Raw genomic sequence first — 57,671 nt, 5'->3', positions numbered from 1 at the left:
ATGTAAATCAAGCAATCATTTAAATAAACCTATTATCTAGATTAAACCTATTATCTAGATTAAACCTATTATCTAGATTAAACGTTTACGCAAATACTATGATGCTCACTTACTTACTTGGATAACTACGTTGTCATTATCGTTGCTGTTATTAAGTAGAATCTTGTCTTGCAGCACTTTTAGTAACACACCATAAGCGGGCAAAAACAAACCTAGGCTCACTATCAGCTTAAAGGCGTAATCCACCGTGGCTATTTCTGGCCAGTGTGTTGCCATAAACGCATCGTTTGAGGCATAAAACGCTACACTGAAAAACACTAAGGTATCAACTAAGTTACCAATTAATGTTGATGCAGCAGGTGCGACCCACCAAGCTTTGGCCTGACGTAATTTTGCAAATACAGTGATATCCATGAGCTGACCAATTAAGTAAGCCACAAAGCTGGCAAAAGCGATACGAAATACAAAACTATTCCACTCAGCTAAAGCGCTAAACGCTTGCAATTGACCTTGATGAAACAATACGCCGACTAAATACGACACGACAAGTGCCGGTATCATGGCTTTGAGGATAATGCCTCTAGCGGCTTGCTGACCAAAAACTCTCACGGTTAAATCAGTCGCTAGATATACAAATGGAAAGCTAAAAGCACCCCAAGTGGTGTGGTAGCTAAATAGCTGAAATGGCAGTTGGACAAGGTAGTTGCTTGCGCAAATAATTAAGATATGAAAACTGACTAATAGCATCAGTGCTCGGCGATATTTCGCCTGGGTTAACGTCAACATATTGTGGCCTTTTTAATTGGGTTAGCGCGGGGTGAGGGAACCCGCTATGAATTTAGTTAGCAGTAAGTACTTATGCTAACGTGGCTATTTAGCCGCCGTTAAACAGATAAGCTTACGTCTGTTATAGAGATTATTATTATTGTAGTTTATTGGCCGAGTTTACGTTACACACATCCATTAGTTAGGCCATATTGAAGGCAATACCAAGGTGTTGGCAAACGCGGGGGCGGGATAATAGCATGTGCTTTGCACAAGCGAAAGATTTCGTCGAGGATAACGCTATTGGTTTTAGTTCGCTGAGGAAGATTAAAAGTCGATTAAAATAGACAAAACTGTGGCTAACTTATTTTCCAGTTCTTGCCATTCAGCCTCAGGATCTGAGCCTGCAACAATGCCTGCGCCAGCAAATAAATTGATTCTTCTCGGCTCTATCAGTGCACTTCTAATTGCGACTGAAAACTCTGATTCATGATGATTTAAATAACCACAAGCTCCAGCATACCAACCTCTTGCATAACCTTCACGCTGGCGAATAAAGTTCAGTGCAGCCTCGCGTGGCAATCCACCTACGGCGGGAGTTGGGTGCAGTGCGCGTAGTAATTCAAAATCATTAACACCTGGCTTTAACTGCGCTCGAATAGCACGGTGCAAATGTTGAATATGATTAAGCTTGAAAATTTTAGGTTGCTCATCAGCACCTACATATTGGCTTAACGGTGTGAGCACATCGACAATATGTTTTCTGACCAACTGATTTTCATGGCTATTTTTAATGTCATCTAATAATGCCTGTGCCAGTACATTATCTTCTTCTGGATTGAGCCCTCGGACAGTTGTTCCTGCTAATGCTTCGGTAAATAGTTCTTGTTGGCGACGTAAATATAATCGTTCTGGTGAGCAAGAAATAAATGCGCGTTCAGGGCTAAATTGGAATCCAAATTGAAAACTATTCGGATTACGGCCTTGCCAACATGCTAGTACTGTCCACGGGTCAATATTGTCATCTACATCTATTTGGCTGTGGCGTGATAATACGACTTTAGGTGTTGAGTTGATAAAATTTGCTTGAGTGACTTGTTCAACTAACTCTTTCCAACGTGAAAAATTAGGTAAATCACTCCGACCCATTAATGTGAGTTTATTTGGCGGCGACAAAGGACGTGGCTTTTGCACCATTGCGATAGCATTAAGGGCAGATTGTATTTCGTCTTCAGGCTCACCATTTTCAAAATTAAGATTCACTAATACTCTAACGTGATTACCGCTACGGCGTAATTCAATTCTGGGTAATATAAAGTGCGCACGGCCAAATTCAGGCCAACACTCTACGGTGCGATCAAACGCTAAACCGCCATAATAACGGATATCTTGATGATTGGTTTTATTGCGTTGTTGTTGATAAATTTGCGCTAGGGCATTGTCGTCAACTTGGTCGGCAAAATAAAACGTCTTGCACGAGCCGATGGCGGCGACATCTTCGTTTCTATCGCGGCCGTGCCAATAGATTTTTGGGTATAAGGTTTGAGCGCTTAACCAGGATATTAATGGCAGCGCAGCAGTCTCTACAGATAACTGCACGATAGGGTCACAGATCGGCACGTTGCGAAGTTGTTCGAGCTTAGTAATTAACTCGCTAAATTGTGATGAAAAAAAGTGACCAGCCAATCTATACCTCTCGTATAACAACATAAGAGTTAACGTTAATAAACCTATTAAATTGTGTCAATTGGCAAGATGAAAGCGTGTGATCTGAATTGCTAATATAGCGTACTCTTTACCAGCATCTTTGTACTGTAAATGATGCGGCAGCAAGTTGCTCAATATCATCAACAACAGCTTGATTGTTTCTCGTTGAGGCTTTTTACAAAGATCGTGAACCGGAATGTGACCATGCGGTAATATTTCCCTAAAAAAAGTAGGCGAACGAGCTAAAGTAGTTCAAAATATAGCTAGTATTATGTGAGCTAGATCCCGTTATTAAAGTTCTCTTTCGGAGTAATTGTTACAATGAATGATTCTGTGGAATCAAGCAATGTCATTAAAATCCCCATCGATAAACTTGCTTTAGGCATGTTTGTGACGGCAATAGATCATCAGCAAAGTAAGGTGGCTATTCGTAATCCCGGACAAATCAAACATCGTGATGCAATTTTAAAGCTGAAAAAAAATAACATTCTGCTTGTGTGGGTTGATGTTGATCGATCTTCAGATACTTGCGGGCTAAAAACAGCAGGTAAATCGAGCTCTGCTAGCAGTTTATTGGTACGTAAAGCGACTGTCACTCGAGATGGTCAACAAGTGCAGGCAAAAAAGCTACTTGCTGAAGCAAAAGGCTTAATTCAAAAAGTGATGTCGGAAACCTTCAGCGGTAAAGCCATTGAAGTCAGTCAATTTGAAGATGTCGCCGACAAAATGATTGAGTCTGTTATGGACGATGCGGATGCATTTAAGTGTATTTCTGCACTGCGTACCAAAGATGCTTATTTGCTTGAACATTCTATTAATGTTGCCTTTTTATTGGTGACTTTTGGTAAACATCTTAAGCTTGATCGTGAACTGCTAAAGCAGATGGCTGTGGGGGGGATTTTGCATGATATTGGCAAAATCCAGGTCGATAACGAAATTTTGCACAAACCAGGTAAGCTAACTCCAGAAGAATTTGAGCACATGAAATTGCATCAGTTTTATGCAATTGAAATCATGAATGAAACAAAAGGCTTATCGCAAGTGAGTAAAGATGTGTGTTTAATGCATCATGAAAAACTCGATGGCCGTGGTTACCCTAATGGTTTAAAAGATGAACAAATTCCTCAACATGGGCGTATGAGCTGTATTGTTGATATTTTTGATGCATTAACTGCTTCGCGTTGCTACAAAGAAGCCATGAGCCCAGCGGCAGCGTTTAAAATTTTGATAAGCTTGACCCCATTTCATCTTGATCAAAAGCTTGTTTATGAGTTCATTCGCTGTGTGGGAATATATCCTGTCGGTTCATTGGTGCAGCTATCGGATGAACGAGTCGGAATAGTATGGGACTCTAAAGGGCGTGATGCGTTGCATCCTATTGTTAAGTGTTTTTATTCGATTAAACATAAGCGCTACACTGAAGTGACTATGGTTGATTTGCTTAAATCGGAATTGCATATTGAACGTGGCGTATCACCAAGTATGCTTGATGTCGATCCCAGCCAGTTTTACTAATCGGTTATCATCATAAACGGTTGCTCAGCTAATGTTCGATAATATCTTGATACAGTGGTGCTAATTTAGCCAGTAACGCATTGCGGGTTGCTAGTGGGATATGCTGTTGTTTAAGTGCTTCGATTAAATGACCCACAACGGCATCAAAGTCAGCTTGGCTAATGTGTAATCCAATATGTGCATCAAACATGGATGCACCTTGGTACACGCATTCACCGCCACTGATTACACATAAATGCTCAATAAGCCGTTGGCGGAAAATCTGAATATCAGTTTGTTCAAAATGATGCAGAATGCGTTTGTCTTGGGATAAATGGGCTAGAAAGTCATCGGTAATCATACTGACGCCTTTATCTCCTCCCAGTTGCTGATATAGAGTTGTGGGTTGGCTTGCACAGGCAACAGACAGGAATAACAATGCACCAAAAACGACTATATGATGTTTAATAATATTAACCATTACAGCGTTCCCTCTACAGATAAATACCACCCTGGCTGTTGCTCAAATCCGGCAATGCTGCCTAAATCAACATAAGCGCCTACAACAGAAAGGTGTTTATTAACAAACCAAGCCATAAAAATATCCTGCCAATCATTTTCTTCTGCAAAACCAAGTTGATCAGGCTTTTGTTTGTATTCATAACCCAGTGCAATATTATCGGTTAATAACACCGCAATAGAGGCTTCAGCTTGCAGTTGGTAATCGTTGTTTGTCGCAGTACCAAAACCAAGCAAACCAGTTTGGTTAGCTTTGGTTGCTCTGAGGGTTAAGTTAGTCACCAGATTACGGCCAGCAATGGCATCAAAATAGACTTTACTGGCAGCTAAATAGATATCAACTCCCCAGTCATCCCTTGCCCCAACAGCTTGCGGTAATGCAAAGTCGTCTACACGTTTATATTGTAGCCCTAAGCTAATTTGTGGCATGGCGGTGTATAGCACTTCACCGGCTAGTTTGTATTTTACGCCAACAATATCTTGGACCAGTTTGCCGCCTAGGGTGTCTAGATCAAAAGTTTGCTTAGCCATACTGAGTTCAAAGCGGTTATCAATGCTTAAGGATGCGCCAATAGAATGTAATGTAAAATCGTCAACATAGACGGCAGTATTCATTGCTGTGAAAGACCATTGGTCTGAGCTTGCATAACCATTAATGACTGCCCAAGGTACTATTCCTCCCCCAGCACTACCCTCAATAGTTGTGGCGCCACCAGTAGCGATTACTTTACTTGTCTCAGCGTGAGCAGAAGCACTGATGAGGCTTAATAGCACCGATAATAGAATGCACATTAGTTGATACATTAACGTAGCGTATCCTTAACTGGGGGCTGATTATTAGATTGATTAAATTGCTGGAACCACACAATAAAATCATCTGCGTTAAGCGGTTTTGAATACACATAACCTTGAATTATATCGCAATTTAGCCCGCGCAGAATATTGATGCCTTCTACAGATTCAACGCCTTCTGCCACGACGGATAAATTAAGTCCTTTAATCAGTCTAATGCTGCTATCGACAATCATTAAATCAGTTGCATCAGTATGAATATCTTTAATAAAACTGCGATCAATCTTCACTTCATTAACGGGCAGTAACTTTAAGTAAGCTAATGAAGAGTGCCCGGTACCAAAGTCGTCGATGGCAATGGCTAAGCCGATATTTCTAAACTGCTGTAAAACAGCAATCACCGTTTGTGCATCTTTCATCACAGCACCTTCGGTCACCTCTATCGACAGAGCGTTAATCGGTAAATTATTGCTAATCAGTAACTGTTCAATGTCTAACGGCAGCTGAGGATTAGTGAGATCATGGGCAGATAAATTAATCGCCACCGTCAGCGAAATACCTTGTTGCTGCCATTTGGCTAGCTGCTTAATGGTAGTATTTAATACCCAGTCGCTGATCATCGAGATATTACCTGAGTTTTCCGCTAAACGAATGAACTCATCCGGCGGGATAAACCCCAGTTCAGGATGCTGCCAGCGGATCAGGGTTTCTGCGCCATGGCAATGATTGCTCTGAATATTCACTTTAGGTTGAAACACCAAATGCAACTGCCCTTGTGCTAAGGCAATCGGTAAATCACGGATAATCATTAATTCACGTAAATAGCGTTCATCTTCACCTTGTTGATAAGTGGCTATGCCTAGGGATTCCACTCGGGCTTGATTTAATGCAATTTCAGCATGGCGAATTAAAGTATCAATATCATTACAGTCATAGTCACTGGATAAATCAACAATCCCTACCCGCACATTGACACTTATTTTTGAGCCCTGAATAGAAAATGGATGGGTTAATTGTCGTAGATAGTTATCAAGCTTTTCAAGCGGAATACTCGGTTGGAATAGCAACAAAAACGAGTCGCCATCCAAGCGCGATATTAGTTGGGCCGTTGGGGATAAGCTTTCTAAACGGCTGGCAAACAACACCAATAAATCGTCGGCATTGGCAAATCCAATGATGTTATTTAAATGGCGAAAGTTTTTAATGTCTATCATCACTAAGCTGCCATGCATTTTACTGAGCAGCAGGCTGAGTTGTTGTTTAGCGGCCAAGCGATTATATAAACCAGTGAGGTTATCGTGTTGTGATTGATAAACTAAATCGTTTTCGCGCGATTCAATATTTTCACGCATTATCGATAAGGTGTTGGCTAATACTTGTAACTCAGCAGGTGCACCTTTAATTGGCGGAGGGTTTTCACCTTGGCCGACTTTGCGGGCAAAATTAACTAACGCATAAATGGGTTTCGTTAAGCCGCCAGAAAACCAAGCGGCAATCATAAACGCCAGTAAACACGTTATCGCGAATATAATTAACATGTTATTGCGCAGGGCATCGAAATTTTGCTGCCACTTAACATTTGACTGATGTAATACAGCCCACTGATGACCGCTATTTTTATCTAACGCAATGGTGGTAGATAAATAATCTGATGGTATGTCATCGCTGACCTTATCCACTGTTTTTGCTAATAGGTTAATACGCGCTAAAACATCTTGTTGTTGAGCTTGGGCTAGGGTCGAGACAATTTCTATTCTGCCAGCGGACTGGTTGATAAAACTGATATCAATTCCGGTAATGGTTTTGGCTTGGTCTGCGACATTCTTGTCCATGGTGAAGCCCATGCCGACCCAAGCTATTAATGTTGGCGCTTTGACGGGTTGCAACACAAATTGGTAACTACTGTGGTCATAATTGAAAATTTCGAACGTGGTTGAGCGATTCTTGGTTAATGCAAATAACTCATCTACATTAGCTGCAGTGAGCCCTTGCAAGCTTGATGACAGTAGTTTTCCCTGTGGAGATAATAAAATAGCAGCGTCAGCATTAATGCGCCTGCCATGGTTGGCTAACACTGACGATATTGTATCTTGCTCGCCAGTGGCAACGGCGCGTTTAAAACCAAAGTCCGCACTGAGTAACGACAAACTTTGATTTAGCTGATCGCTTCGGTTCGATAACATTTCGACAAAAATATTGGAACCAATATTAAGGTTTTGAGTTTGCTGTTGGCGAAAATCTCGCTGAGTTGCGCTTAATACAAACAAGGCAGTGGTTAACTGCATTAAGGTCAGTATTAATAGAAAAGCTATTATCAGCCGGTTGCGAAAACTAGTAGGCATGCTATCCCGTGACATCGCTTGCTTGAGGGTAACTACCAAAGCCGCTAGGTGGCGACGATGGTTTATCTTGGTGTTCAACATCAATGCTAAACGTTAACTGATTATCGTCATTGCTTACAATGACCAAAGATGAAGGTGTTGCCGTTATTTGCCAAGGATGCCAAATGTTGACCTGGTATTCGCCTGCAGGTAAATCTGTTAATTGGAGTTTACCTTGTGTATCACTCACCGAAAAATAAGGACTGCTGGCCACATAAATAAAGGCCTGCATGTAATCATGAATATTGCAGCCTATGGCAACTAAACCAGGTTTATCAAATGTAATCGGGTCTTCAGTTGTGCCTACATACAATTTTAACTCAAATTGTTTGGCTTCAGAAAAAGAATAAACATGGTGCCGAGTGCGATCTAAATTAGGAAAATCAACCTTGGCACCTTGCGGCACTGCCAATACAAAAGGTGAGAACACTCGATTTTGTTGGCGCATTTGGTAAGGAGCTAAGGTCGATGGCGTTGTATTAGATGGTGACATAGAAATTAACTCTACCACGCTATCGCTTAGCATCACGCCTTGCGCATCGGTAACATTAATCGTCAAAGTAGCCGCAGTCACTGCCGCTGAAAAAAAATACGTTAAACACAACAAACATGTCGTAAATGGATTTATTGGCATGTATTGGCCTCATTATTAAGAGTGTAGCAAGAGTGCCGCGTAGTGGTTAATGGTCTACGTAATATGGCATCATAACCTACAAGAATCAAAATACAGCATCATCACAGCTTAATGCGACTATTTGTTTCGGTATACATCAGCAAACGAGGTGTTCATGAAAATGTATGTATCCATCAGTTTAGTACTGATATCGTTAATCCTGCTTATTCCCGGCGTGACAGAACCGATGTTAACGATAACAGGCACCATTGAAAAGTCGCAGTTAGTGGATACGGGTAAGGATATGTTAATCCAAGATTTAACGGAAGACTCTCGTGCTAATACCCGTGGAATATTGGATATTGCCGCCAGTATGTTAGGGCTAGATACGCTAGAAGGCGAAGTGGAGGTTTTTCGTAATAGCCGCAGTATCATTGATACCATTTCAGCACTATACCAATCACATCATTTCGTCGTTGCCATGTTGGTCGGGTTATTCAGTATTGTGATCCCTGCCGTTAAGTTAATCACCATGCTCATATTACTACTGCCAGTGCCACCCTTAATTAAGCAAAGATTGAGCAAAATGATCAGTGGTATCGGCAAATGGTCTATGGCCGATGTTTTTGTGGTCGCAATTATTGTGACTTACATGGCAGGTAATGCGTCAGCTGGAATGGGCGACATGCTTAAGACTCAATCTCAGTTTGAAATCGGTTTCTATTATTTTTTAGGCTACTGTATTTTTTCAATCGCCAGCCAGATGATGATCGATATGACACAAACGCAAAAGTCGCAGAATGCCTCTCGCTAATATAGACAGCCGAGGCCGCTAGACTTGTGAGCTGGCGACATTGAAATTCGACGTTAACGTAAAAAAGGCTTAAATCAGCTTATTATTTTGATGATTCATGGGAATCACGATAACAAGATATTATGGTTATGGGTAATCGAAGTCGCGATATTTCGCGACTTATGTTTTACAATGGTTATAATGAGTCTATGTACTAGTAACCTTAAGATTGGCTATGACTGACTCTACAATCCCTGAATATATTGGCTCCGATCATTTTTTGCCTAAAAATACTCTGTTGCTTAATGCCATGACAGAGGGCGTGTATGGTTTTGATTTAGCTGGTAATGCGGTGTTCATTAACCCCGCAGCAGAGCAAATGACAGGCTGGAAAAGTGCTGAATTAATTGGCCGAAATATTCACGACTGCCATCATCATAGTCATGCAGATGGTAGTCATTATCCTCAACATGACTGCCCCATTTATCGCACCTTACAAGATGCTATTCCTCGGCAAGTGAACGAAGATGTATTTTGGCGCAAAGATGGCAGCAGCTTTCCGGTGTATTACAGCTCAACCCCAGTATATGATCAGCAACAACTCGTCGGTGTTATCGCGATATTTCGTGATGTAAGCATGCAAAAACATACCGAGCAATCATTGAGACAAGCATTAGCGCAAGTGCAGGCTTTGTCAGAACGGTTAGCATCAGAAAATCAATACTTACTCACTGAGCTACAAGGTCAGCAAGGCGCGTCAGGAATATCGGGTAACAGCCAACCTATCAATCAACTCATGCAACAGATTCACTTGGTCGCTAATACCGACAGTACCGTACTCATTTGCGGTGAAAACGGCACCGGCAAAGAGTTAGTTGCGCGTAACTTACACAGGCTAAGTCATCGTAAAGACCAGCCGATGGTGAGTGTTAACTGCGCCGCATTTTCGACCGCATTGCTGGAAAGTGAGCTGTTTGGTCATGAAAAAGGCGCATTTACTGGTGCTACAGCGCGTCGCAAAGGCAGATTTGAATTGGCCAATAATGGCACCTTATTTTTAGATGAAATTGCCGAGTTGAGCTTATCGGCACAATCTAAATTGTTACGGGTGATTCAAGAGCAAAGCTTCGAGCGCGTTGGCAGTAGTGAAACCATTAAGGTCAATATTCGCTTAGTGGCTGCCACCCATCACGATTTAACCGCGCGAGTAGAGCAAGGCTTGTTTCGCATGGACTTATATTACCGCTTGAACGTATTTCCAATTACCGTGCCGCCGTTACGAGAGCGCCGCGAAGATATTCCGCAATTAGTCAGTGATTTAGTCGCATCACTGAGCAAAAAACTCGGTAAAAAAATCACTAAGGTGAGTGCTAAAGGACTGAAGAACTTACAGCAATATGCTTGGCCTGGTAACGTGCGTGAGTTGCAAAACCTAATCGAGCGAGAAATGATTTTATCGCAAAGTGGCCATTTACTGTTTAATACTTTACCTGTAGCGGTTGCCACACCGTTAGCTACCAGCACGCTAACCATGGCACAAGCCGAAGCCGCACATATTATTGCGGTATTAAATGCTAGCCACTGGCGTATTTCTGGCCCGTTTGGTGCTGCTGCAATGCTAGATATGCCGGCGAGTACCTTACGATCTCGAATGAAAAAGTTAGCCATTACACGTTAATTTTGATGATTGGTTTTATTAGGTCGCGATATATCGTGTAAAAAGTGATATATCGTGACATTATTCTATAAGTATTTTATTTTAATCTTTTTAAATCAAATAATTACAATTATATCTAAGTTGGCTTAGTCTTTGCTATAACAGGGCAATATTGTGTTATAGGAATACATTTATGCCCAAATCATCATCTCAAACTCCGGCAGCGACTGTGCCAGTTGATAAAGTTGCTGTTTCACAACGGATTCCAGTGGTGCAAATTGCTACGCCGTCGACAAAAATTCAGGTTCGAGAACAGAAGGGTGTATTTCAACGGCTGCGTCAGCACAGTAATACGTTACTGATTGCGATTTTTTTCATGATCCCATTTATCAATTATCAAGGCCGACAAGCCATTCTGTTTGATGTCACCGAACAGCAATTCTTTTTCTTCAATATCACCCTTTGGCCACAAGATTTTACCGTATTAGCGTGGTTTTTTATGGCTGCTGCTTTTGCATTATTTTTTGTCACCGTTTATTGGGGCCGAGTTTGGTGTGGCTTTTTGTGTCCGCAAACCGCATGGACCTTTATATATATGTGGGTAGAAGCCAAGGTAGAGGGCAATCATCATCATCGAGCGGCATTAGACAAAGCGCCATGGTCACTGAGTAAAGTGCGTAAACGAGTGACTAAGCATGCGGTGTGGATGGTGTTTGCCTTGCTAACTGGCTGCGGGTTTATTGGTTATTTTATGCCTGCACGCGAGTTGTATGTTGATATTTTTAGCATGAGTAGTGGTTTTTGGACTGGCACCTGGGTGTGGTTTTTTGCCATATGCACTTATTTAAATGCCGGCTGGATGCGTGAAATGATGTGTTTGCATTGCTGTCCTTACTCGCGTTTTCAAGCGGTGATGTTTGACGCCAACACTAAAACAGTGAGCTATGATGCTGATCGAGGGGAATCCCGCGGGCCACGTAAGCGCTCACAAAAAACGGAACTAGGTGACTGTGTAGACTGTAATTTATGTGTTGATGTTTGCCCTACTGGGATTGATATTCGTAATGGCTTGCAATACGAATGTATTAACTGCGGTGCCTGTGTTGATGCATGTAATCAAACCATGGAAAAGTTTGGCTATGCACCCAATTTAATCAGCTTTACCAGCGAAAATGCCTTAAAAGGACAACCAAAAGCCAGCCTGTTGTCGCTAAAATCGCTTGGTTACGCCAGTGCATTACTGATCATGATTGTGTTGATTATTAGCGATTTAAGTCACTTAAGTCATATACAGCTCAATGTGATCCGCGACCGCCAAACCTTGTATCGTCAAGTGGGTATCGATAAAGTTGAAAACAGTTATCAACTTAAAATTCGCAATAAAACTCAACAAATGGCTTTTTATCAAATCAGTATCAGCAATGACGATCCCCAAAAGCAAACATTGCAAATAGTCACCGACAGCTTGATTGCGATAAAACCTGCAGAACAACTGGATTATCCGTTGACCCTCAGTGGCCGCCTGAGTAACCGCACGAGTGATAGCACCCAACAAACAGTGCAATTTAAGGTGACCCAAATTCAAAGTTTGGAAAATCCAACGCCAACGGAACCTGCTAATGAGATCTCGCAAACATCACGCTTCTTTTGGCCGTAATCTCAGTATCTCAGTATCTGAGTATCTCAGTATCTGAGTATCTCAGTATGACGGCATAAACGCGTGTCGACATTATTGGATACTACGCAGCAAAATGGTTAAGTAACAAAAAGGCTTGTCGCATTATTAATGGGACAAGCCTTTTTTGCTAAACGTTCGCAGTGTAATCGCGATAAGCCATTAACGCTGATGTAACGCGTAGTCGCTACCATCTTTAGCGGTAAACACTTTACAGTTGCCTTCAGTTGGCTGACAGCCTGTGTGGATTAAGCTAATCCACTGCTTGTATGGCGTCGGCAAATTCTTAATTGGAATCGCAACCTGAATGTCTTCAATATTAGCCTGGTCTGTGGTGCCCATTTGTCCTTGGCGGTCGAAACAAATCTCAACATGGGTATCATTATTCTTTAATACAACAGATGTTGGTTCACTTTTGTGACCAGTCAGTGCCACAAATTGACATGGATTTTGTAAACCACACTGAGAGCCGTCTTTTAAAAATGCCAATAAGTGCGTGTAGTAAACTACATAGCTGCTGACATCTTGGTGCGAGCCTTCAGTTAATGGAAATTGTGCATCCAAAAAGTCTTTGGCGTTTGTGGTGCGATCCTGTTGATTCGTCGTTGCCACAAATTGCTCACCAATGAAGCGGTTAAGGTTTTGGGTGGCTGTTGCGCTTGCTTGAGTAGACATATTCATCGCCTTATTCCTCTTCGTATTGTTGTAGGTCACAAAACCTTTTTCAGTATTGTTTATCATTAAGCCTTGTTCGCAGCTTGATTTTTAGTCTATGCTATTTTTACAAACAATTTCACAATAAAAATTTTACAGTGTGAATTATACAAAATGAGAAATGATAAAAGCTTAATGCGAAAGACCCATTTTTTGGGCACAAAGATAAGAAACTTGCGTAAACGCAATAACTTAACCATGGAAGACTTGTCTGCTCGTTGTATGCGTGTTGACTCAGGTAACTCGCCGTCAGTGTCATACTTGTCAATGATCGAGCGCGGAAAACGTGTTCCAAGCGCTGATATGTTGGCGGTAATTGCAGTGGTTTTTCAAAAAGAAGTGGAATGGTTTCTTGATGATGTGCCAGAAGATGAAGCGATTACGCCTGAAAAAGGCAATAAAGGCGGCATTAGTGGTATGCCGCTTGAGCCGAGTTTTTTGTTCTCCAATGACATTTTGCAAATTGCCATTCCTGAAATGTTGTCGCAAACTGGCACCAGTGGTCGCCAATTTGCTCATTTACTGATCCGCGCGCACCAAGAGCATCATCAAAACCATTTTCCTGATTTAGAGCGTGCCGCCGAAGAAGTCGGCTTAAAACGTATGCCGCTTGCCACCGAAGATATTATCGATATTGCCAAAGGCATGGGCTTAAAAATTAAATGGATCGACCGTGCGCCTAAAGAAGTTATCAACGAAATGGGCTTGAGTTCTAAGCAGTTGGTTACCTCATTTTTTGAGCCACCGGGAACCATTTATATCAGTAATATTCTGAAAAATAGACCCAGCAGATTGAGATATGACTTGGCCGTGCACATAGGTCATTGTGTGTTGCACAATAAAGACGGCTTAAAAAGTGTGATGATGTCTGGTCGCCGTGATGACTTTGATGATGCGCTGGTCCCTCAGTCAAACACCTTGAATGCACAAGATATTTTGCATGCGTGGCGTGATTTTGAATCAAGCTTTTTTGCGGGTGCTTTGCTGTGTCCTAAAGTGCCGTATCGGCAGTTACTTGACCGACATGGCTATGAGATTAGCGTGCATAAACAACTGCAAGTGTCAGCGTCTGTTGCTATGCGCCGCATGACGGTAGTGTCGCCTTATCCGCACTGGCATTACTTTGATGCCTACGCACCGGGTAAGCTAAAAGCGGTTTATCGTGGTAATGGCATTCCTTTGCCTTGGGGTAACATGCGCCTGGTAGAGGATCCTTGTCAGCACTGGGCTGTGTTTAGAATGATTAACGAGCCAGTCGCAGGCACGTCTGCGCAAATATCAATTTTAAATGTCGGTAATGAACCGCGTATTTATTGCTGTGAATCGATTAAGGTTGATGACTCGGCAGGTAATCCGCATGTGTTATGTGCGGGTATTGATTTAAATCCGGCGATTGAAGCGCAAGGCAAAGATGCGCAGTCGATTGCACATGAATTAAAACAAGCTTGCTCAACGGGCGGCGGCTCAATCATTATCCCCAAACATATCCAAAAGGATCTTATCAGTGTGGCGAAAATCCTTAATATTAACTGGATTGAGCGCGGGATTAAAAAAGATGCACAGCTAATTTGCTCGCGTGGAGCAGTGTGCCCACGTCAGCCAAGCTGTTATGCCGCAGGGCGTAATTTATGCGAGGGAGATCAAGGCTAAGTTGACCTTTGTTTATGCCGCATCTGCATAAGTTGATGCGGTATAACAGGCGTGATTAAACGGCACCTCAATCCTGTTAAAGAGCAAACTGCACTGTAATGCAAAGCCCGCAGTTATTGACGGCATCGGTTGGCGCTAAGCTAATTTTTGCATCCATTTGCTGCACAATACTCGCCACAATCGCTAATCCCAACCCTGAGCCATATTCGTTACTGCCCAAGACTCGATAAAAGGGTTCAAACACTTTTAGAGCTTCATCTGTGGCGATACCAGGACCAGTGTCTTTGATGGTCATCTCAATGTATTGATCTGTTTTAGTAATGCTTAAATCAATTTTACCGCCATTTGGGGTGTAACGAATCGCATTGTCGATAAGGTTGTGAATTAAGGTTTTTAAACGAACGGGATTGGCATTGAGTTCGGCGTCGTTATCTTGGCTAAAGCCCAAATCAATCTCTTTCGCTTCTGCCAGTGGGTATAGATCTTCAATCACCTCAACGAACATCATTTTTAACGATATTGTTTGAGGTTGTTGGACGCTGTTATCTTGTTGACGCGCCATCGACAATAGTTGTTCTAGCAGATGAATACTGCGACCTATTCCGGCTTGTAGTGCATTAAGCTTCTGGCGCGCATCGTCCGTTAACTCTGTTTGCTGAAGACGTTGTGCCTGTAACGACAGTGCAGTTATGGGCGATCTTAATTCATGGGCGGCATCGGTAATAAAACGCTTTTGGCTAGCAATAACCTGGCTATTTTTGCTGAGTAAACGATTAATTGCCTCAACAAAGGGCACAATTTCACTCGGCAATTGAGTGGTGGGAATTAGCTGTAGGTCATGCTCAGTTTGACGGTCAACTTCGTGGGCTAAAATACTAATCGGGCCAAGAATTTTACCTAGAATATACCCCAGTAATAACAGTAAAAGCGGAATTAATACTAACAATGGCATCAGAGTATGCAGCGCGGTTTCAAACGCAATATCGTCACGAATAGCAGTATCTTGGGCGATGGCGATACGTTGAGTGGATGACAAGGTGCGAACAAACACTCGCCAAGATTGGGTGGCTAAATTAACCGTATGAAATCCATCGGTTAAATTGCTCGGCAAGGCTAGGGTATTTTGGGCTAAGGCATTACTTGCTGAGTTGCTACCCAATAACTGCACTGAAACCTGAAACTCCAACTGATCTTGGCTTAACGGGGTGAGTGTTCCGTTGTTTAGCGTAAGCGAGTAATGGTCAAACAGCACGGCCATTTGTTGCAATACATCATCTTGGAGCTCATAGGCTTCTTCAAAGGCACTGCTAAAGGTAAAGCTGGCGGCTATGATCGCAACAGACAAAATGGCTGCTGAAATCCAATAAGATAAGCGTGTTTTTAACGAGTTACTGGGGCGTTTTTCGACACCATCCATCCTACACCTCTGACATTTTTTATGGTTTCTGTACCTAATTTTTTACGTAAACAATGAATTAAAAACTCTACCGCATTACTTTCTACCTCTTCACCCCAGCCATAAATTCGTTCTTCTAAATCACTTTTTGAATGAATCGAGCCGGGTCGAATAAGCAATGTTTGCAGTAAGGCGAACTCGCGGTTAGACAGTAAAATATTATCTTGAGTGAGGGTTTTGGCTTCATGTGTGGCTGGATTTAGCCAAACAATATTATTGGTTAATTCTGATGTATGTTGGTTGGCATTGCGCCTTGTCACTGCACGAATGCGTGCCAGTAGTTCGGTTATATCGAAGGGCTTAACGACATAATCATCGGCACCTAAATCGAGCCCTTTGACTCGGTCTTCTAGGCTGTCTCTGGCGGTAATAATGATCACCGCCAGTGCGGGATGCTGAGCTCGAATATATTGCATTACTTGTAAACCATCCAGTTTAGGTAAGCCAAGGTCGAGCAACACCACATCGTATTGCTGGCAACGTAAACTGTGTAAGGCTGCTTCGCCATCGCATATCCAATCGACCGCGTAGGCGACATCTTTTAAGGCGCTTTGCATGGCATCGCCAATCATTTTATCGTCTTCTACTAATAAAATACGCATAGCACCTCAATCGGACAAAATGACACAAAATGAAAAGTCTTGATTAATGATGTGTTGTCGCGGCTTGCTGTTTAAATAGCATTAAACACAACACCATACCAAAGAGTAATGCGGCCGACGCACTAAAGCGACTAAATTCTAATCCACCATGACTAATGGGTTTATCTAAAAAGTCACCCACTACGGCACCTAAAGGTCTGGTTAAAATAAAGCTTAGCCAAAATAACAGAGTGCGAGATATAGAGCTCCAAAAATAGGCAGCTAATAACACTAATAACAGGCTACCAAAGATTAACGCACTGACATCATAACCAAGGCCTGCACTGTCTACTGTCCAGTCGCCTAGCGCTGTACCTAAGGTTTGTGACAGTAAAATCGTCACCCAATAAAAGCATTCGGTTTTGGTATTGTTTATCGACTGATTAGACAGGCTACCTGCACTGACGTACCAAATTGAAAATGACATACACAACAAGCTCACCAGTAACAATGTGCCGCCGGTATAACCTATGCCTAATGAGCGGTCGGCAAAATCAGCCATCGTTGTGCCAGCCGTTGTTGTAGCGATAATGGTGGCCCAATAAATACTCGAAGAATACTGTTTACTGCGAATTTGTATTGCTACCGCTATCGCGAATAAACCGATAAAAATAACTGAGCTAACTAAGTAGCCGAGGTTAAGCGACATCGATAAAGCATCTCCTGCCGTTTCGCCTAAGGTGGTGGCCAGTATTTTTACCAACCAAAATATTAAGGTGACTTGTGGCACTTTAGTCAGCGCCTGCTTTTGTAGTGTGTCCATATCGATGCTCACTTATGTTGATAGATTATTGGCTTTTTTGCTGTTTGGCGCGAACGGATAGGTATGCCACAAGTGCAATAATAATCACTAAAAACACAATGCTGGTGCTGGTGGTGCCAAACCCTAGGCCGCCTTTACGAATGGGTTGTGACAGTAAGTCGCCGATAGATGCACCGAGTGGACGAGTTAATATATAAGCCAGCCAAAAGCACAATACGGCATTCGCCTTGAAGCGATAAAAGGCTAGGCTTATCAGCGTAATTAACCCACCAAATACGATTGCCGACATGCCATAACCTACATTCATATCTTCCGACACCCAATCGCCCACCGCAGTACCAAGTGCGAAGGTAAATAGAATGGCCAACCAATAAAATAGCTCACGTTTAAGCGTGACAATGGAGTGGATGGATAAGGTGCGTTCTTTACTGAACCAGTATGCAAATGTTGCCGCTAATAATGCGCTAAACACCGCTGTCGATACCGGTAGAGGCACATCGAGTTTGTCTGTGAGAATGTCGGTGACTAAGGTGCCAAAAATACTGATAAGCACCACAACACTCCAATATGCACCTGGGCGATATTGGCTTTGTTTAAGTTGCACCCATAAGGCGAAAAGTAAAAATACTCCCATGATGATGCTGGTATTAATCATGCCTACGTGAAGATGGAAGCTAAGATAATCTGCAGCGGTTTCACCAACGGTGGTCGACATCATTTTTATGACCCAAAAAATCAACGTGATTTCGGGCACTTTGTTGAGCCAACCATGTTGCGGTGTATTGCTGCTACTTGGGGCATGACGGGTTACTGGTGTGATGACTAATGGTTTCATGTGGACTCCTGATCCAATAGTGAAACTTGCTGTAGTCATATAGTGCCGAGCAATACTTAGCCCAAACATAGGGCTAAGTATAGAGCGACTTTTTTCGGTTATTTTTTAGCGATAGCGTTTGGCTAAGTTATTAGACTAAGACATATAGGTAAACCATTTCGTTAAGCACTTACGGAGGTACTTTCATCAAATACTTTTGTGAACCATTACGGCGCATTGATAATTTTTATGCAGTTCTGGGCGCCATATATTGCGCTATAGATTACACCTAATTTTCAACAAAAGTGCTCAGTAAGTAGCTTAAAAAAGAACGGTTCGAGAGTATCTTGCATAGCGTGAGTGTGCGGTGTGTTAGTTACAGGGCACTCATCACCAAAATGACTGACGAGTTGCCCTATTTGCGCGGAATTCCATTCAGGATGAAACTGCAAACCAATAGCCTGTTGGTGATGATACATTTGCACATTACACTGTGCTGAACGAGCCAGCGACACAATACTGTCAGGTAAGTTAATGGCTTGATAATGCCACTGCGGCACAGCCATTATCGTACCATCAGCAAAGGTTACCTCATGCCAACCCAGTTCAGGATTAGGCATATCAATGACTTGGCCACCAAGTTCAATTGCCAATAACTGCGCGCCCAAACAAATGGCCAATAAAGGGACTTGTTGAGTTAATGCCTGTTTAATTAATCTTGACTCGGTTTGCATCCAAACAGGGTTATCCACCACATTCATCGGCCCACCTAAAATAATTAATCCTCGGTAAGCATCGAGATTTTCGGGCAAAGATTCTGGTGCATAAAAACACTCAAGTTCGATACTGTGTTGTTTAGCCCACAGTGCCATTCTACCGACGCCTTCGGCAGGGTGATGCTGAAATACTGCAATAGTTTTGTGGATCATTTCAGTTCATCCAACTCTATATACACTCTTGAAACCGTAGTCATTGGACTAGTGGTTTTTAGCTTTGTGCTTGCGGCTGATAAAGTCGTGTTTTTAGGTGCAGTATCAGGCAAAGCTGCATGCAGTTGGGCTTCATCATTAAATAAGTTTGCCGCATCAATAGGAATTACAATTTCTGCGGGTAAGCTATTGCCGACATTATCGAGGCGTACAATGTGATCGGCATCAGGTCGAGTCGTCAGGCGTTTAACAAGAAACTGCACCTTATCGTCAGGGGTATTATTAACCTTAAGGTAAGTATTGTTGCTGGTTTTTTGTAGCTCAAACTGGGTATCTAATTCATTGAATACTAACACCCTCGCCACGGTTAGCCCTTGGTTTTTCCATTGTGTTTCACCGCCGCGTTCAAAATGGCCTTTAACAATATCAACGCTTAAATGATTGATATGGTTTGGGTGAGCGGGAGATAGCATTGATAGGTCAAATTGTTGCGGCACTATGGTCCAAATCGGATATCCGCTAGCTGCTGATAACGTTAAGCCGTTGATTACTGCAGTGTTGATTTGAGGATCATCAAAGGTTAGCTGTAACACGACTTGGGCATTATGTGGAGTGTGAAACATCGGTAAATGCGAGGCAAATAAACCATATTCACTGCCAAACAACAGCATGCCGTGCAGTCCAACCCGAACTTGTGGCGTTACCGGGCTAGGGCTATTCGATGAGGTATCAATTTGTGTCGCATTGGCGGTGAGCGGAAGTAGTATCAAGATGGCCAGTAAACCCCGATACAAATCATGGTAAAAGCGATGCATGAATAATGGCGTAACCAGTGTGGTGTTATAGCTATTTAGTAACATATTTAGCGGCTCTTCTGTGTAGATGGCAGATGGGGCCGTCCCCGATGTGAATACCTGTCGATGAAATGTGGTGCATGTCAGGCTGAGGTCGTCCTCAAAGGATTAATCATATCGATTAAATATATAATTAACCAGTTGTTATGCAGGGTAACTCACAATATGGATTCAGTTCCAAAAGCAAACCTATGCAGTAACTTTATTGAAAGTCCTACCTATAATTGATTAGTCGATATTGGCTGTTATTTTCACCAAACATTAACAATAGTTCCCGTTTTGGAATTGATTCCATCGCTATGATGAAGCGTCAATAATATAAAAAGGGGTGATAACCTATGAGCAATATAGATCTATTAGGGCGCCGTAAGTTTATTGCAGGTCTAGGTATTGCTGCTGGTGCAGCGATGGTAGCACCAGCAATGGCAGTGTCTGAAAAGGCAGATGGTGTTAAATGGGACAAAGAAGTTGAAATCGTCATTATTGGTTCTGGTTTTGCGGGGTTAGCTGCCGCAATCGAAGCCACCAAACATGGTGCAAAAGACGTTCATATATTTGAAAAAATGTCCTATTTTGGTGGTAACTCGGCGATTAACGGTGGGCTTTTTGCCGCACCAGGCACGCCGATGCAAAAGAAAGAAGGTGTTGAAGACTCGGTAGACAGAATGGTTAATGACCAATTATTGTCTGGCCGTGGCATTGCCGATGAAGGGTTATTGCGTCATGTCGCATCTCATGCGGTTGAAGCGTTACAAATGACCTTAGATGCAGGTTCTGAATACCATCCTTACTTACAACAACTAGGTGGTCACTCGGTTGCACGTACTTACCAAACCTCAGTAAGTTGTGGTGCTGGTATCACCCAACCATTGTACAAAGAGTGTAAACGTATTGGTGTAAACACCCACAATCGTTCAAAATTTGAAGGATTCCTCGTTGGTAATAAAGGCGAAGTTGTTGGTGTTAAAATGCGTCAAAATTATCACTTTGGCGAAGACCAGCCTGGTAAAGTCCTCAATATTCGCGCCAAACGTGGTGTGATTATGGCTACCGGTGGCTTTGCGCAAAACGTTGATTTACGTATGGCGCAAGATCCAACCTTAACTGCAGACGTTGGTTGTACCAACGCACCAGGTGCAACAGGCGAGGGTATGTTCGAAATGTTCCGTTTAGGAGCTATTCCTGTGCATTTGGCTCACATTCAATCAGGCCCTTGGGCTTCACCTGATGAAGGTGGCTTTGGTTATGTGTCTAACTATTCAATTTTCAACTTACCTCATTCAATTGCGGTTAGCCGCACAACCGGTAAGCGTTTCATGAATGAAATTGCCGATCGTAAAACACGTGCTGATGCTGAATTAAGTAACCGTGATGAAAAAGGCAATCCTGTACCACCACTGTTGATTTCAAGCTTTAAAGACTCTAAAGCACATCCAAATACCGAAAAAGTGATTAAGTACAATGTCGGTTGGAAGTTTGAAAGTCTTGAGGAGTTGGCAACACACTTTGGTGTCCCTCTAGCTGGGTTAAAAGCACAAATCGCTGAATACAATGGCTATGTAAAATCTGGCGAAGATAAGCAGTTTGGCAAAGATATGACGTTGGCGAAAAACAAAATGATCGAAGCGCCATTTACTGTCGTTCGCTTGTGGCCAAAAGTGCATTACTGCCAAGGTGGTGTAAAAGTTAATACCAAAGCCGAAGTAACAGATAGCTTTACTGGTAAGTCTATTACTGGTCTTTATGCCGCGGGTGAAGTGTGTGGTGGTATTCATGGCGTTAGCCGTTTAGGCAGTTGTTCTATCCCAGAATGTATGGTGATGGGCATGACTGCTGCTAGAAGTCTCATGAACGTTTAACCAGACCAGTGAACAAGAGGAATCATTAATGAAAAACTTTAATATTATACTTGGGCTGGTACTACTTGGATTAACCAGCTTATCAGTACAGTCAGCAGAGATCCGTGACTACCATAAAGAGGTTATCGGTAAAGACTGTAAAACTTGTCATGATAATGGCATCAAGCAGTTTCCATCTGATCAGTCCTGTTTGCAGTGTCATGATGTTGATGACTTAGCAAAGAAAACCGCCAGAAGTGAAGAAGACAAGTGGCAGAACCCACACAATAACCTTCACTATGGTAAAGATGTACCTTGCCAAGAGTGTCACAGCGAACATAAAACCAAACAACCATTATGCAGCAATTGTCATACGTTTAAGTTTGATAAGCATAAAGGGTAAACTATTTTAAATTGATATTAGTTTTAAAAGCCGCATATTAATGTATTAATATGCGGATTTTATATTATATGTTATTCATTATTCATTATTCATTATTCATTATTAATTTAGATTTTAAATTATTAGGTGTTAAGTTATTAGGTTTTTAATTATTAGGTTTTTAATTATTAGAAATATAAGGTTGAACGCCTACAGTTTTTTAATCACTTTTTAGGTATTAATTGTATTTTTGTTTTTATATTTGTTGTAAGTATGTTGAATGTAATTTTTTGGAATTAATTCCAAGGGTAATATCCATCCGTCTTAAATAATAAAGAAAGATGGATGATATGAAATATAATGCCTTGTTAGTTATGATGTTGTTATCTAGTTCTGCTATGGCGAGTGAAATACCTAGTTTTTTAGATAAGAACGATGTCGATAATGCTGAGTTCACTTGTTTAGGAGCTGAATCTCAGTACGATAAAAATGATCAAAAATATGTCGATATTTTATGGAATGAAACACTGCAATATTTACAATCTTACGCGGTAGCATTAACCAATAGTGAAAATGGTCCATGTTTAAATTCAGACCAAGCAATGTACGATTCTACCGAAGGTGGTAAGAATATGTGCATCATGGATCGCAGAGACATGAAGCTATTAGTTAAAAACATTTATCAAGTTATTAATAATCCAGATAAAGCGAAAAAGTGTTTTGGTGCACGCCAAGACGTCGATTGGATTTACAGCCCTGGTGGTCAATTAGCTGAAAAATCCCCAGTAGCTAAATGGCTTAAACGTGCAACATTCGATTCCTTTTTTGACACAAAAGTCACTAATAAAGACGTGCGTAAACTCGGCAAAGAGTTTACTAAAAACTTTACTAAAATGGTAACGGGCGATGAAGTGAAAATGCCCTCAGCTTTCCCAACAGATATTAGTGCCAACGCATTACCTAACTTATGGGCTGCAGCAGGTTGGTACCCAATGTATGCCGAAGAAAGTAAACGCAATGATAAAAACTTCAACAATATTCGTGGTGGTTATGCCTATGCCGAAATTTTTGGTCACTGGGGACTATTACGCATAGACGAAATTAACGGAGAAAAGGTTGGTGCAGAAGTCGGTATGACAGTGCAATCAGTCGATACCTTATATCCCTATCATAACCATGCAATATCTGAAATTTATTACAACATGCGCGTGCCTGCGTGTGCGAATGAGTTTAAGAGCTTTGCCGTGCGTGAAGATTCACCGTTAATTAACACCGTTAAAGACGACGACAACGTTAGACAAGTTCAGTTTGATGCAGGTCAACACAATGGGCAGACTATGTGGCTGTCGAGCAGTGCTGATATCGATCCGCTAATGTATTTTCATCAAAATACTATCCATGCCTTTGAAGTCGATGGCAGCTGCGAAGCTAAGCCAGAAGAGCGCGCTATCGTGTCTGTTTGGGCAAGAAGTAATGCCAACGACAAGCGTAATGACTATGGCACCACATTGCTTTGTGAGTCAGCTAAAAACCCCGGTACACCTGCTCATAAAGATGAAGTTATTCAATGTGACTTAACAAAAATCAAATGGTAACGGCCAAGTTATTAATTATCGAATTGGGAAATACAATAAAATGAAATTATTAAAGTTATCTTTATTATCTACTTTAGTATCGCTATGCATGGTGTCTTTTTACTCTACAGCACAAGATGTTGAAGATGGAATTAACGTATCCGGTACCTTAAGAGCTAATTATTCATATAAGCAATATAGTGATAGTTCTAAAGATAAATCAGGTGATTTAACCTTTGAGATGGCATCCGTTAAATTCAACGGTAAATTAGATAATTGGGGTTTATCTTCTGAATATCGTTTTTATGATGGATGGGAAGCACTACGTTATGGTTATGCCTTTTATGATTACTCAGAACAATTGCAAATTCAATTTGGTATAAATCAAGTACCATTTGGTAACCCGGGTTTTATTTCAAATAGTTTTTGGTTTGGCGTACCGTATTATTTAGGTTTTGAAGATGATTATGATGCAGGTATTAAAACGGTTTATTCAAATAATGGTTGGGGAACTGAGTTTGCGTTTTATAAAGGCGCTGAATATGGTGCCAGTCGTAATGAACGATATTCAACAGACTTATATTCTGGCCAAGTCAACGGCACTGACTATTACAATGAAGAAACTAACCAATTAAATTTACGCCAAACCTATGCGATGGAGTATGAAGGCGGTAAAACCGTGGTGGGTGCTTCGGTCGAGGTAGGGCAGATTTATAATAGTAATACTGGCAATAATGGTGACCGATATGCCGTCGCGTTACATCTCGACAGTAGTTATAAAGGTTGGGCGCTGCAGTTACAGGCAATGCAATATGAGTACAATGCTGCTGATGCGTTAGACGATAACAAGCTTGCGGTATCGGCTTACGATTGGCAGTACGAAATTGCGTCTAAAGCGCAAGCTTATAGCATAAACATTGCTAAAACGATCACTACCAGCTGGGGCAGTGCAAAAATCTATAATGACTTCGGCGTGGTAACCCCCGATGTTGACAATGAAGACTATGACAACAGCTATCAAAATGTTACTGGTGTTGCGTTATCTTCAGGACCAACATACACCATGATTGATTTTATTATGGGTAAAAATATGTATGCCTCTACGCGTGATAATGGTCATGTTGGCTTACCTGAAATGGCTGATAGCTGGGACCACCGCATCAATATCAATTTTGGTTACTATTTCTAATCGCTGGTTTTCATCGATAGTTACGTTTCACTTTTATCTCCCCTTAAATGCCAATCATTGATTGGCATTTTTATATTTCTACCCACATTAGCATCTAAGCGAAATTACATCATTGCAAGTTAACTGGCCAATAAACCTGCAGACAAAACACCTCTTTTGGCTTGCAATGCAGTTAATTGATCCACGTCTACATTCGTAAAATCCCAACAGAGTACTATCACGATCTCTAAAGCAGTAATCCCTGCTATTTCATTCAAGACATTTAGGTTTTAAATAGAGTTAACACTATGATGATATTAGAAATAATTATTGTGCTTGGGGCGATTTACCTCGGCGCAAGAATGGGCAGTATAGGGATAGGTTTTGCTGGAGGTGTAGGGGTATTAATTCTTACCGTTGGATTAGGGTTAACGCCAGGTGCTATCCCCATCGATGTAATGCTGATTATTATGTCGGTTATTACCGCCATAGCTGCGATGCAAGAAGCGGGTGGCATGGACTATTTGGTATCTATTGCTGAAAAATTACTGCGTAAGCACCCGAAACACATTACTTTTTTAGCACCAATAGTGACTTACACTATGACCTTATTTGCCGGAACTGGTCATACAGCATTTTCGACGCTGCCTGTGATTGCCGAAGTGGCTAAAGAGCAAGGCATACGACCATCTCGGCCGTTATCTATTGCCGTAGTGGCATCACAAGTGGCGATTACTGCATCGCCTATTTCTGCTGCCGTGGTATTTTTCTCGGGTATTTTAGAGCCGTTTGGGGTGGATTATTTAGTGTTGTTGGCTGTGTGTATTCCATCGACGTTTATTGCTTGTTTAATGGGTGCAGCAGTTGCGTCGATACTCGGCAAACCGTTAGCACAAGATCCTATCTATCAACAGCGTTTAGCCAGCGGATTGGTGAAAACCCGTGGCGAAACTCAAGTCACGTTATTACCGGGCGCTAAGCGATCGGTAGGCATATTCTTAATTGCGATAGTGGCGGTGATGTCTTACGCCACCGCAATCTCTGACAAGGTCGGCTTAATTACGCACCCAGTACTGTCACGCGATGTAGCGATTATGTTGTTTATGCTCTCTGCCGCAGCAGCAATCACGTGGTTTTGCCGTTTAGATGCCAGTAAAATTTCTAACGCATCAACATTTAAGTCTGGCATGTCGGCGTGTATTTGTGTGCTGGGTGTAGCCTGGTTGGGTGACACTTTTGTGTCTAATCATATTGACGAAATTAAAAACGTTGCAGGAACCTTACTTCAAAGTCAGCCTTGGCTGTTATCGGTAGCGTTATTTTTTGCCTCAATGTTGTTGTATTCACAAGGGGCAACCACTAAAGCGTTAATGCCTGCTGCATTGGCGATTGGAGTGAGTCCATTAACGGCAATAGCCTCATTTGCAGCGGTTAGCGCGTTATTTGTATTACCTACTTACCCAACGCTGTTGGCTGCCGTAGAGATGGATGACACTGGCTCAACGCGGATTGGCAAGGCGGTTTTTAACCACCCATTTTTGATTCCTGGCGTGGTGACAATTACGTCGAGTGTGTTATTGGCCTTTTTGTTTGGCAGCCTAATGCTGTAAGGCATAGTGGAAACGAGAGTAGATATGTAGATATGTAGATATGTAGATAGTAGAGCAGGCAGAGCTGGTTGATGTGAGAACTGGCTAGTCGAGTTGATAGCCCTTGTGCTCGACATTGGCTTTAATCAAATTAATCAGCTGTAACGTAGCGTAGGTTTGCGTATCTGGGTTGAGATAAAGCGATTCATTAAACATGGGCAGTATAGGTAATCCATGTTCAATCGGGTCTAGCACCTGCATTTGGTCGGTGATTCTAAATTCGGCTATTGGCGCAATCACTAAGTCGTTCTCGACAGCCATGCATAAGGCTTGTGGTGATGGGGTCGACAGCAATACATTAATGGGCCGCATCGAGAGTCGATGGTTAGCAAACACTTGCGCTCTAATCGGGCAATTTTCTGGATACAAACCCATCAGGATCGTCTTGCGCTTATGAGCGTTGCCTTCGACCGCCGCAACCCACTTAAAGCGACGAGTAAAGAGTAATTCGCCGTTAGTCGGTAGTTGCCAATGGGTTGCGACAATGACGTCAAATTCCCCTTGGTGTAAGCGTTTGTATAAGTTACCACTTACGTCAGTGTCGATAACAAGCTCTATGTTAGTAAATTCGCGGATAAATTCTAATAAGCAGCTGCTTAAGTAGCACTTTATAAAGTCGGTGGGTACACCAAGGCGGATCACTTCACGGTTTTGGCAATCTTTTAACTCATCAATAGCTTGTGAATTAAGTTGCATCATTTTATAGGCGTAGTTAAGCAGCGTTTCACCAGACTCGGTCAAGGTCACGCCTTTGTTGTCTCTAATCAGCAAGGTTTGGCCGACACTTTCTTCAAGTTTTTTAACTTGTAGGCTAAGTGTTGATTGGGTTCGGCAAATTTTATCGGCTGCTTTAGACAAGTTGCCACATTCAGCAACAGCAATAAAACTTTCTAATAATTCTATTTTTAACATGGGCTATTGAATAAGTTCATAGTGGTATCAGTATTACTCAATAAAGGGTATCCACAAAGCTTGCTATAGTGTAAATGTGAACTGTTAACGCTTTATTAACCCAAATAAGATGAGGCCCGAAATGAGCAGCTGGGAACAACGTGGCAACTATCTGATAGAAGTATCACAACGTTGTTTAAAAGGGCATAAAACCTTTGATTTATGCCGCTCGCATTTAGTTCAAGCTAGCCAGATATCTAAAGGCACCATCTACAATCATTTTACCTCAGAGGCCGACTTAATTATTGCTGTTGCCTGTGCGGACTACCGTAATTGGCTGATGCAAGCTGAACAAGACACGCAGCAGTATAGCGATCCTTATTTACGGTTTATTTTTCATCATTGCCAACGTTTGTATCGTATTTTGTCTGAGCAAGCATTTGTCATTGCCCGAGTGGTTCCTAACGAGGCCGTTTTATCACAAGCGAGTGATTACTATCGTGAGCGCTTTGATCGCGTGCTTGAGCAATATAAACAGTGGAATGCACAAACCTTAACGGAAATTGGTGAGGTCAGTGGTTTTAACCGTAGTGAGTTACTGTGTGACTATTTACGCGGTGCGATGATCAATAGTGATGATGCGCAAAAGCACTATAACGATGCAGAAATGTACTATCAACATAGTTTTGCTATGACGCAACTTATGGGGCATTCACAAAAGCGTCCACCTAATATTAAGGTGTTTGTACAGTGGTTGGCTGACAAAGAGGCATAAAAAAGCCGTGTTTAATAACACGGCTTTTTATTAACTATTAGTAACTTAACGCATAGTAACAAACTCTTCTGCGCCAGTAGGATGTATCGCAACAACTGAGTCAAAGTCTGCTTTGGTTGCGCCCATTTTCATTGCCACGCCAAAACCTTGCAGTATTTCATCCATGCCAAAACCGATACCGTGAATACCGACAACCACTTCATTATCACCCGCACAAACCAGTTTCATTTTGCAGGCTTGGCGATGTGCTGTAACAGCTGAGTACATAGAGGTAAACGTTGAGGCGTAAACCTTAATATTGTCTTGGCCATACTTTTCAGCGGCTTCTGGTTCAGTTAAGCCCATGGTGCCGATGGGTGGATGGCTAAATACCACTGTCGGAATTAAGCTATAATCCATTTTGGCATCAGGTATGTTGCCGAATAAACGTTCTGACAATAAACGACCCGCTTTAATCGCGACGGGAGTTAATTCAACACCGCCCGCCATAATGTCGCCAACACAATAAACACCTTTCGCGGTGGTATTTTGCTGCTCATCAGTAATGACATAGCCTTTAGCATCTAACTGCACATCGGTATTTTCTAAGCCGATATTGCCCGTTGATGGTGAACGACCAATAGCCCAAATTAGGCAGTCAATCGTTAAGCTTTGGTCATTTTCTAATAGTAACGTCAGACTACCATCAGCATTTTTGGTGACCGATTTAGGTACGCTGTGAGTATGAAGCGTTGGGCCATCGGCGGCCATAGCATCAACTAATGCGTCGGTCAAAATTGGGTCAAAGTTACGTAGTGGTGCATGCTTACGTACTAATAAATGCGTTTCGCTGCCTAGTGCATGTAATACACCCGCCACTTCAACAGCTATATAACCGGCACCCACAACGGCTACACGCTTAGGTTGTTCACGTAATGCGAAGAAACCGTCTGAGTCGATACCGTATTGTGCACCAGGAATGTTAGGAATTGTTGGTGCTCCGCCAGTGGCAACCACAATATGGTCGGCAGTGTAGTGCTCGCCATCAACTTCAATGGTGTTGTTATTAATAAAGCGACCATAGCCATTTAATAAAGTGACTTTATTGCTCGCAAATCCACGGCTATAAGCATCATGAATGCGACTAATGTAGGCTTCACGATTGTCGACGAGTGTACTCCAATCGAATTTATTGACGGTAACATCAAAACCATAGTCTTTAGCGTAGAGGTTCAGCGCTTCAGCGACATGAGCGCCATACCACATGACTTTCTTAGGGACACAGCCGACGTTAACGCAAGTGCCGCCAACGTGTTTTGCTTCAATAATTAATACTTTTGCGCCACGCATTGCTGCACGGTTTGCTGAGGCGATGCCGCCACTGCCTGCGCCAAGCGCGATATAGTCAAAATGTTGAGCCATGATGATCTCCACTAGTTTAATGTATCCATTGTAGGGGGGATTGTGTTTGCAATCTAGTCGTTAAACCAATGCATTGTTAACGTTTATGTTGGCATTCACCACGGTCAACGTTATTAGGGCCGCTGGTTGCGCACTTAAGACAGGTCCACTCGCTTTCCCTAATATCAATTTCATCTTGATAATGACTAAATTGACTGTTTTGGGTCTGACGTTGTTTTTTCTGAAGATGTTTTATGCGGTTATTGAGCCAGCGACAACTTGGATCATTGGCGATTGTTTTACTGGCTATAGCCGTGTTGGTTATGGTGGAGTGCTTTGAGATTGATGAGCGCGTGTTGTTTTGTTTGGTTGTTGGTTTTTTGTGGCTTGGTTTAAGGTAAATATCGTCGGCTCGATATTCTAACGCTGAGCGTTGCTCTGTGGGGATAATAATCACATTACCTTGATGATCGGTCGCGTATTGCGACGGGAGTGAGTTGGCATTGTCATTGGTTAATGGGGGGCGTTTATCGGGCTCTTTGATAATCAGTTTGGTGAGCTCGCTGGCAAGTAATGAGGTACTGAATAACATCATCACCGCGGCGAATAATACAAATAGCATATTGATAAGTCGAGTTAACATAAGCTTCCTTGCTTGAGTAAAGGTGGCATCCAGTAGCCCCTTTAGTCTAGTCTTGGATTGCTAAAATGCTAGCAAAGCTTAAAAACTCAGTTTGAAATGCACCCCTGCATAGGTTTGATCTAAGCTGCCTTGAATATCGTCGGCACTGGCTTGTTGCTTAATGTCTCCTTGAGCGATGCTGTGGCTAATGTGCGCAGACAATGCCATTGAATCATTAAGTTTCTGTTCGGCTTCTAGTCCAAATTGGAAATGGTTAGCACCGTTGTGTTCTTCACTGCTGTATTGAAAATCAAACCCCTGAACAATGTAAGGTGTCAAAGTGAAGTGTTGAGTGATTTCCCATGGACTATGTATGCTCAGTTCAATGAAATAGCCGCCAGCTTCGGTTGCATAAGTGTAGTTAACCGCGGGTACAAACCACGTTAATCCATTAACCGTTAACGCGCCGAAAAATTCATTATCAGAACAGCGCTCATCACCATAAAATTCTAAGCGCTGATAGCCTACTGTGGCATCAATATTATTAGTCAGATGTAAGGTATATTCTAACCCTAGGTTCCATTCCACATAGTTCACCTGGTCTGCTCGACCTACAATGGCATAAACCGCTAGGTCGTTTTGTTCAATATTGGCCACTGCCCATGCAATACCGCCATGATCTAAATTGTCACGACCTTGAGTGACGTAATTATTTTCCCAAGCAACATCAAACCCCGCAGTCGGCTGGTATTCTGCCGTGGCGAATGCTGACGAGGTTGTCAGTAAACACATCATAATAGCCATTGTGCGATAAAAGGCGCGGCTACAATGGTTACGGCTTGATAGGCAAAAATCAAAGGTCATGTTTATTGAACTCATAATAGAAAAATGGAACAGTGCTTTTAATAAAGCGAATGGTAGTCCTTTTAACGTGAAAATAAATGATAATCAGTCTCGTTTGGGAGCTGCCTGTCAATATTGATTGTGTAAATGAAGTGTAAAGTTAAATTGGGACCTGAGTCACTCTATTTATTGAATAAACCAGCTAGGTAGTAGAGCTGGTTATACATTAAATCAACAATAATATGGTCAAGTTTGGCGATAAGAAGGTCAGATTGTCGCCTCGAAACCGAGGTTATATTTATTAGGATAAATTGTTTTTACGCTTGAAAACGGTAACATTTAACCCAATATAGGCTAAATACTCACGCGACATATTTCGAGGAATCTTTATGAGCAATCCATTGCTAAGTAGCGCAGAATTACCAGAATTTTCAAAAATTAAACCTGAACACATTCAGCCTGCAGTTGAGCAAGCCATTGCCAAATGTCGTGAGACTATTGAAGTACTATTAGCAAAAAATAGCCAATACACTTGGGACAATCTCATTGAGCCTCTTGAAGATGTTGACGATGAGTTAAGCAAAATGTGGTCGCCTGTGTCGCACATGAACTCGGTGATCAGTAGTGATAAATTACGTGATGCTCACGATGCTTGTTTGCCGTTGTTGTCAGATTACGGCACCTATGTTGGCCAGCATCAAGGTTTGTACGAGGCGTATAAATCGATTCATGAATCGACAGACTTTGCCCTGTTAACTCAAGCGCAAAAAATGGTGATAGAGCAGAGCTTACGTGATTTTGAATTGTCGGGTATCGGTTTGGATGACAGTCAAAAAGCGCGCTATGGCGAAATGGTTAAACGCTTATCTGAACTCACCAGCAACTTTTCTAATCAACTGTTAGATGCCACCGAAGCGTGGACTAAGCTTATTACCGACGAAGCAGATTTAGCGGGTTTACCTGAGTCAGCCATCGCCGCAGCTAAAGCTATGGCCGACGCTAAAGAGCAAAAAGGTTGGTTATTCACCTTAGACTTTCCGTCTTATTTACCCGTAATGACCTATAGCGAAAACCGTGAGTTACGCGAAGAGTGTTACCGTGCATTTGTGACTCGCGCATCTGACCAGGGCCCGAATGCCGGTGAGTTTGATAACACCAATAACATGAATGAAATTGTGGCATTGCGTCATGAGTTAGCCAATTTACTCGGTTTTGCCAGCTACGCAGATAAATCGTTAGCCACCAAAATGGCAGAAAATCCAGCACAAGTATTGGGCTTTTTAAACGAGTTAGGCGAACGGTCTAAAGACCAAGCGTCAACAGAATTAGCCGAACTGCGTGCCTTTGCCAAAGATCATTACAACGTGACCGAAATGGCCTCATGGGATTTGAGTTTTTACGCTGAAAAACTGCAGCAACACAAGTACGAAGTGTCGCAAGAAATATTGCGTCCGTATTTCCCAGAAGACAAAGTCTTGTCAGGCTTGTTCTATACCGTTAATCGCTTATTTGGTTTAACCATTAGCGAACAAAAAGGCGTAGACACTTGGCATAAGGATGTTCGTTTCTTCCATATTCATGACGCCGATAAAGTACACCGTGGCAGCTTCTACCTAGATTTGTATGCTCGTAGCGGTAAACGTGGCGGCGCATGGATGGACGATTGTCGTGGTCGCCGGGTTACCTCTACTGGTTTGCAAAAGCCGGTAGCGTATTTAACCTGTAACTTTAATGGTCCTGTCGATGGCAAACCGGCATTGTTTACCCATGACGAAGTCACCACCATGTTCCATGAGTTTGGCCACGGCATTCACCACATGTTAACCAAAGTGGATGTGGGCGGAGTGTCGGGTATCAATGGTGTACCTTGGGATGCGGTAGAGCTACCAAGTCAGTTTATGGAAAACTGGTGCTGGCAAGAAGAAGCGTTAGCGGAAATATCTGGTCACTATGAAACGGGCGAACCATTACCCAAAGTATTGTTAGATAAAATGCTAGCGGCCAAAAACTTCCAGTCGGGCATGATGATGGTGCGCCAACTTGAGTTTTCACTGTTCGATTTTAGAATGCACCACGAGTTTGACCCCGCTAAAGGCGTCGATATTCAAGGCATTTTAGACCAAGTTCGCAGCCAAATTGCGGTATTAACCCCGCCAAGCTTTAACCGTTTTCAACACGGTTTTGCGCACATTTTTGCGGGTGGTTATGCCGCAGGTTATTACAGCTATAAATGGGCCGAAGTATTATCGGCAGATGCGTTCTCGCGTTTTGAAGCCGAAGGTATTTTTAATGCTGAAACAGGTAAAAGCTTCTTAAATAACATTCTTGAAATGGGGGGAAGTGAAGAGCCAATGGAGCTATTTAAACGCTTCATGGGCCGTGAACCCAATACAGATGCTTTATTGCGTCACTGTGGTATTGCTGTTTAATAGGATTCATTAAAGGAAGAGGAGGCGCTGAATAAGTGTCTCCTCTTTTTATATCAGCTGCATATTATTTAACCATAAACGTTCGATAAACGTACATTAATTAAAGTTGGTGACACTTTTTACTTTTAAAAGATATATATCTATTGCCTTAGTGATATTAACGCCATACATTTATGGTTGAAAACTTATAATTACACTTGAATGGATTCTTAACATTGTCAGCCATCCCAAGCCCTATCTTTTTCGAACTAACACCCGGGAAAATTGTTGATTTACAGATCGACCACCCCGTTAAGCTTCGCATAAAAGCGATGTTAGTTGGGTATGATCTCGGTCAATATATTATCTTAAAGCATCCAGCGCCGCATAATATGAGTAACTATGGCGATGTATTTGTTGATGGTAATGTTGTCGTCGTTCGATACCTATTAGAAGGTCAGCAAGGCGAGTGTTATGCGTTTAAATCGACAATTAGGAATATCACAAAGATCCCTGAAAAATTTATCTTTTTACGCTACCCAGATAAAATTGAAAATCGCCAGCTTAGAACTCATCAACGTTTCATTACTCATTTACCTGCATCAATTGTTGCAAAAGAAAATCAAGATGTTAAAAAAGCCGCTCAATTAAAGGGTATGATTTCGGACATATCAGCCAAAGGCTGTGGGTTTGTATTTAAAACGGATAACCCAAAAATCAAAGTGAATCAAAAAGATATCTTCATTATCATACGTTCTCCTAGTGATAAAGAAATAACCATTCCGGCAAAGGTGTGTAATAGCCGTTTTGAAAGTGGGAAAGTCAATGTGGGTATTCAATTTGAAGAAAATGATTTGCAAATTAAGGATCTATTGAATCAGCTTTTCATTGAGTTATAACGAAAAATACCAAAGAAATAATTCGTTAATAGGTTTTTTGTAAGAGTTGATCATTCCATAACATAGCCCATGCTGTTTAAAAATCGACCTTAAGTGTCTAACTAAAACATCTATAGGTTGTATACCAGTAATTTATTAATTTGAATTTTACATTTATTGATTTAGTTTTGTGTTAATCGATAAATATGAAAAATAATTGTAATAATCATGTTGAAAATCTACACTTATTTAATTCTTACAGTTATTAATTGGCGGTATTAAATACTATCGGTCATTTGTTATGCCTTTCGTTCTTGAAGGACTTCTTTAAACGCGAACATGCCATTTAACGCTGCTGGAAAACCGGCATAAATAGACATTTGTAACAGCACTTCTTTTACTTCTTCTTCGCTGCAACCAACATTCAAAGCGGCATTTAGATGGACTTTGAGCTGAGGCCTACAATTGCCCAAAGCGGTTAGTGCCGCAACAGTGGCTATTTCTCGCGACTTTACATCTAAGGCGGGTCGGGTATAGATATCGCCAAACGGATATTCAATGGTAAATCGGGCTAAGTCAGGGCAGATATCTTGCAGGCTTTCGATAACATTATGACCTGCTTCGCCGTCAATTTTTGACAACTGTTCCAGACCTAAAGTGAATCTTGAGTTTGGCATTGATGTACTCCTATCGATAAGTAGAAGCCATACCTTACAAGTTAGAGTTAACTCTAAGTCAACGGACTTTATTGGCTTCATACAAACTAATTTTGTTTTCTAACGCCAGTAAATGATTTTGCTGAAGTTCAATGTGAGCCTGTAACTGGTCTTTGTGACACTCAAGTAGTTGTTGGCGGTCTAACACAGTACCTGGCCCTAATGATCGCAATTGGGCATATTGCTGAATTTTGGTTAAAGCCATCCCCGTGTCTTTAAGGCGTTTGACAAAATTAATCCATTCTAAGTCTTTGGCTGTGTAGACTCGATGGCCACTGCTATTTCGTTGAATGTTGTTGAGTAAACCGACTTTTTCATAATAACGCAGCGTATATGAAGATAATCCGGCTAACGTCGAAAATGCTTTCATATTCATCACTTTACTCCTGAGTTAATGGGCTTTTTTTCTGTTAAACCTTTATAATACAATCAGTTATTAACAATACCTCATGTGTTATAGATGTAAAACAAAGCTATCAAGTAAAAGTTGTTGAGCATTATCAACAAAATTATGTCATCTATCTCGAGTTAATAGCATAGGCACTTTAATCATTTATTTCGATAGTCATTTATTGTGATTCAAACGGGTGATTTGGCATTCTGGCTAATAGGTACATTAGCTTTAATACATTAAAAGTATCGTTTATCGATAATTTATTGCTGATAAAAGGTTTGTGTGTTAACTTCAGTTTAACATTAACCAGCTTAGAATGATCATGGATAGAATTGTCTCGTTAAGTAAATGGATTAAATTGCTGATTGTATTTTTAGCTTTATTACAAGTCACTAGTTATAGCGGCACTATGGTGTTCGGAGAATTCCAAGCGGGTGAATATGTGTTAACCATTGATTGGTGGGGTTGGTTTAGCAGCTATCTAGCCGTCGACTTTGGTACACCTTGGCAAGCACTCGCTCAAAGCCTTTATGATGCGGGATTTCATCCTGGGATCATTCTGGGCAGTGTTGAAATTCTACCTTACCTGTTTATTTACTCTTTTCTCTACCAACTTTTTGGTCTGTATCAGCAAGGTCATGTGTTTACTCCACGTAACTTCCGCTGCTTGAGCCGTATTGCCTTAGTATTTTTAGTCTGGATTTTACTCAGCCTTTTCTACCCGATGATCATCGCATTTACATTGCACTTTAGTGGTACATCTAGTGCGGTACCTGTTTATTTTAGCCTTGGCAGTCAAGAATTAAAGTATGCACTTTTCGGAATGATTTTTTACTGTGTGGCATGGGTAATGAAGCATGCAACTGAGCTTCAAGAAGAGGCGGAGTTGACAATTTAATGGCCATAATTATTGAGCTGGATGTGATGTTGGCAAGGCGAAAAATGAAGTCCACTGAACTAGCTGAATTGATAGGTATAACCCCTCAAAATTTGTCGGTGCTTAGAAGTGGCCGCGCAAAAGCGATTCGATTTTCGACACTAGACGCTATTTGCCAGCATTTACAATGCTCGCCAGGTGACATTTTAGTCCACAAGGACGATGAATAAATTAAGGACAATAATATGCAAAATTTGCTTAAAAAAATAACCACAGTAGCAATGTTAGGCACCACAATGCTGGTTACTTCAGGGTGTACTATGCGCCTAAGTGAAAGCACCTTTATTGCCAGCGATGAAGTCCCCACAGCCTTTACCGCTGAGTTTACTCAACAATTACAGCAGGCGATGCCTAATCATTTGATTACCCCAGTCAGCTTAGAGTCAATTGATCACGTTAAGTTAAATGGTTTTTATATCGATAACCCCAATAGCCTTACAACCTTGGTCTTTTATCAAGGCAACGGCATGAAAATCGAACCACATGGCCTGTCGGTACTGACCACATTATCAACGCTCAATACCGATATTTTAGTAATGGATCGTCGTGGATTAGGGGCAAGTGAAGGCCAACCAAGCATTAACAATATTATTGCAGATGCACAGCAACAACTGGATTATTTACATCAGCAATATCAGCCTGAAAAAGTGATATTGCACGGTTACTCACTAGGCAGTTTTATTGCCGCTGATTTAGCAAAAAATAATAAAATAGATGCGCTGGTTTTACACGGTTCAGCAACTAATGCCGACGACTGGGTTGATGAAAAAACACCGTGGTATATGGCACCGTTTATGACTTTGGAAATGTCAGAAGATTTTCGTAAAACAGATAATAAGCAAGTGGTCGCGCAATATTATCAAGGGCCATTATTGGTGATTGCGGCAGAAGATGATGAAGAAGTCCCGCCTGAACTGTCTGAAAAACTGTTTGTCGCTAGTCAGTCAGCCAATAAGCAGTTAATTATGGTGCCCAACGTTGGCCATCAAGGCATGTTAGACGATGCCAATACCATGAGTCAGTATCAAACGTTTATTACTGCATTGTGATTTAGTTTGTCTCCAAATTAATTTCACATGGATGTGAACAGATTCATTAAGCCACAATAGTTGCTATTGACCTAAAGGCGGCTGCCATAGCTCGACTTTATTACCTTCAGGATCGATGACCCACGCAAACTTGCCGTATTCAGATTCATCTATTTTATCGAGTACATTACAGCCTTCTGCTTTGAGGGCGGCGACGACAGCGTGAAGGTCTTCAACGCGGTAGTTGATCATAAATGAGGCTTGGCTTGGGGAGAATTGGTCGCTTTTCTCTGAACTCACCGCCCAGATAGTGGTTCCACCTACGGGCTTGTTATTTGAGTCGCTCCAAGAAAAAGCCGCGCCGCCCCATTCTTGAACATCAATGCCGAGATGACGCTTGTACCAAGTCTGCAATGCAGGTGCATCTTTTGCTTTAAAAAATATGCCGCCGATACCCGTGACTCGATTCATGTGAACCTCCATATATCATGTTTAAAGCTGAAAACTAGTGATGGATTTAACATTCTTTAGGTCGTTATACCGGATGATTCAACTAAGGCATCTGTAACTCTTTCTAGCTCGTTGATATATCGTTTTTTACTTTCGCTATAATTACGGCATGCTCTGGCTTAATGGGCATAACTTTTACTGGGCTAACATTGCTACCGCCAGTATTTCCCGTTGGCACGCCTTTTATTGCAGTTAATAAAGCCGCCCCAATGATACGAATAATTTGACCGATGGCTTCGTTAATATCACGCTGTTTTATCGCCCAACGCAGCATTAAATAATGCACTTTTACATGCCAATAGGTTGATTCCTGCCCAAGCACGTGAGCATTCTCAAGGTATACAAATGAATCTGCAACATTACCTAAACGGTCGGATCGATCTGCTTCAGATAACTGCTCTTGCACGTATGGGGTGATGTTTTTGGTAAAATTATTCAATGTTATTTGCCCAATTTATTATCCTCAGTTGAATTTCTGTCGCTATTTTTTTGAACTTCAGGGTACAACCAGTTAAAAAATTGAGCAAAAAAATAATAAAGGGCTGTCATTAAGGCGGCATAAATACCGATATCAACAATACCCGGTAAGTCCGATAAACCAGTGAAGCTATCTTCCAAAGAATATTTCAGCAAACTGGCGACTGCACTGGAGCAAATTAGCGTTAAGTAAAGAGATAGTGTGCTAGTCGTATTCCATTTACTCATAATCGTCCTTTACTTCATGTTGACTAATTCTCAAGGGAATCCGTGAGGCAAATCTATGGAGGTTATTTATCCTGCTTTTTTTAGTCTGTAATGTAAAGTGTTGCATGCCCTAAGCATACTCGTTGAGTTCAAATTAGAGGTGGTGCAGCGATGACTCCTGGAGAGTGACAGGGGCAACAGGGCGGTTATGGATGGCGAATAGCGAGTCAAACAAGTGTTAACTCGCATGGTTTTATTGTCTACAACCAGTATGATTTCAAGCATAAAAAAGAGGTGCTTTGCACCTCTTAATCGTGTTATCTCATATTCATTCACAGCAGATAAGTGGCTGGTTATAAATGACGTATTAGTAACATATTACGCCAGCTTTAAGTCGTACTGGTTACGGTACATCACCATGTCTTCGATGGTGAGTACAGGCATGTTGTGCTTAAGGCCAAAGGCGATAATTTCTGGTGTTTTGGCCATGCTGCCATCTTCGTTGGCCAGTTCGCATAATACGCCAGCGGGCATTAAGCCTGCCATTTGCATTAAGTCGACAGTGCCTTCGGTATGACCGCGACGAGACATCACTCCGCCAGCGCGAGCACGTAATGGGAATACGTGTCCAGGATGAGCCAAGTCAGATGCTTTGGCATCGCGGTTTGCGGCAGTTTTAATGGTGGTCACGCGATCTTGAGCGGAAACGCCAGTGGTAACACCGTGCTTTGCTTCAATGGAGATGGTAAACGCAGTTTGATTGGCGCTGTTGTTATTAATAACCATCGGCGGCAATTGTAATTTGTTGGCGTGTTCGTCGGTTAAGCATAAACACACAATACCGCTGCATTCGCGGATCATTAATGCCATTTGGGCTGTGGTTAAATGCTCGACAGAATAAATAATGTCGCCTTCATTTTCACGATCTTCATCATCGAGTAGTAATACGCCTCGGCCTTCTCTAAGCGCCGCTAATGCGTTTTCTACACGGGTGATTGGATCGCCAAATTCGGCAAGTAGTGATAACTGATTCATGGTTGTACTCCTAAAATGACCAGAATCAGGGCTTGTAAAGAGGGATATAAATCCAAAACAAATTGCATCAACAAGCCGAGGCTAATTGATGTATCTCTATTCTCTCTCATCCGGACTGTAACCGTCGGCTCTGGACTGTTAGACATTACTCATGAGTAAATACCTAAGTCACCAGATCTGCTGACCTCGACGAATCGAGCGCTCGCGGGCTCACTTTTTCAAGTTTACCGCCGGTGGGGAATTGCGCCCCGCCCTGAGAATTATAAACAATGTGTTTGCGCTGATTTGGCTGTAATCGACTCAACGACTACGGCGTTATTGTTAGTAAGTTACGTGAAACTCAGTTAACTCACTGCCAATTTAATCAAAACGCCTCGCTATGTTAATCAGTTAAGCCACAGATGAAAAGGGGGATAAGTCTCAAAAAGAGTAACAAATAAAGTGTAATGCCAATTTTGTGCTACCAAATACAGCTAAAGCCGCTTGCTCGCTGGTATGACCTTTGTTAGCCTGTCGCGCTTACATTAGGAGTAACCGTGCATGAATCTGTATTTTCGTATTATTTTGTTGTTTTTATGGCGAATAGGTCATTGTAAAAGTATTGGTTTTTTAGGCACTAGCCGAATTGATTATCGTGCTTTACCGTTAGATTGCGATATCAATATGCATTTAACTAACTCGCGTTATCCTGCTTTTATGGATTTAGCGCGCACCTATTTGATTGCCGAAATGGGTTTGATGAAACAGTTTCTAAAAAACAAATGGTTACCGATAGTGAATGCGGCAGAGTTTACTTATATCCGCGATATTAAGCCGTTTGAAAAGTTTACCATTGAAACTAAAATCGTTGGTTGGGACGAAAAATACTTTTATATTGAGCATCGTATGGTTACCGCCCGTGGTTTACATTGCATTGCGCATGTTCGTGGTGTGTTTGTATGTCGAGGTAAACAAGTGCCTATTGAAACCTTAATTGCTGCTGCCAGTTACACAGGTGACACACCTGAAATGCCTGCTGAAGTGGTTAAATGGAAACAGTTTTTACAACTTAAAAAAGAACGTAATATATAGCGTTAGTTGTTTTTGGTATCAATGTTAATGTTTAAAGATCAACAAGCCTTTATCTGCCGTATTGGCAGATTATTGCTTGGGTTAAAGGAGCTACGCGGTGGCATTAGAAAAGTTCAGTGATATTTGGGCGCGAGCCTGTGAGCGTAAAGGCGGACCTGCGGCAGTTAAGTCATTGCTGCCTGACACTCTCGATGCCGATGAAATCGGCGAATATACTGATGCGCAGTTATTGTCTGTTATGAGTAAACGCGTGTTTCAAAGTGGCTTTGTGTGGCGAGTGGTTGATAACAAATGGCCAGCTTATGAAAAAGCCTTTTTTGACTTTGAACCAATGAAGGTGCTGATGCTGTCACCCGATCAAATTCAACAGCGGGCAACCGACCCAGTGCTTATTCGGCATCAAAAGAAAACCCAGGCGATTGTTGATAACGCTTATATGATCCAGCAGATTAATGCTGAACACGGCAGTTTTGGGGAATTTATTGCTCATTGGCCAAGCGATGACATTACTGGTTTGTGGCAAGTGCTTAAAAAGCGCGGCACCCGTTTAGGTGGCAATACTGGGCCTTATTTTTTACGTGCAATAGGTAAAGATACCTTTTTATTAAGCCAAGATGTGCAGTCATATTTAACTGCTCATAACGTCGTTGATGCTGGCTTTACATCGCAAACCGCTTTACGCCAAACCCAAGCTGCATTCAATCATTGGCAACAAGAATCTGGCATGAGTTTAGCGCATATCAGCCGTATTATTTCATTCGGTGTGGGTGATAACCGAGTGTAGAGTAGCCAACAATGTGCTTATGCCTGATAACGGCATAAAAACATGGTAACGATGCTTGCGGCAATGTCATCTTTTTGTTGTTCGTTTAATGGCTCTTCGACTTGAAATATTAATGGCCAAAAACATTGGCCTTTAATCAAGCTTTGCACTTCTGTTTGGGCCCGTTCCACATTTTTCACTGCTAAGCGTCCGTCCAGCGTTGCTGCTTTTATCCAGCGCAAAATAGCCGTTTCTTCTTTAATTACCTTTTGTAATTCTTCTTGCATTTCAGTGGTATAAAACAGATGGCCAATCACCATTCGTGATACTTCAACGTGCTCTTCTGATTGAATATAATCCATATCAAAACGCACCAACTGTTGCAGTTGTTCAGCCAAAGGTTGATGTGAGTCATATACCACAGAGGGTTGAGATAATGCTTGTTGCCATAAATCAGTCATCAAGGTCATCACCAAAGCTTCTTTGGTGGCAAAGTGGTTGTACACTGTTCGCTTAGACACTCCAGCTACTTCGGCTAATTTATCCATACTCGTTGCCGCAACCCCTAATTCTTTAAAGGTTGTTCTAGCTGCTTCAATAATCGCGGCGCGTTTAATCTGGCTGCGTGTTTGCTTTTCTGTGTTCATTGGTTTCATCTAATCAATCTTATTATAATATTTTACACTGAGTAGTTTACTTTTCAACAAGGGATTATTAAACTACACCGTGTAGTTTACTTTTGGAAGCGATAGATGAAAATATTAATGAGTCTTTTAGTCGCGCTTGGTGCATTGATTGTGATTATTTTGATCAATAAATATTGGACTGAATCGCGTGGAAATAAGACACAAATCTTCAGCAATACCGATAAAGTCTATCAAGCGGGTATTAGCAGCTTATGGCCAATTGCCAAAGCCTATTGGTCGACAAAGCGTCAAGCGCCCATTCCCCAAGGTGTGATCCCTTTAGAAACATTAACCCCAGAGATATTGGCTCAATCGACACAAGATACCGTTTATCGTTTAGGTCATTCGACGTTATTGATGCGTCTTGATGGCGAATATTTATTGATTGATCCGGTATTTAGCGAGCGAGCATCACCGGTGCAGTGGGCAGGACCGAAACGTTTTCATCAATCGCCAATCAGTATTGCTGATTTACCGGCAATAAAGGCGGTGATTATTAGCCATGATCATTACGATCACCTCGATAGCGCTGCCATTGAGCAATTGGCTACCAAGGTGCAACATTTTGTTACCCCACTTAAAGTGGGTAAGTACTTAACGGCTTGGGGCGTTGATCCTATTCAAGTGACCGAACTGGAATGGTGGCAGTCTGTTGAATTAAATGGCTTGAGTATTACCGCGACACCAGCGCAACATTTTTCAGGCCGTGGCTTGCTTGATCGGAACCAAACCTTATGGGCGAGTTGGGTTATTCAAGGTTTACAACATAAGGTGTTTTTTAGCGGAGACAGCGGCTATTTTAATGGATTTAAAGAAATTGGTGAGCGTTATGGGCCATTTGATCTCAGCATGATTGAAACGGGCGCCTATAATGAATTGTGGAGTGATATTCATATGTTGCCAGAGCAAAGCCTACAGGCGCATATTGATGTTAAAGCAAAGGCAATGATGCCAGTACACAATGGCACTTTTGATTTAGCGTTACATGATTGGTTTGAGCCTTTTGAACGTATCAACCTGTTAGCTAAACAGCAAAATGTCACCTTGTTAACGCCAAAATTTGGTCAAGCGGTGATGTTAGCCAATCCGCAAGCTAGCGAGTTGTGGTGGCGTGCCATTATGCTTGAGCCACAAAAAACAGATGAATTAAATAAGGTTGTCATCAACAATAACTAAGTTAATGTATTAACAGTGTACGTAGGCATGGATAGTTAATCCATAAATTGACTTTACCAGCATGTTACCAGGTAGTGTATTTAATGACTTAATAGGTAATGTTTGTTTGATTACCTGCGTATCGATTACAGTTTGATAACATATTCAATATATTTAACTGAAACTTATTATTTATTTACAATTTATTCGCATTAGCTTAGTTGTTTGAATTTTATACCTATGCGATAAAGTACACAGAAAATTTAACAGTTTAATTTTAGCTATTTTCAAATGAAATTCCTCAAGACTGAGGTGTCATATTGAAAATAAATTGGAGTAGGAGCACTCATGCACAAAGCATTGAAAGTCGCCGCAGTTATTTCTGCTGCATTATGGATTACCGCATGTGGTCAAGGGGATGAAAATGCCCAGTCACAGCAACCGCGACCACCTACACCCGTTGGCGTGATGACAGTTGAAGCAATTTCGCAAGCGATTAAGGTTGAATTACCGGGTCGAAGCCGTGCCTTTTTAGAAGCTGAAGTGCGTCCACAAGTGTCAGGTATTATCACTAAGCGTGCTTTTACCGAAGGCACCGAAGTTAAACAAGGTCAATCTCTGTATCAAATTGATGCAGCCACTTATAAAGCGGCATTAGTGAGTGCAGAAGCCGATCTTGCTAGCGCAAATGCGGGTTTAGCCTCAGCAAAAGCCAAAGCGGCGCGTTATGCCAAATTAGTCAAAACCAATGCAGTCAGTAAGCAAGATTTTGACGAGACGGAAGCGTTATTTAAAGAAGCACAAGCTTCAGTAGCGGTAGCGAAAGCCGCTATTAATACCGCGACCATCAACACCGAATATACTGAAGTTAAAGCACCGATCTCTGGTCGTATTGGTAAGTCATCTGTTACTGCTGGCGCGTTAGTGACCGCTAATCAAAGTAATACCTTAGCGACAATTCAACAGCTTGATCCGATTAACATCGACATCGTTCAGTCAAGTGCACAATTATTGCGTTTAAAAGCCAATTTACGTTCAGGCCAGTTATTGAAAAGTGACAATGCTAAAGTGACCTTAATTCTTGAAGACGGCAGAACATACGATCAACAAGGTATATTACAATTTGCTGAAGTGAATGTAGACGAAACTACCGGTTCAGTGACGTTACGTGCCGAGTTCCCTAACCCTGACGGTACCTTGTTACCCGGTATGTATGTGCGTGCGCTATTAAATGCTGGCCAAGACCCACAAGCTATTTTAGTGCCTCAACGTGCTATTACCCGTAATTCCAAAGGCCAAGCGGTTGCAATGATAGTAAACCAAGACAGTAATGTTGAAATGCGCGTGGTACAAACCGCTGAAGTGATTGGTCATCAATGGCGTATTGTCGATGGTTTGTCTGTTGGCGATAAGTTAATTGTCGAAGGATTACAAAAAATCCGCCCTGGTGCACCGGTTTCTGCACAGGTGTTAACGGCTGACCAACCACAAAAGTAGGGAATCATTATGGCTCGTTTTTTTATTGATCGCCCTATTTTTGCGTGGGTGATTGCACTATTAATTATGCTTGCAGGTGTGTTAGCCATCAGAGGCTTACCCATTGCACAGTATCCAAGTATTGCACCTCCAACCGTAGTGATCAGTGCTTTCTATCCAGGTGCGTCTGCCAAAACCATGGAAGACACAGTCACTCAGGTGATTGAGCAGCGCATGACTGGGCTTGATCACTTACGCTATATTTCTTCAACCAGTGACAGTTTTGGTAATGCGAAGATTACCCTAACGTTTAATGCTGAGGCTGATCCAGATATTGCTCAAGTACAAGTTCAGAATAAGCTGCAAGCGGCTACGCCATTGTTGCCTACTGAAGTTCAACAGCAAGGTGTACAAGTTAACAAGTCCAGTTCTGGATTTTTAATGGTACTTGGTTTTGTGTCTTCTGACGGTTCGATGGGCAAAAGCGATATTTCTGATTATGTTGCTGCCAACGTTCAAGACCCAATGAGCCGTGTACCTGGTGTGGGTGAACTCACGCTTTTTGGTGCGCAGTATGCGATGCGTATTTGGTTAGACCCGTTTAAGTTAACTCAATACAAATTAACCAGTATTGATATTATTGCGGCAATACGTGAGCAAAATGCCCAGATATCAGCAGGACAATTAGGTGGTGCCCCTTCGGTTGCGGGTCAAGAACTTAACGCGACCGTATCAGCACAGAGCCGCTTACAAACCCCAGAGCAATTTAAGCAAATCATTGTTAAATCTGACTCATCAGGTGCCAATGTTTATTTAGGCGATGTCGCCAGAGTTGAGTTAGGTGCAGAAAGCTACGCAGTAGACTCATATTACAATGGTAAACCAGCATCGGGCCTTGCATTCAAGCTGGCTACAGGCGCGAATGCGTTAGACACGGCAGAAGGCATTAAAGCCAAAGTTAATGAGATGAAAGAGTTTTTTCCTCAGGGACTTGAAGTCGTTTATCCCTATGATACAACGCCATTCGTAGAGCAATCGATAGAAGGTGTAGTGCACACATTGATAGAAGCCATTGTGTTGGTATTCTTGATTATGTATCTGTTCTTACAAAATTTTAGAGCAACGCTTATTCCTACCATCGCTGTACCAGTAGTATTGCTAGGTACGTTTGCGGTGCTATCAGCAGCAGGTTTCACCATCAACACCTTAACCATGTTTGCCATGGTGTTGGCCATTGGTTTGCTGGTGGACGATGCTATTGTGGTGGTGGAAAACGTCGAACGCGTGATGTCGGAAGAAGGCTTAAGTCCGCTGGAAGCCACCCGTAAATCGATGGACCAAATTACCAGTGCGTTAGTGGGTATTGGTTTGACCCTGTCAGCTGTATTTGTACCAATGGCATTTATGTCTGGGTCGACAGGGGTTATTTATCGTCAGTTCTCGATCACCATTGTATCGGCTATGGCCTTGTCGGTGTTTGTGGCAATTGTACTAACGCCTGCGTTATGTGCCACCATGCTAAAGCCTGTTAAAAAAGGCCATACTCATGCAGATACCGGTTTCTTCGGTTGGTTTAACCGTAAATTTGATGCCATGACATCACGTTATGAATCAAGTGTTGGCAGTATTTTAAAGCGTTCATTCCGTGTCATGTTGATCTACGTTGGTTTGGTTATCGCAGTGGCCTGGATTTTCTTACGCATGCCAACTGCATTTTTACCCGATGAAGACCAAGGTATCTTGTTTACCCAAGCTATTTTGCCAACCAATTCAACCCAAGAAAGCACGGTTAAGGTCTTAAAAGAGGTATCCGACTATTACCTTACCGAAGAGAAAGAACTCGTAAATTCAGTGTTTACTGTGGCGGGCTTTAGTTTTGCGGGTTCTGGTCAAAACATGGGTATTGCGTTTGTGAGCCTAAAAGATTGGTCCACACGTGAAGCGCCGGGTGAAGATGTTAAGTCGTTAGCGGGTCGAGCTATGGGTCGCTTTATGCAAATTAAAGAAGCCTTAGTGTTTGCCTTTGTGCCGCCATCAGTGATTGAACTTGGTACCGCAAATGGTTTTGACGTTTACTTAAAAGACTTAAACGGTCAAGGACATGCCAAGTTAATTGAGGCGCGTAATCAATTATTGGGCATGGCTGCGCAAAACGCTAATCTTGTAGGGGTTCGTCCAAATGGACAAGAAGATGCGCCTATCTATAAAATTAATGTTAATCACGCCAAATTACGTGCTTTAGACATTGATATTAATAGTGTGAACAGTGTCTTGGGTACCGCGTGGGGTGGGTCGTATGTGAATGACTTTATCGACCGTGGCCGAGTTAAGAAAGTTTATGTTCAGGGTGAGGCTAAATACCGTATGCAACCTGGCGACTTAGACTCTTGGTATGTGCGTAACAATAATGGTGAAATGGTGCCGTTTTCGGCATTCGCATCAGGTTCCTGGGAGTTTGGTTCACCTCAGTTACAACGTTTTAACGGTGTGCCTGCGGTTAACATTCAGGGCGCTACAGTCCCGGGCTACAGTACCGGTGCGGCGATGGATGCACTTGAAAAAATGGCTGAGAAGCTTCCACCTGGCTATGGCTTAGAGTGGAATGGTTTGTCGTACGAAGAGCGTTTATCGGGTAACCAAGCGCCTAGCTTATATGCGTTATCTATTTTAATCGTATTTTTAGTGTTAGCGGCATTGTATGAAAGCTGGTCGGTACCATTATCGGTCATTTTAGTTGTTCCACTCGGAATTATTGGTGCCTTACTGGCAATGAGTGCTCGTGGTCTGCCTAATGACGTATTTTTCCAAGTAGGCTTGCTAACCACGGTGGGCTTAGCGACTAAAAATGCCATTCTAATTGTCGAGTTTGCTAAGGAATACTACGAGAAAGGCTCAGGCTTAATTGAGGCAACCTTGCATGCTGTTAGAGTACGTTTACGCCCAATTCTAATGACCTCTTTAGCATTTGGTCTAGGTGTTGTGCCATTAGCGATTAGCTCAGGAGTAGGCTCTGGTAGCCAAAATGCCATCGGTACTGCGGTCTTGGGCGGTATGATGACCTCCACCTTCTTAGGTATCTTCTTTGTGCCGTTATTCTTTGTGGTGGTTGAACGCATTTTCAGTAAGCGTGAAAAACCCACTGAAGAGGAAAATGAAAAAGTGGATAATGATAGAAAAGATATTTAATTTTTTACATTATTGATTGTTAAAAGCCCAGTTTTGCTGGGCTTTTTTGTGACTATTGTTTCTCTATAGATGCAGCTGCTAATAAATAACCTTAATGGTGTTAAGTCAGCATTATTAAACGATATTTTGATTATTTGTGCAGGGGAAACTGTAAATGTGTTTAAAAAACACTCTTGTGCGAATGCTTTTAGGTAGTTGATAAAACTAAAGATTAAAATTTTAACTGTATAGTATTCAACCGTGCTAGTACTGTTTTTTGTGTTATAGTTAAGATCTGAATCAAAACAGTTTATTAACATCTATTGGTGTTTGGCTTACTCTTTTGTGGTTTATTTTTAGCAAAGGTATCGCCAATAAAGATGAACTTTTGATTAAATAATGATTATGATAGTGAATAACAATAATAAAGGATGTCACCATGCAGGCGCTGTTTATAAGCCTCACTTTAGCCGCTATTCTGGCTTATCTTTGGTATGCCAGTTTACTTAAAAAACGCACTTCAGCCATTGAAGCGCTGAAAGTGATCGACTCAAAAATTGATAAAAGACTGACATTGTTTACCGAGCTATGTCAGGAAAAACCATCTTATCCACGCCCTTTAACAGATGACCAACAAGCCCAGTTGGAGCAACTAAAACTGTTACAGCCCGAACATGATTGGGAACAACCGATTGAAGAGTCAAATATGGCTGGTGGCTCTTTGTCGGTATCGATAGCCGCTTGGCAGCAGATTGATCAAGGTTTAGAAGCGCTATTAGCTACAGTGAATAAAGACAAACTGAGTGCGGATCAGCTCGCTGAATATATACAGCTAGAGCTCGACTTTGTGCACGCAGAAGACTTTTACCGTAAAGCCGTAGATGAGTTAAACAGTGGGGTTAAAATTTTCCCAGGTTCGGCGGTGGCAAAATTCGCCCGTATCGCGCCGATGCCTATATTCGATCAAGTGCAGGAATAGTCACATGACATGGCGTAATCGGCAGACGCTATTGGGTATCGCTACCTTGTTGGCTTGTGTTTGCATACCTGTGCAGGTACAAGCCAAGCAAGTGGTTTTCCCTGCCGTGGAAGACGTTGAAAAGCCGCAAATCAAAGCTAAGTATATTCCTCAGCAAGCCGCAGTAAAAAAACAGTTATCGTTACAACAATCTCAAACTACCACTGCTGAAAACCACTCCGTGCCGACTATAGAAACATATAACGTATTGAGTCGACGCAACGCTAAGTCTGTCGATGAGCAATCAATTAATGATCAGCTGTCGTTGAATGCAGGCTATGTAGGAAACAAACAGAAACCGCGTACCTTAACCAATAATTATGCGTTAACGAAAGCGGGCACAGTATCGAGTAAGCCTCGTGTTAAAGCCAGTTACTCCGAAAATGGTATTGTCAGTGATTTAGGCGTTGAAAAGCGTAAAGTGTTTCAATACAAACAAACCAATGGGGTAATGGTGTTTAGCGACCAACAACCGCTGGATGCAGACTATCAAGTGTTATTGTATGAATGTTTTGCATGCCGGGTCGATTCGGTTATCGATTGGTATAAGATCCCATTATTTACCTCACATTTCGCCGCCGACGTCGCTTTAGCCGCGCGGCAGTATCAGCTTGACCCTGCACTTATTCGAGCAGTGATCCATGCAGAATCAGCGTTTAAAATTGGCGCATTATCCAAAGCAGGTGCCAAAGGATTAATGCAATTAATGCCAGGTACTGCTAGCGATATGGACGTCGATGATCCTTTCAATGCTCAACAGAATATTCGTGGTGGCAGTCGTTATCTTGCGCAGCTATTAAGCCAATTTAACGGCGACATTGACCTTGCGTGTGCGGCATACAATGCCGGCCCAACGACGGTGATGCAATACCGCGGTATACCGCCCTATCCTGAAACACAAGCTTATGTGAAGCGCGTAAAAATATTATTAAAACGCTACCAAAAAGCATTAGCCAGTTAATTTAAGGTATTTATTAATGAACCATGTAATTCATAAAGTACAACCTAAGCGGGTCAAACTCAGTCGTAACAACGGTTATTGTTTAGCGGGTATGGCCGGGTTGCTGATATTGGGTGCTGTAACCGTGCCAGCATTTGCTGCCGACAAATCAACGTTTGTAGCCCCATCACAAGAAGATGTGCGTTTATACGACATTGCTACCGCACCACAAGCTAAGCGGATTGAACAAGATATTCGTACCTTAGTTGGCTTCGGTACTCGGCACACTTTGTCTAATACCACATCTGACACTCAAGGTATTGGTGCCGCTAGGCGCTGGATTGAAGCTGAGTTTAATCGTATATCCAAAGAGTGTGGTGGCTGTTTAGAAGTGGTAACGGTTAGTGACACTGTTCAAGGTAAACGAATCGAAAATCCAACCGAAGTGGTTAACGTTATCGCGATTCAGCGTGGTAAAACGGATCCTAAGCGTGTGGTGATGATGAGTGGCGACATTGATTCTCGCGTTAGCGATGTGTTGGATGCTACCTCAATTTCTCCTGGTGCTAACGACAATGCATCGGGTGTGGCAGGGGCGCTAGAAGCTGCACGAGTATTATCAAAATATCAATTTAACGGCACTATCGTTTATGCTGCATTGTCGGGCGAAGAGCAAGGTTTGTATGGCGGCAATATTTTAGCTGATTATGCTAAAGCGCAAAATTGGCAGGTTCAAGCAGTATTAAATAATGACATGATTGGCAATATATCTGGCATTAATGGCGTGGTGAATAACAGCAGTGTACGGGTGTTTTCTGAAGGCGTACGTTTTGCCGAAACCGCAGATGAAGCCAAAGAACGCTATTTTAGTGGCGGCGAAAATGATTCTGCTTCACGCAATTTAGCTCGTAAAATTAAATCGCTAGCCGACCAGTACATGACTAATTTAGAGGTGATGTTGGTGTATCGACTCGACCGTTTTGGTCGTGGTGGGCATCATTTACCGTTTAATCAGGCTGGTTTGCCTGCCGTGCGGATTATGGAAACCAACGAGAACTATAATCGTCAGCATCAAGATATACGGGTAGAAAATGGTATTGCGTATGGTGATGTGATTGAAGGTGTTGATTTTGGATTTACCGCCAAACTGACCGCACTTAATGCGCTAAGTTTAGCGTCACAAGCATGGGCACCCGCGCCACCAACCAAGGTGACCATTGCAGGGCAAGTATCGCCGAGTACCACCTTAAGTTGGGCCAGTAGTGACGATAAAACCGTTGTCGGTTATCGCGTATATTGGCGCTCAACAACGGTAGCGGAATGGACTCATAGCCGCTATGTCGGCAAGGTTAATCAGTTCACGTTAGATAATATGGTTATCGACAATTATTTGTATGGTGTTGCGAGTGTTGCCGCGAATGGCAATGTTAGCCCGGTGGTGTTTCCGGGTGCAGCAGGTGCATTCTTTAAATAACGCTCTGTAACAGCAATTAAAGATAACCAACAAAAATGCCCAAACCGTTGCAGCGGTTTGGGCATTTTGCGGTTTGGGCATTTTTATATAATCAATAATCAGCAATCATTCTTCACATAGCACAGCAACATAAACCCTGCAGAGGGTAAATTATTCGTCCACTTCCCACTTCACAGTAGTATGACCGTCAGCACGGCCTAATAGTGGCGTCAAATAATCTAACGCCTCTTTAGCCAATACATCCAATTGCCAAGGTGGGTTTATTACCCATAAACCCGCGGCCGTCATACCAAACTCGTCACTGTCAGCACTCACCGCTTGTTCAATACGCAGTTGTCTCTTAATGCCACTATTTTTTAGTAGCGTTAACATTGCTTCTGTTTGCTCACGTTTGACCACTGGATACCATAAAAGAAATGTCCCAGTTGCAAAGCGTTTGTGGGCTTTAATGATGGCTTGAGCAACATCTTGATAGTCGGTTTTCATTTCATAACTTGGGTCGATTAATATCACTCCACGACGTTCTAATGGCGGTACCGCGGCAATTAATCCCTGTAAACCATCACCTTTAATGACTTTGACTTGTTTGTCTTCAACAAAATAATCTGCTAGTAACTCATGGTCAGTACCGTGGAGTTCGTGTAACACCATACGATCTTGCGGACGAAGCTCAACATCTACAATAGCGGGTGAGCCAGGGTACACGGTTAACTCGCCATCAAACTCAGCGTTAAAGTGCTGCACAGTTTCAACATAGTTGGCCAATGCGGTGGGTAAATTAGCGTGGTCCCATAGCTTGGCAACACCCTCTAGATACTCTCCGGTTTTTTGGGCGAACTCATCGGTTAATGAGTAGGCACCAGCGCCTGCATGAGTATCGATATACACATAAGGTTTATCTTTTTTCTGCATGGCTTTTAATACTTGAATAAGCATAGAGTGCTTAAGTACATCGGCATAATTGCCTGCATGATAACCGTGGCGATAACTGAGCATGGGCATTTCCATTTACTAAATGAGACAGCAAAAACTGTGTAATAGCGACATTATAAGTTTTCTAGCGCGCGAGGTATAGGTGTTCACTGGTGATGGCTTTTGGCATAATGGCGTAGTTTCTTACATTGGCATGGTAATCATCTTGTTGCAGACACCTATCTTCTTTAATCAGCAGTATCCCTCATTAGTCGATATAGCCCAGCGCTGGCAGTTGGTGTGGGACAAAGACGCCGCTTTTGAATTGCGTTTCGAGCAAAACTGCTTGAGTTTACATAAGCGAGATGAGCCTAAGCTTGACGGCATTAGCGTTGACTTTGTGTCTGGTGCTGTGGCGCATCGACGTAAGTTTGGTGGTGGACGCGGTCAATCGATTGCTAAAGCTGTCGGGCTAAAGCAAGGCGTAACGCCCATCGTAGTTGATGGCACCGCAGGGCTTGGTCGAGATGCTTTTGTACTGGCAAGCCTAGGCTGTAAAGTGATTATGGTTGAACGTCATCCTGTAGTGGCGGCATTGCTTGAAGATGGTTTACGCCGCGCTTATGAAGACGCTGAAATAGGCGAGTGGATGCGCGATTTGATGAGCTTATTTCACGGCTCAAGTATCAGTGCGTTAGCCGACGCCGCGAAGTCGTCTGGCACCGAGATCGATGTTGTTTATCTTGACCCTATGTACCCACACCGCGAAAAATCAGCACTGGTTAAAAAAGAAATGCGCGTGTTTCAAACTCTGGTCGGCGCAGACTTAGATGCAGATGGACTGTTAGCACCCGCTATGGCACTCGCCACTAAGCGCGTGGTAGTAAAGCGTCCTGATTACGCAGAAGACTTGAATGGTGTTAAACCGAGTATGGTGTTAGCGCAGAAAAAAAACCGCTTTGATGTCTATGTAAAATCCGCGATGAAATAACGGTGGGTTTGGTGTCTTATATTCGCGACAATAAGTATGTCGCTGAACCCATACATTGACATAATGTACCCATAGTTTGACAAATTTAACCCATTCAATGACATAAAAATGGCTTTTGTATTTATATTACAAAATCCATTTTCTTTAATATCAATGCCTTGAGTAATTAATAACCCATACATTGACAAGTTTTCGCATATTAGTACACTAAACATACTCTATTCGTGCGAATTTAACTCATGTATATAAGAAGCTTACGTAAACCATCTCCTAACAAAAACGTATTTAAATTTGCTAGCTCTAAAGTTAGCGAAACAATAATGTGTGAGAGTTCATTGGAGTTTGATGCGTGCTTTCATCATGAATACAATGATTGTATAGAGGTGTTTGGTAGCCAGCCTGAAGGGTTTTATTACGATTTTGAGGGCAAAAGATTGCCCTATACACCTGATACGATAGTTCACTTTATCGATGGGACGGTAAAGTTTCATGAATATAAACCTTATAGTAAAACATTCGATCCAATCTTTAGAGCTAAATTTGTAGCCAAGAAAGCTGCTGCTCAGGCCTTGGGAGCAGATCTTATCTTGGTAACAGAACGTCAAATCCGCGTAAATCCTATTCTAAACAACCTTAAAATATTGCACCGATATTCGGGAATATATGGCTTAAATACTATTCAAATTGAATTGCTTAAGCTTATAAAAAGAACAGGGAAAATAAGTGTAAATGATGTCGCAATAAAACAGTCATTGTCATTAGGTGAGGCTAGGTCATATCTTTATTCTCTGATACATAAAGGATTAATCAAGACCAACTTAAACCAGGATGATCTTACTTGTAACCCTTCTGTATGGTGCATTGAGTGATGGACTTCGAGGATGAATTCAGTGAGTCTGAATTAGTTAAAAAGCCCGATACCCATATTCAATATGTGAAATTAGACGATGTAGGGTTAGTGAGGCGAGATTTAGATACCTTCCCTGAATTCTTAAGAGACAAAGCACTCGGTAAATACCAGCTCATTGCTTTAATCGAAGAGACAATTACTGGTGGATGGACTAAAAAAAATCTAGACCCAATCCTTGATGCACTTTTCACTGCAAACATGGACAAGCGACCTAACTGGCGAACGTTAGTCCGTTGGCGTAAAAGCTACATTGACAGTAACGGCGATCTTGCATCATTAGTCGCTAAACGCCATAAAATGGGCAACAGAACAAGTCGAGTTCAGGGTGATGAAGCATTTTTTGAGCAAGCACTAACTCGTTTTTTAGATGCAAAAAGACCTAAAGTATCTACAGCATATCAATACTATAAAGACGCGATAACCATTGAGAATGAAAACATTGTTGATGGACAAATTCCTATCATTTCTTACAAAAGCTTTAATCAAAGAATAAAGTCACTACCTCCTTATCCTGTTGCCGTGGCGCGGCATGGTAAATTTAAAGCAGATCAATGGTTTGCTTATTGCTCATCACATATACCCCCAACGCGAATATTAGAGCGTGTAGAAATTGATCACACACCACTTGATCTAATCCTGCTTGATGATGAGTTATCTATCCCACTAGGCAGGCCTTATTTAACCTTAATCGTCGATGTTTTTAGTGGTTGTGTTTTGGGGTTCCACTTAAGTTATCGCTCGCCCTCATATGTTTCAGCAGCCAAAGCAATCGTGCATGCAATACAACCAAAATCATTTGAAGGTCTTAATATCGAACTTCAAAATGAATGGCCTTGCTTTGGTAAATTTGAAAACCTCGTTGTGGATAATGGAGCTGAATTTTGGTCAAAAAGTTTAGAGCATGCCTGTAAAGAAGCCGGTATAAACATTCAATATAACCCCGTTCGCAAACCTTGGTTGAAGCCATTTGTAGAGCGTTTCTTCGGGATGATAAACGAATGCTTTTTAACTGAGTTACCTGGTAAGACTTTCTCGAATATCCTTGCAAAAGAGGACTATAAACCTGAAAAAGACGCCATTATGCGCTTCTCTACCTTTGTTGAAGAATTCCATCGTTGGATTGTGGATATATATCATCAAGATTCAAACTCACGCGAAACGCGTATCCCCATCAAACAGTGGCAACATGGCTTTGATATTTACCCGCCATTAAAAATGAGTACAGAGGACGAACAGCGATTCACTGTTTTAATGGGCATTTCAGATGAGCGAACTTTAACGAGAAATGGCTTTAAATTTGAAGATCTAATGTATGACTCAACGGCATTGGCTGATTATCGTAAACGCTACTCACAAACTAAAGACACAATAAAAAAACTGATTAAAATCGACCCTGATGACCTCTCAAGTATTCATGTTTATCTAGAGGAGTTAGGTGGTTATCTTAAAGTACCCTGTACTGACAATAGTGGTTACACCAATGGCTTGAGCCTCCATGAGCATAAGGTGATTAAGCAAATTAATCGTGAGGTTATTCGGGAAGGCAAAGATAATTTGGGGCTAGCTAAAGCCCGTATGGCAATTCATGCCCGTGTTAAGCAAGAGCAAGAAGCATTTATTGCATCCAAAACAAAAGCTAAAATTTCAGCAGTAAAAAAACAGGCTCAGTTAGCCGATATCAGCAATACAGGTCAAGGGACGATTAATTTAAATACAGAGGAACTAAACTTATTTTTACCTAATAAATCAGAAACTAAACAAATCAATGTTTTCGATAATTGGGATGATGATTTAGAGGCTTTTGAATGAAGACCTTGAGTTCTGCTCAGATTGAGCAATTACAAATATTTAGTGACTGCATTGTGCTTCATCCACAAGTTAAAACCATTTTTAACGATTTTGATGAGTTAAGATTAAATCGTCATTTTCAATCTGATCAACAATGCATGCTATTAACGGGTGATACCGGTGTAGGCAAAAGCCATCTGATAAATCACTACAAAAAACGTGTCTTCGCTAGCCAGAATTACAGTCGTCAATCCATTCCTGTATTAGTGAGCCGTATATCCAGTGGAAAAGGGTTAGATGCAACCTTAACTCAAATATTAATGGATCTTGAGTTGTTTGGTAGTCACCAAAGAAAAAAGCGTGGTTATGAGACTGACTTGACCAAAAAACTTGTCGGTAGTTTGGTTAGGGCAGAGGTTGAGCTGCTTATCATCAATGAGTTTCAAGAGTTGATAGAGTTTAAAACCGTTCAAGAACGGCAATTAATTGCCAATGCATTGAAGTATATAAGCGAAGAAGCCAAGGTGCCTATTGTGTTAGTGGGTATGCCATGGGCAGTGCAAATTGCAGAAGAGCCGCAATGGTCATCTCGGTTAATACGCCGAAGAAAACTTGAATATTTTAGCCTTCAAAAGGACAGTAAGTATTTTCGTCAATATCTTATGGGATTGGCGAAATACATGCCATTTAACGAACCGCCAAAACTTGAAGCTACACATACCACAGTCGCATTATTTGCTGCATGTAGGGGTGAAAATAGAGCGTTAAAACACCTATTAACTGAATCATTAAAAATAGCTTTAATGGATAATGCTATAACTCTGGATAATCAATATTTAGTAGCAGCATTCAATAAATTGTGCTTATTTGATGACGTCAGTAATGAGCTAATACAGTTGAAAGATAATCCATTCACTCTGCCGATAGAGCAAATCAAAATATCTGAAATAACACGATATTCCACTTACAATCAAAACGCATTAGCAAGTAACGAGATGCTATCTGCAAGGCTATTTTCAGTCCCGGTTACCTTAACTAAGTTACTGAGTAAATAAGCCATTCAGAACTAGTGCCGCCCATCATTCTTTAAGGCGCTTAAACAAGCCTCTACCGCTTTAATCTTTCCTATAAACATATAACATTGATTTCGAGCTTCGACAATTCGTGGGTAAATTTTTTGCTCCATATTGGGTAGTTTATTGAGCAGCTTTTTTAGCTCTTCAGCTTCACTGGTTGAGCTAATGAGATCGAATTGGTATTGATGAAGAGTAGTATTGAGCAGATTGGAATGACTTGACACCGTATTAGTCCTTGGGCCCCCCTGTGTCAGGATTGTTGTCACCCCTTAAAATCATCCAATAATTAAATAGAGGGGGCGGTCAATGAGAGCTCA

Annotated in this window: 54 protein-coding genes and 1 riboswitch; of the genes, 28 read left to right on the top strand and 26 right to left on the bottom strand. The window is 41.9% G+C overall.

The annotated features are described in order from the left end of the window. Window positions 1–105: 105 nt before the first annotated feature. Both AAEY97_RS09220 and AAEY97_RS09215 read right to left on the bottom strand, forming a co-directional pair. Window positions 106–786, bottom strand: a complete 681-nt coding sequence (locus tag AAEY97_RS09220; RefSeq protein ID WP_162024147.1) for a 7-cyano-7-deazaguanine/7-aminomethyl-7-deazaguanine transporter — start codon at window positions 784–786, stop codon at window positions 106–108. A 306-nt stretch (window positions 787–1,092) separates the two neighbouring features. Beyond that, complete coding sequence (locus AAEY97_RS09215) at window positions 1,093–2,475, bottom strand: isochorismate synthase (protein ID WP_162024146.1); 1,383 nt, start codon at window positions 2,473–2,475, stop codon at window positions 1,093–1,095. A 318-nt stretch (window positions 2,476–2,793) separates the two neighbouring features. Here AAEY97_RS09215 and AAEY97_RS09210 point away from each other — a divergent pair, with 318 nt between their 5' ends. Continuing rightward, a complete protein-coding gene (locus AAEY97_RS09210) occupies window positions 2,794–3,987 on the top strand; it encodes a cyclic di-GMP phosphodiesterase (protein WP_101088584.1) in 1,194 nt (397 codons plus the stop codon). A gap of 28 nt (window positions 3,988–4,015) precedes the next feature. Here AAEY97_RS09210 and AAEY97_RS09205 read toward each other — a convergent pair whose 3' ends face one another. From AAEY97_RS09205 to AAEY97_RS09190, 4 genes are read right to left on the bottom strand one after another with little or no spacing between them, the layout of a single operon-like run. Beyond that, window positions 4,016–4,447 (bottom strand): group I truncated hemoglobin, encoded by a 432-nt coding sequence (locus tag AAEY97_RS09205; RefSeq protein WP_350998294.1) that lies wholly within the window; start codon window positions 4,445–4,447, stop codon window positions 4,016–4,018. Beyond that, complete coding sequence (locus AAEY97_RS09200) at window positions 4,447–5,289, bottom strand: DUF3034 family protein (protein ID WP_350998291.1); 843 nt, start codon at window positions 5,287–5,289, stop codon at window positions 4,447–4,449. Before AAEY97_RS09200 ends, AAEY97_RS09205 begins: the two co-directional genes overlap by 1 nt. Further along, window positions 5,289–7,619 (bottom strand): putative bifunctional diguanylate cyclase/phosphodiesterase, encoded by a 2,331-nt coding sequence (locus AAEY97_RS09195; protein WP_350998288.1) that lies wholly within the window; start codon window positions 7,617–7,619, stop codon window positions 5,289–5,291. Before AAEY97_RS09195 ends, AAEY97_RS09200 begins: the two co-directional genes overlap by 1 nt. Before the next feature lies 1 nt (window position 7,620). Further along, the gene (locus AAEY97_RS09190) at window positions 7,621–8,292 is read right to left on the bottom strand and encodes a methylamine utilization protein (RefSeq protein ID WP_162024143.1); all 672 of its coding nucleotides are present in this window, start codon (window positions 8,290–8,292) and stop codon (window positions 7,621–7,623) included. A gap of 154 nt (window positions 8,293–8,446) precedes the next feature. On the opposite strand from AAEY97_RS09190, the gene AAEY97_RS09185 reads away from it, so the two are divergent. The 3 genes from AAEY97_RS09185 (at window position 8,447) to ccoG (ending at window position 12,378) form a co-directional block, all read left to right on the top strand. Then, on the top strand, window positions 8,447–9,085 hold the full coding sequence (locus AAEY97_RS09185) for a paraquat-inducible protein A (RefSeq protein ID WP_350998285.1): 639 nt from the start codon (window positions 8,447–8,449) through the stop codon (window positions 9,083–9,085). A 214-nt stretch (window positions 9,086–9,299) separates the two neighbouring features. Further along, window positions 9,300–10,742, top strand: a complete 1,443-nt coding sequence (locus AAEY97_RS09180; protein WP_350998282.1) for a sigma-54 interaction domain-containing protein — start codon at window positions 9,300–9,302, stop codon at window positions 10,740–10,742. Between the two features lie 172 nt (window positions 10,743–10,914). Beyond that, on the top strand, window positions 10,915–12,378 hold the full coding sequence (gene ccoG / locus AAEY97_RS09175; RefSeq protein WP_350998279.1) for a cytochrome c oxidase accessory protein CcoG: 1,464 nt from the start codon (window positions 10,915–10,917) through the stop codon (window positions 12,376–12,378). A gap of 180 nt (window positions 12,379–12,558) precedes the next feature. Here the strand turns inward: ccoG and AAEY97_RS09170 are convergent, their stop codons facing one another. Further along, window positions 12,559–13,071 (bottom strand): aldolase/citrate lyase/malate synthase family protein, encoded by a 513-nt coding sequence (locus tag AAEY97_RS09170; protein ID WP_049763561.1) that lies wholly within the window; start codon window positions 13,069–13,071, stop codon window positions 12,559–12,561. A gap of 153 nt (window positions 13,072–13,224) precedes the next feature. Between AAEY97_RS09170 and AAEY97_RS09165 the strand changes: the two genes are divergently transcribed. After that, window positions 13,225–14,760 (top strand): DUF3612 domain-containing protein, encoded by a 1,536-nt coding sequence (locus AAEY97_RS09165; RefSeq protein WP_101088576.1) that lies wholly within the window; start codon window positions 13,225–13,227, stop codon window positions 14,758–14,760. 76 nt (window positions 14,761–14,836) lie between these two features. Here AAEY97_RS09165 and AAEY97_RS09160 read toward each other — a convergent pair whose 3' ends face one another. The 6 genes from AAEY97_RS09160 to AAEY97_RS09135 all read right to left on the bottom strand — a co-directional run bounded on the left by AAEY97_RS09160 (window position 14,837) and on the right by AAEY97_RS09135 (window position 20,223). Further along, the gene (locus AAEY97_RS09160) at window positions 14,837–16,177 is read right to left on the bottom strand and encodes a sensor histidine kinase (protein WP_350998276.1); all 1,341 of its coding nucleotides are present in this window, start codon (window positions 16,175–16,177) and stop codon (window positions 14,837–14,839) included. Continuing rightward, window positions 16,141–16,818 carry a response regulator transcription factor gene (locus AAEY97_RS09155; protein WP_350998273.1) on the bottom strand — a complete coding sequence of 226 codons (678 nt, stop codon included), beginning with the start codon at window positions 16,816–16,818 and terminating at the stop codon, window positions 16,141–16,143. Before AAEY97_RS09155 ends, AAEY97_RS09160 begins: the two co-directional genes overlap by 37 nt. 43 nt (window positions 16,819–16,861) lie before the next feature. Next, window positions 16,862–17,620 carry a COG4705 family protein gene (locus AAEY97_RS09150; RefSeq protein ID WP_350998270.1) on the bottom strand — a complete coding sequence of 253 codons (759 nt, stop codon included), beginning with the start codon at window positions 17,618–17,620 and terminating at the stop codon, window positions 16,862–16,864. A gap of 25 nt (window positions 17,621–17,645) precedes the next feature. Then, the gene (locus tag AAEY97_RS09145; protein ID WP_350998267.1) at window positions 17,646–18,455 is read right to left on the bottom strand and encodes a COG4705 family protein; all 810 of its coding nucleotides are present in this window, start codon (window positions 18,453–18,455) and stop codon (window positions 17,646–17,648) included. A gap of 275 nt (window positions 18,456–18,730) precedes the next feature. Continuing rightward, window positions 18,731–19,363, bottom strand: a complete 633-nt coding sequence (locus tag AAEY97_RS09140; protein WP_182744920.1) for a type 1 glutamine amidotransferase — start codon at window positions 19,361–19,363, stop codon at window positions 18,731–18,733. After that, entirely contained in the window at window positions 19,360–20,223 is an 864-nt protein-coding gene (locus AAEY97_RS09135) for a hypothetical protein (protein ID WP_350998264.1), read from the bottom strand. Before AAEY97_RS09135 ends, AAEY97_RS09140 begins: the two co-directional genes overlap by 4 nt. 332 nt (window positions 20,224–20,555) lie before the next feature. On the opposite strand from AAEY97_RS09135, the gene ardA reads away from it, so the two are divergent. From ardA to AAEY97_RS09110, 5 genes are all read left to right on the top strand, one after another. Further along, window positions 20,556–22,076 carry an acrylate reductase flavoprotein subunit ArdA gene (ardA, locus tag AAEY97_RS09130; RefSeq protein ID WP_101088569.1) on the top strand — a complete coding sequence of 507 codons (1,521 nt, stop codon included), beginning with the start codon at window positions 20,556–20,558 and terminating at the stop codon, window positions 22,074–22,076. A 28-nt stretch (window positions 22,077–22,104) separates the two neighbouring features. Next, window positions 22,105–22,458 carry an acrylate reductase cytochrome subunit ArdB gene (gene ardB, locus AAEY97_RS09125; protein WP_011639305.1) on the top strand — a complete coding sequence of 118 codons (354 nt, stop codon included), beginning with the start codon at window positions 22,105–22,107 and terminating at the stop codon, window positions 22,456–22,458. Window positions 22,459–22,787: 329 nt separating this feature from the next. Beyond that, a complete protein-coding gene (gene dddY / locus AAEY97_RS09120; protein WP_350998261.1) occupies window positions 22,788–24,032 on the top strand; it encodes a dimethylsulfoniopropionate lyase DddY in 1,245 nt (414 codons plus the stop codon). A 40-nt stretch (window positions 24,033–24,072) separates the two neighbouring features. After that, the gene (locus tag AAEY97_RS09115; RefSeq protein WP_350998258.1) at window positions 24,073–25,200 is read left to right on the top strand and encodes a hypothetical protein; all 1,128 of its coding nucleotides are present in this window, start codon (window positions 24,073–24,075) and stop codon (window positions 25,198–25,200) included. Between the two features lie 287 nt (window positions 25,201–25,487). Next, window positions 25,488–26,789 carry an anaerobic C4-dicarboxylate transporter gene (locus tag AAEY97_RS09110; RefSeq protein ID WP_350998255.1) on the top strand — a complete coding sequence of 434 codons (1,302 nt, stop codon included), beginning with the start codon at window positions 25,488–25,490 and terminating at the stop codon, window positions 26,787–26,789. Window positions 26,790–26,873: 84 nt separating this feature from the next. Here AAEY97_RS09110 and AAEY97_RS09105 read toward each other — a convergent pair whose 3' ends face one another. Continuing rightward, window positions 26,874–27,740, bottom strand: a complete 867-nt coding sequence (locus AAEY97_RS09105; protein WP_162024128.1) for a LysR family transcriptional regulator — start codon at window positions 27,738–27,740, stop codon at window positions 26,874–26,876. Window positions 27,741–27,861: 121 nt separating this feature from the next. Here AAEY97_RS09105 and AAEY97_RS09100 point away from each other — a divergent pair, with 121 nt between their 5' ends. Next, window positions 27,862–28,494, top strand: coding sequence for a TetR/AcrR family transcriptional regulator (locus AAEY97_RS09100; RefSeq protein ID WP_162024127.1), 633 nt, complete (start codon window positions 27,862–27,864; stop codon window positions 28,492–28,494). Between the two features lie 45 nt (window positions 28,495–28,539). Here AAEY97_RS09100 and gorA read toward each other — a convergent pair whose 3' ends face one another. From gorA to AAEY97_RS09085, 3 genes are all read right to left on the bottom strand, one after another. Continuing rightward, on the bottom strand, window positions 28,540–29,895 hold the full coding sequence (gorA, locus tag AAEY97_RS09095) for a glutathione-disulfide reductase (RefSeq protein WP_192116183.1): 1,356 nt from the start codon (window positions 29,893–29,895) through the stop codon (window positions 28,540–28,542). A gap of 76 nt (window positions 29,896–29,971) precedes the next feature. Next, entirely contained in the window at window positions 29,972–30,517 is a 546-nt protein-coding gene (locus AAEY97_RS09090) for a hypothetical protein (RefSeq protein ID WP_350998252.1), read from the bottom strand. A gap of 78 nt (window positions 30,518–30,595) precedes the next feature. Beyond that, window positions 30,596–31,360 (bottom strand): hypothetical protein, encoded by a 765-nt coding sequence (locus tag AAEY97_RS09085; RefSeq protein WP_350998249.1) that lies wholly within the window; start codon window positions 31,358–31,360, stop codon window positions 30,596–30,598. Between the two features lie 368 nt (window positions 31,361–31,728). Between AAEY97_RS09085 and prlC the strand changes: the two genes are divergently transcribed. Continuing rightward, complete coding sequence (gene prlC / locus AAEY97_RS09080) at window positions 31,729–33,768, top strand: oligopeptidase A (protein ID WP_350998246.1); 2,040 nt, start codon at window positions 31,729–31,731, stop codon at window positions 33,766–33,768. Between the two features lie 215 nt (window positions 33,769–33,983). Then, window positions 33,984–34,646 carry a PilZ domain-containing protein gene (locus AAEY97_RS09075; protein WP_243756350.1) on the top strand — a complete coding sequence of 221 codons (663 nt, stop codon included), beginning with the start codon at window positions 33,984–33,986 and terminating at the stop codon, window positions 34,644–34,646. Between the two features lie 278 nt (window positions 34,647–34,924). On the opposite strand, the gene AAEY97_RS09070 is transcribed toward AAEY97_RS09075, so the two are convergent. Both AAEY97_RS09070 and AAEY97_RS09065 read right to left on the bottom strand, forming a co-directional pair. Next, on the bottom strand, window positions 34,925–35,302 hold the full coding sequence (locus AAEY97_RS09070) for a carboxymuconolactone decarboxylase family protein (protein WP_192116179.1): 378 nt from the start codon (window positions 35,300–35,302) through the stop codon (window positions 34,925–34,927). Window positions 35,303–35,360: 58 nt separating this feature from the next. Continuing rightward, a complete protein-coding gene (locus AAEY97_RS09065) occupies window positions 35,361–35,717 on the bottom strand; it encodes a MerR family transcriptional regulator (RefSeq protein ID WP_192116178.1) in 357 nt (118 codons plus the stop codon). Window positions 35,718–36,057: 340 nt separating this feature from the next. On the opposite strand from AAEY97_RS09065, the gene AAEY97_RS09060 reads away from it, so the two are divergent. The 3 genes from AAEY97_RS09060 to AAEY97_RS09050 are packed head-to-tail and all read left to right on the top strand — an operon-like array spanning window position 36,058 to window position 37,721. Next, the gene (locus tag AAEY97_RS09060; protein WP_242445215.1) at window positions 36,058–36,633 is read left to right on the top strand and encodes a DUF2975 domain-containing protein; all 576 of its coding nucleotides are present in this window, start codon (window positions 36,058–36,060) and stop codon (window positions 36,631–36,633) included. Beyond that, window positions 36,633–36,842, top strand: a complete 210-nt coding sequence (locus AAEY97_RS09055) for a helix-turn-helix domain-containing protein (protein ID WP_011639279.1) — start codon at window positions 36,633–36,635, stop codon at window positions 36,840–36,842. Before AAEY97_RS09060 ends, AAEY97_RS09055 begins: the two co-directional genes overlap by 1 nt. A 15-nt stretch (window positions 36,843–36,857) precedes the next feature. Further along, complete coding sequence (locus AAEY97_RS09050; protein WP_350998241.1) at window positions 36,858–37,721, top strand: alpha/beta hydrolase; 864 nt, start codon at window positions 36,858–36,860, stop codon at window positions 37,719–37,721. A gap of 63 nt (window positions 37,722–37,784) precedes the next feature. Here AAEY97_RS09050 and AAEY97_RS09045 read toward each other — a convergent pair whose 3' ends face one another. From AAEY97_RS09045 to ribB, 4 genes are all read right to left on the bottom strand, one after another. Next, window positions 37,785–38,171 (bottom strand): VOC family protein, encoded by a 387-nt coding sequence (locus tag AAEY97_RS09045; protein ID WP_350998238.1) that lies wholly within the window; start codon window positions 38,169–38,171, stop codon window positions 37,785–37,787. Window positions 38,172–38,274: 103 nt separating this feature from the next. Then, window positions 38,275–38,649: a DUF3703 domain-containing protein gene (locus tag AAEY97_RS09040; RefSeq protein WP_162024120.1), complete on the bottom strand. Its 375-nt coding sequence runs from the start codon at window positions 38,647–38,649 to the stop codon at window positions 38,275–38,277. Between the two features lie 2 nt (window positions 38,650–38,651). Further along, a complete protein-coding gene (locus AAEY97_RS09035; RefSeq protein WP_350998235.1) occupies window positions 38,652–38,915 on the bottom strand; it encodes a hypothetical protein in 264 nt (87 codons plus the stop codon). 357 nt (window positions 38,916–39,272) lie between these two features. After that, window positions 39,273–39,929, bottom strand: a complete 657-nt coding sequence (gene ribB / locus AAEY97_RS09030; RefSeq protein ID WP_192116173.1) for a 3,4-dihydroxy-2-butanone-4-phosphate synthase — start codon at window positions 39,927–39,929, stop codon at window positions 39,273–39,275. A gap of 94 nt (window positions 39,930–40,023) precedes the next feature. Then, window positions 40,024–40,194: riboswitch (FMN riboswitch) on the bottom strand. A 275-nt stretch (window positions 40,195–40,469) separates the two neighbouring features. On the opposite strand from ribB, the gene AAEY97_RS09025 reads away from it, so the two are divergent. Continuing rightward, window positions 40,470–41,000 carry a thioesterase family protein gene (locus AAEY97_RS09025; RefSeq protein WP_350998231.1) on the top strand — a complete coding sequence of 177 codons (531 nt, stop codon included), beginning with the start codon at window positions 40,470–40,472 and terminating at the stop codon, window positions 40,998–41,000. A gap of 97 nt (window positions 41,001–41,097) precedes the next feature. Further along, the gene (locus tag AAEY97_RS09020) at window positions 41,098–41,784 is read left to right on the top strand and encodes a DNA-3-methyladenine glycosylase I (protein WP_350998228.1); all 687 of its coding nucleotides are present in this window, start codon (window positions 41,098–41,100) and stop codon (window positions 41,782–41,784) included. A gap of 17 nt (window positions 41,785–41,801) precedes the next feature. On the opposite strand, the gene AAEY97_RS09015 is transcribed toward AAEY97_RS09020, so the two are convergent. Then, window positions 41,802–42,419, bottom strand: a complete 618-nt coding sequence (locus AAEY97_RS09015) for a TetR/AcrR family transcriptional regulator C-terminal domain-containing protein (RefSeq protein ID WP_350998226.1) — start codon at window positions 42,417–42,419, stop codon at window positions 41,802–41,804. 96 nt (window positions 42,420–42,515) lie between these two features. Here AAEY97_RS09015 and AAEY97_RS09010 point away from each other — a divergent pair, with 96 nt between their 5' ends. From AAEY97_RS09010 to AAEY97_RS08985, 6 genes are all read left to right on the top strand, one after another. Then, on the top strand, window positions 42,516–43,625 hold the full coding sequence (locus AAEY97_RS09010) for an MBL fold metallo-hydrolase (RefSeq protein WP_182744066.1): 1,110 nt from the start codon (window positions 42,516–42,518) through the stop codon (window positions 43,623–43,625). 327 nt (window positions 43,626–43,952) lie between these two features. Next, window positions 43,953–45,101 carry an efflux RND transporter periplasmic adaptor subunit gene (locus AAEY97_RS09005; protein WP_101088552.1) on the top strand — a complete coding sequence of 383 codons (1,149 nt, stop codon included), beginning with the start codon at window positions 43,953–43,955 and terminating at the stop codon, window positions 45,099–45,101. A 9-nt stretch (window positions 45,102–45,110) separates the two neighbouring features. Further along, window positions 45,111–48,266, top strand: a complete 3,156-nt coding sequence (locus AAEY97_RS09000) for an efflux RND transporter permease subunit (RefSeq protein WP_101088551.1) — start codon at window positions 45,111–45,113, stop codon at window positions 48,264–48,266. Window positions 48,267–48,684: 418 nt separating this feature from the next. Then, window positions 48,685–49,224, top strand: a complete 540-nt coding sequence (locus AAEY97_RS08995) for a hypothetical protein (protein ID WP_162024116.1) — start codon at window positions 48,685–48,687, stop codon at window positions 49,222–49,224. A 304-nt stretch (window positions 49,225–49,528) separates the two neighbouring features. Then, a complete protein-coding gene (locus AAEY97_RS08990; protein WP_392341772.1) occupies window positions 49,529–50,224 on the top strand; it encodes a lytic transglycosylase domain-containing protein in 696 nt (231 codons plus the stop codon). A gap of 91 nt (window positions 50,225–50,315) precedes the next feature. Continuing rightward, window positions 50,316–51,677, top strand: a complete 1,362-nt coding sequence (locus AAEY97_RS08985; protein WP_502959445.1) for a M28 family peptidase — start codon at window positions 50,316–50,318, stop codon at window positions 51,675–51,677. A 150-nt stretch (window positions 51,678–51,827) separates the two neighbouring features. On the opposite strand, the gene AAEY97_RS08980 is transcribed toward AAEY97_RS08985, so the two are convergent. After that, window positions 51,828–52,673, bottom strand: coding sequence for a 23S rRNA (adenine(2030)-N(6))-methyltransferase RlmJ (locus AAEY97_RS08980; protein ID WP_101088548.1), 846 nt, complete (start codon window positions 52,671–52,673; stop codon window positions 51,828–51,830). Between the two features lie 130 nt (window positions 52,674–52,803). Between AAEY97_RS08980 and AAEY97_RS08975 the strand changes: the two genes are divergently transcribed. The 4 genes from AAEY97_RS08975 (at window position 52,804) to AAEY97_RS08960 (ending at window position 57,333) form a co-directional block, all read left to right on the top strand. Next, the gene (locus tag AAEY97_RS08975; RefSeq protein ID WP_335691895.1) at window positions 52,804–53,580 is read left to right on the top strand and encodes a class I SAM-dependent methyltransferase; all 777 of its coding nucleotides are present in this window, start codon (window positions 52,804–52,806) and stop codon (window positions 53,578–53,580) included. 335 nt (window positions 53,581–53,915) lie between these two features. Continuing rightward, a complete protein-coding gene (locus AAEY97_RS08970; RefSeq protein WP_350998218.1) occupies window positions 53,916–54,449 on the top strand; it encodes a TnsA endonuclease N-terminal domain-containing protein in 534 nt (177 codons plus the stop codon). Beyond that, a complete protein-coding gene (locus tag AAEY97_RS08965; RefSeq protein ID WP_350998478.1) occupies window positions 54,449–56,299 on the top strand; it encodes a TnsB C-terminal domain-containing protein in 1,851 nt (616 codons plus the stop codon). The genes AAEY97_RS08970 and AAEY97_RS08965 overlap by 1 nt, the downstream gene beginning before the upstream one ends. Further along, complete coding sequence (locus AAEY97_RS08960) at window positions 56,296–57,333, top strand: TniB family NTP-binding protein (protein ID WP_350998215.1); 1,038 nt, start codon at window positions 56,296–56,298, stop codon at window positions 57,331–57,333. Before AAEY97_RS08965 ends, AAEY97_RS08960 begins: the two co-directional genes overlap by 4 nt. Window positions 57,334–57,344: 11 nt before the next feature. Here the strand turns inward: AAEY97_RS08960 and AAEY97_RS21595 are convergent, their stop codons facing one another. Next, the gene (locus AAEY97_RS21595) at window positions 57,345–57,578 is read right to left on the bottom strand and encodes a VspR family transcription factor (protein ID WP_502959442.1); all 234 of its coding nucleotides are present in this window, start codon (window positions 57,576–57,578) and stop codon (window positions 57,345–57,347) included. Between the last annotated feature and the right edge of the window lie 93 nt (window positions 57,579–57,671).

Source organism: Shewanella sp. TB7-MNA-CIBAN-0143 (assembly GCF_040310065.1).
GTDB lineage: Bacteria > Pseudomonadota > Gammaproteobacteria > Enterobacterales > Shewanellaceae > Shewanella.
The sequence above is the reverse complement of the archived record's forward strand: the minus strand, read 5'-3'. Positions and strand labels throughout refer to the sequence as shown.

What these genes read in the sequence shown, in the direction of transcription:
- AAEY97_RS09115 (WP_350998258.1), top strand. Translation starts at nt 24,073, where the DNA reads ATGAAATTATTAAAGTTATCTTTATTATCTACTTTAGTATCGCTATGC.
- AAEY97_RS09210 (WP_101088584.1), top strand. Translation starts at nt 2,794, where the DNA reads ATGAATGATTCTGTGGAATCAAGCAATGTCATTAAAATCCCCATCGAT.
- dddY (WP_350998261.1), top strand. Translation starts at nt 22,788, where the DNA reads ATGAAATATAATGCCTTGTTAGTTATGATGTTGTTATCTAGTTCTGCT.
- AAEY97_RS09135 (WP_350998264.1), bottom strand. Translation starts at nt 20,223, where the DNA reads ATGTTACTAAATAGCTATAACACCACACTGGTTACGCCATTATTCATG.
- gorA (WP_192116183.1), bottom strand. Translation starts at nt 29,895, where the DNA reads ATGGCTCAACATTTTGACTATATCGCGCTTGGCGCAGGCAGTGGCGGC.
- AAEY97_RS09200 (WP_350998291.1), bottom strand. Translation starts at nt 5,289, where the DNA reads ATGTATCAACTAATGTGCATTCTATTATCGGTGCTATTAAGCCTCATC.
- prlC (WP_350998246.1), top strand. Translation starts at nt 31,729, where the DNA reads ATGAGCAATCCATTGCTAAGTAGCGCAGAATTACCAGAATTTTCAAAA.
- AAEY97_RS09105 (WP_162024128.1), bottom strand. Translation starts at nt 27,740, where the DNA reads ATGTTAAAAATAGAATTATTAGAAAGTTTTATTGCTGTTGCTGAATGT.
- AAEY97_RS09060 (WP_242445215.1), top strand. Translation starts at nt 36,058, where the DNA reads ATGGATAGAATTGTCTCGTTAAGTAAATGGATTAAATTGCTGATTGTA.
- AAEY97_RS08965 (WP_350998478.1), top strand. Translation starts at nt 54,449, where the DNA reads ATGGACTTCGAGGATGAATTCAGTGAGTCTGAATTAGTTAAAAAGCCC.
- AAEY97_RS09220 (WP_162024147.1), bottom strand. Translation starts at nt 786, where the DNA reads ATGTTGACGTTAACCCAGGCGAAATATCGCCGAGCACTGATGCTATTA.
- AAEY97_RS09085 (WP_350998249.1), bottom strand. Translation starts at nt 31,360, where the DNA reads ATGACCTTTGATTTTTGCCTATCAAGCCGTAACCATTGTAGCCGCGCC.
- AAEY97_RS09065 (WP_192116178.1), bottom strand. Translation starts at nt 35,717, where the DNA reads ATGAATATGAAAGCATTTTCGACGTTAGCCGGATTATCTTCATATACG.
- AAEY97_RS09015 (WP_350998226.1), bottom strand. Translation starts at nt 42,419, where the DNA reads ATGAAACCAATGAACACAGAAAAGCAAACACGCAGCCAGATTAAACGC.
- ccoG (WP_350998279.1), top strand. Translation starts at nt 10,915, where the DNA reads ATGCCCAAATCATCATCTCAAACTCCGGCAGCGACTGTGCCAGTTGAT.
- AAEY97_RS08975 (WP_335691895.1), top strand. Translation starts at nt 52,804, where the DNA reads ATGGTAATCATCTTGTTGCAGACACCTATCTTCTTTAATCAGCAGTAT.
- AAEY97_RS09110 (WP_350998255.1), top strand. Translation starts at nt 25,488, where the DNA reads ATGATGATATTAGAAATAATTATTGTGCTTGGGGCGATTTACCTCGGC.
- AAEY97_RS09055 (WP_011639279.1), top strand. Translation starts at nt 36,633, where the DNA reads ATGGCCATAATTATTGAGCTGGATGTGATGTTGGCAAGGCGAAAAATG.
- AAEY97_RS08995 (WP_162024116.1), top strand. Translation starts at nt 48,685, where the DNA reads ATGCAGGCGCTGTTTATAAGCCTCACTTTAGCCGCTATTCTGGCTTAT.
- ardB (WP_011639305.1), top strand. Translation starts at nt 22,105, where the DNA reads ATGAAAAACTTTAATATTATACTTGGGCTGGTACTACTTGGATTAACC.
- AAEY97_RS09170 (WP_049763561.1), bottom strand. Translation starts at nt 13,071, where the DNA reads ATGTCTACTCAAGCAAGCGCAACAGCCACCCAAAACCTTAACCGCTTC.
- AAEY97_RS09195 (WP_350998288.1), bottom strand. Translation starts at nt 7,619, where the DNA reads ATGCCTACTAGTTTTCGCAACCGGCTGATAATAGCTTTTCTATTAATA.
- ardA (WP_101088569.1), top strand. Translation starts at nt 20,556, where the DNA reads ATGAGCAATATAGATCTATTAGGGCGCCGTAAGTTTATTGCAGGTCTA.
- AAEY97_RS09000 (WP_101088551.1), top strand. Translation starts at nt 45,111, where the DNA reads ATGGCTCGTTTTTTTATTGATCGCCCTATTTTTGCGTGGGTGATTGCA.
- AAEY97_RS09010 (WP_182744066.1), top strand. Translation starts at nt 42,516, where the DNA reads ATGAAAATATTAATGAGTCTTTTAGTCGCGCTTGGTGCATTGATTGTG.
- AAEY97_RS09005 (WP_101088552.1), top strand. Translation starts at nt 43,953, where the DNA reads ATGCACAAAGCATTGAAAGTCGCCGCAGTTATTTCTGCTGCATTATGG.
- AAEY97_RS09190 (WP_162024143.1), bottom strand. Translation starts at nt 8,292, where the DNA reads ATGCCAATAAATCCATTTACGACATGTTTGTTGTGTTTAACGTATTTT.
- AAEY97_RS09155 (WP_350998273.1), bottom strand. Translation starts at nt 16,818, where the DNA reads ATGCGTATTTTATTAGTAGAAGACGATAAAATGATTGGCGATGCCATG.
- AAEY97_RS09050 (WP_350998241.1), top strand. Translation starts at nt 36,858, where the DNA reads ATGCAAAATTTGCTTAAAAAAATAACCACAGTAGCAATGTTAGGCACC.
- AAEY97_RS09150 (WP_350998270.1), bottom strand. Translation starts at nt 17,620, where the DNA reads ATGGACACACTACAAAAGCAGGCGCTGACTAAAGTGCCACAAGTCACC.
- AAEY97_RS09180 (WP_350998282.1), top strand. Translation starts at nt 9,300, where the DNA reads ATGACTGACTCTACAATCCCTGAATATATTGGCTCCGATCATTTTTTG.
- AAEY97_RS08980 (WP_101088548.1), bottom strand. Translation starts at nt 52,673, where the DNA reads ATGCTCAGTTATCGCCACGGTTATCATGCAGGCAATTATGCCGATGTA.
- AAEY97_RS09165 (WP_101088576.1), top strand. Translation starts at nt 13,225, where the DNA reads ATGAGAAATGATAAAAGCTTAATGCGAAAGACCCATTTTTTGGGCACA.
- AAEY97_RS09045 (WP_350998238.1), bottom strand. Translation starts at nt 38,171, where the DNA reads ATGAATCGAGTCACGGGTATCGGCGGCATATTTTTTAAAGCAAAAGAT.
- AAEY97_RS09035 (WP_350998235.1), bottom strand. Translation starts at nt 38,915, where the DNA reads ATGAGTAAATGGAATACGACTAGCACACTATCTCTTTACTTAACGCTA.
- AAEY97_RS09140 (WP_182744920.1), bottom strand. Translation starts at nt 19,363, where the DNA reads ATGATCCACAAAACTATTGCAGTATTTCAGCATCACCCTGCCGAAGGC.
- AAEY97_RS09025 (WP_350998231.1), top strand. Translation starts at nt 40,470, where the DNA reads ATGAATCTGTATTTTCGTATTATTTTGTTGTTTTTATGGCGAATAGGT.
- AAEY97_RS09185 (WP_350998285.1), top strand. Translation starts at nt 8,447, where the DNA reads ATGAAAATGTATGTATCCATCAGTTTAGTACTGATATCGTTAATCCTG.
- AAEY97_RS09205 (WP_350998294.1), bottom strand. Translation starts at nt 4,447, where the DNA reads ATGGTTAATATTATTAAACATCATATAGTCGTTTTTGGTGCATTGTTA.
- AAEY97_RS09145 (WP_350998267.1), bottom strand. Translation starts at nt 18,455, where the DNA reads ATGAAACCATTAGTCATCACACCAGTAACCCGTCATGCCCCAAGTAGC.
- ribB (WP_192116173.1), bottom strand. Translation starts at nt 39,929, where the DNA reads ATGAATCAGTTATCACTACTTGCCGAATTTGGCGATCCAATCACCCGT.
- AAEY97_RS08985 (WP_502959445.1), top strand. Translation starts at nt 50,316, where the DNA reads ATGGCCGGGTTGCTGATATTGGGTGCTGTAACCGTGCCAGCATTTGCT.
- AAEY97_RS09070 (WP_192116179.1), bottom strand. Translation starts at nt 35,302, where the DNA reads ATGCCAAACTCAAGATTCACTTTAGGTCTGGAACAGTTGTCAAAAATT.
- AAEY97_RS09100 (WP_162024127.1), top strand. Translation starts at nt 27,862, where the DNA reads ATGAGCAGCTGGGAACAACGTGGCAACTATCTGATAGAAGTATCACAA.
- AAEY97_RS08960 (WP_350998215.1), top strand. Translation starts at nt 56,296, where the DNA reads ATGAAGACCTTGAGTTCTGCTCAGATTGAGCAATTACAAATATTTAGT.
- AAEY97_RS09160 (WP_350998276.1), bottom strand. Translation starts at nt 16,177, where the DNA reads ATGGATGGTGTCGAAAAACGCCCCAGTAACTCGTTAAAAACACGCTTA.
- AAEY97_RS09090 (WP_350998252.1), bottom strand. Translation starts at nt 30,517, where the DNA reads ATGTTAACTCGACTTATCAATATGCTATTTGTATTATTCGCCGCGGTG.
- AAEY97_RS09215 (WP_162024146.1), bottom strand. Translation starts at nt 2,475, where the DNA reads ATGTTGTTATACGAGAGGTATAGATTGGCTGGTCACTTTTTTTCATCA.